Source organism: Herbaspirillum sp. Her4 (assembly GCF_057961335.1).
In genome coordinates this window covers 2,683,648-2,741,318 of the sequence record NZ_CM176330.1, presented here as the reverse complement: position 1 = coordinate 2,741,318, position 57,671 = coordinate 2,683,648, and the positions used below count along the sequence as shown (strand labels likewise).

Below are 57,671 nucleotides of genomic sequence, written 5' to 3'. Positions count from 1 at the left end.
CTCCATCCCTGCCATGCAGCGGGCAGGGACCGGAAGATTACTTCTTGCGCTGCGGCGGCAAGTCCGTGCAATGCCCTTCGGCGACTTCAGCGGCCATGCCCAGCGATTCACCCAGGGTCGGGTGCGGGTGGATGGTCTTGCCGATATCGACGGCGTCCGCGCCCATCTCGATGGCCAGCGCCACTTCGCCGATCATGTCGCCTGCGTGCGTACCGACGATGCCGCCACCGATGATGCGATGGGTCTCGGCATCAAAGAGCAGCTTGGTGAAGCCTTCCGAACGGCCATTGGCCACGGCGCGACCGGAAGCGGCCCACGGGAAGTGGCCCTTCTCGATCTTGATGCCCTTGGCCTTGGCTTCGTCTTCGGTCACGCCGACCCATGCCACTTCCGGATCGGTATAAGCCACCGAGGGGATCACGCTGGCATCGAAGAAGCTCTTCTCGCCGGCAATCGCTTCAGCGGCCACGTGGCCTTCATGCACCGCCTTGTGCGCCAGCATGGGCTGGCCCACCAGGTCGCCGATGGCGAAGATGTGCGGCACGTTGGTGCGCATCTGCTTGTCCACGGCGATGAAGCCGCGATCGGAGACGATCACGCCCGCCTTGTCGGCCGACAGCTTCTTGCCGTTCGGGCTGCGGCCCACGGCCACCAGCACCAGGTCGTACAGTTGCGGCTCGGGTGCAGTCGCACCGGCTTCAGCGGCTTCGAACGTGACCTTGATGCCTTCCGGCAGGGCTTCCACGGCCACGGTCTTGGTCTTGACCATGACGTTGTCGAAGCGCTTCTCGTTGAACTTCTGCCAGACCTTGACCATGTCGCGGTCCGCGCCTTGCATCAGGCCGTCCATCATCTCGACCACGTCGATGCGCGCGCCCAGTGTGGAATAGACGGTGGCCATTTCCAGGCCGATGATGCCGCCGCCGATGACCAGCATGCGCTTGGGCACCTGGCGCAGTTCCAGCGCGCCGGTCGAGTCGACGATGCGCGGATCCTGCGGTACGAACGGCAGGTTCACCACGGACGAACCGGCGGCGATGATGGCGTGCTTGAACTGCACCACCTTCTTGCTGCCGTCTTCAGCGGTGACTTCGATGTGGTTGGGGCCGGCGAACTGGCCGTCACCACGGACCACCTGCACCTTGCGCGCCTTGGCCATGCCGGCCAGGCCACCGGTCATGGTGCCGATGACCTTGTCCTTGTAGGCGCGCAGCTTGTCGATGTCGATCTCGGGCTTGCCGAAGCTCACGCCGTGCGAGGCCATGGCGGCGGTCTCGTCGATCACGGCCGCCACGTGCAGCAGGGCCTTGGAGGGGATGCAGCCGACATTGAGGCAGACGCCACCCAAGGTGGCATCGCGCTCGACGATGACGGTATTGAGGCCCAGATCGGCCGCGCGGAAGGCAGCCGAGTAACCGCCAGGACCACCACCGAGCACCATCACGTCGCACTGCACGTCGGCGCTGCCGCCGAAGCTGGCAGCGGCCGGTGCAGCCGCCGGTGGGGCGGGCGCAGCAGCAGCAGGCGCGGCAGCCGGAGCGGGCGCAGCGGCCGGTGCCGGTGCGGCAGCCGCTTCACCAGCGGCTTCCACCAGCAACAGCAGCGAGCCTTCGGCGACCTTGTTACCGACCTTGACCTTCACTTCCTTGACCACGCCGGCCTGGCTGGACGGGATTTCCATGCTGGCCTTGTCGGATTCGACGGTGATCAGCGACTGATCCACCTTGATGGTGTCGCCGACCTTGACCATCACCTCGATGACTTCGACTTCCTTGAAATCCCCGATATCGGGGACCTTGACTTCAGAGAGACTCATTGTCCTGACTCCGTAATGTTCGGTGGTGGCTTAGAGGAGCGACTTGCGCAGATCGCCCAGCACGTCGGCCAGATAAGCCGAGAAGCGCGCGCCCATGGCGCCGTCGATGACGCGGTGGTCATAGGACAGCGAGGTCGGCAGCATCAGGCGCGGCACGAACTGCTTGCCATCCCACACCGGCTTGGTGATCGACTTGGACAGGCCCAGGATGGCCACTTCCGGCGCATTGATGATGGGCGTGAAGGCGGTACCGCCAATGCCACCCAGCGAGGAGATGGTGAAGGTCGCGCCTTGCATGTCGGCGGGCTTCAACTTGCCGTCGCGGGCTTGTGCGGACAGTTCGCCCATTTCGGTAGCGATCTGGCCGATGCTCTTCTGGTCGGCGTTCTTGATGACCGGCACCACCAGGCCATTCGGGGTATCGGCGGCGAAGCCGATGTTGTAGTACTTCTTCAGGATCAGGTTCTCGCCCTTCTCGTCCAGGGACGCATTGAAGGCCGGGAATTTCTTCAGGGCCGAGACGCTGGCCTTGATGACGAACGCCAGCATGGTCAGCTTGACCGGCGACTTGGCCTTGGCGAAGGCATCGTTGGAGGTCTTGCGGAATTCTTCCAGCTCGGTCACGTCGGCTTCGTCGAACTGCGTCACGTGGGGAATCATGACCCAGTTGCGATGCAGGTTGGGGCCGCTGATCTTCTTGATGCGCGACAGCGGTTGCAGTTCGGTTTCACCGAACTTGCTGAAGTCCAGCGACGGCCACGGCAACAGGTTCATGCCCGAGCCGCTGCCATTGGTCGCCGGTGCGGCAGCGGCCACCGAGGTGGAACCGGCCATGACGCCCTTGACGAAGTTCTGCACGTCCAATTGCAGGATGCGGCCCTTGGGACCGGTAGCCGGCACGCGCGACAGATCCACGCCCAGTTCGCGGGCGAACTTGCGCACGGAAGGCGAAGCGTGGGCCTTGCCGCCGGTGCTGGTGGCCGAAGCGGTAGCGATGGCGGGCACGGCGGCAGCGGCCGGCGCGGGTGCTGCAGCAGGAGCCGGTGCAGCGGCCGGCGCGGCTGCAGGTGCAGCGGCGGCGGCAGGAGCGGCGGCAGCAGCCGGCGCGCCACCTGCAGCTTCGATGGTGGCGATGATGCTGCCCTTGGCGACCTTGTCACCCAGCTTGATCTTCAGTTCCTTGATGACGCCGGCGTGGCTGGAGGGGATCTCCATGCTGGCCTTGTCGGATTCCACGGTCAGCAGGGATTGCTCGGCCTTGACGGTGTCGCCGACCTTGACCATGACTTCGATGACTTCCACTTCCTTGAAGTCACCGATATCAGGGACTTCGATCTCGATGGTGCCTCCACCGGCGGCGGCAGGCGCCGCAGCCGGAGCAGGTGCAGGTGCGGAAGCCTGCGCGGCTGCCGGTGCAGCGGCGGCCGCTTGCGGTGCGGCGGCAGGGGCAGCCGCAGCGCCCTCGCCTTCGACGATCACCAGCAGCGAACCTTCAGCGACCTTGTCACCGACCTTGACCTTGATTTCCTTGACCACGCCGGCCTGGCTGGACGGGATTTCCATGCTGGCCTTGTCGGATTCAACCGTGATCAGCGACTGGTCGACCTTGATCGTGTCGCCGACCTTGACCATCACCTCAATGACTTCGACTTCCTTGAAATCGCCGATGTCCGGGACTTTTACTTCGACTTGACTCATCTGATGCGCTCCGTTGTTCTGTTCCCAGGCACTGGGCCGGGAGAAGTATTCGCTTGGGGCAGGTGCTGCCTGAGCAGCGGACCTCCCCGTTGGGGTGGCAGTTCCAGACACGACACATCCCCGCGATCAGCAGGCTGAGGCGGGGATGGTCGGTCAGGCAGTCCTTACAGGGTCACCGGGTTCGGCTTGTTCGGATCAATGCCGTATTTGGCGATGGCTTGCGCCACCACTTCCGGCTTGATCTTGCCTTCATCGGCCAGCGACTTCAGGGCGGCCACGGTCACGAAGTAACGGTTCACTTCGAAGAACTCACGCAGCTTGGCGCGGGTGTCCGAACGGCCGTAGCCGTCGGTGCCCAGCACCTTGTAGGAGCGACCCTTCGGCACGAAGGCGCGAACCTGCTCGGCGTAGGTGCGCATGTAGTCGGTGGAGACCACGATCGGGCCTTCGCTGCCTTCCAGCGATTGCTCGAAGTAGCTCTTCTTCGGGGCCTCGGCCGGGTGCAGCATGTTCCAGCGCTCCACGTCCTGGCCATCGCGGGCCAGCAGGGTGAAGGACGGTGCGGACCAGACGTCGGCGTCGACCTTCCAGTCATCGCGCAGCAGGTCGGCCGCAGCGATGACTTCGCGCAGGATGGTGCCCGAACCCAGCAGTTGCACGCGCAGCTTGTTTTCCTTGCCGCCTTCGTTCAACAGGTACAGGCCCTTGATGATGCCCTCTTCCTGGCCCGGCTTGATGCCAGGGTGGCCGTAGTTCTCGTTCATCACGGTGATGTAGTAGAACACGTCTTCCTGGTTGGCCACCATGCGGCGCAGGCCGTCATGGATGATCACGGCGACTTCGTGGGCGAAGGTCGGGTCGTAGGGAATGCAGTTCGGGATCGCCGAGGCGAACACGTGGCTGTGGCCGTCTTCGTGCTGCAGGCCTTCACCGTTCAGGGTGGTACGGCCGGCGGTGCCGCCGATCAGGAAGCCGCGCGCACGCATGTCACCGGCTGCCCATGCCAGGTCGCCGATACGCTGCAGACCGAACATGGAGTAGTAGGTGTAGAACGGAATCATCACGCGATTGTTGGTCGAGTACGAGGTCGCCGCAGCGATCCACGAGCTCATGCCACCGGCTTCGTTGATGCCTTCCTGCAGGATCTGGCCGGCCTTGTCTTCGCGGTAGTACATCACCTGGTCCTTGTCGACCGGTTCGTACAGCTGGCCGACCTGGCTGAAGATGCCGATCTGGCGGAACAGGCCTTCCATACCGAAGGTACGGGACTCGTCGACCATGATGGGCACCACGCGCGGGCCCAGGTTGGGGTCGCGCAGCAGTGCGGTCAGCACGCGCGAATAGGCGGCGGTGGTGGAGATCTCACGGCCTTCGGCGGTGGGTTCCAGCATGGCCTGGAAGGCCGACAGTTCCGGCACCGGCAGCTTTTCGTCGGCGTGGACGCGGCGCTGCGGCAGATAGCCGCCCAGGGCCTTGCGGCGCTCGTGCAGGTACTGCATTTCCGGCGCGTCGTCAGCCGGTTTGAAGAACGGGATGTTGGGCAGTTCGGCGTCCGAGATCGGCAACTGGAAGCGGTCGCGCATGGCGCGGATGGCTTCGTCGTCCAGTTTCTTGGTGTTGTGCGCGGTGTTGCGCGCTTCGCCTGCCTTGCCGAAACCATAGCCCTTGATGGACTTGGCCAGGATCACGGTCGGCTGGTCCTTCGATTCCTGGGCGACCTTGAAGGCCGCGTAGATCTTGTGCGGGTCATGCCCGCCGCGGGTCAGGCGCCAGATGTCGTCATCCGACATCTTGGAGACCATTTCCAGCAGCTTGGGATGCTTGCCGAAGAAGTGCTTGCGCACGAAGGCGCCGTCCTTGGCCTTGTAGTTCTGGTACTCGCCGTCGACGGTTTCCATCATGACCTTCTGCAGGATGCCGTCCTTGTCCTTGGCCAGCAGCTCGTCCCAGCCGCTGCCCCAGATGACCTTGACCACGTTCCAGCCGGCGCCGCGGAAGTCGGACTCCAGTTCCTGGATGATCTTGCCATTGCCGCGCACCGGACCGTCCAGGCGCTGCAGGTTGCAGTTGACCACGATGACCAGATTGTTCAGCTTTTCACGGCCGGCCATGCCGATGGCGCCCATCGATTCCGGCTCGTCCATTTCGCCGTCGCCACAGAAGGCCCAGACCTTGCGGTTGTCGGTCTTGGCAATGCCACGGGCGTGCAGGTACTTCAGGAAGCGTGCCTGGTAGATCGCCATCAAGGGGCCCAGGCCCATCGAGACGGTCGGGAACTGCCAGAATTCCGGCATCAGCTTGGGGTGCGGGTAGGACGACAGGCCATGACCGTCGGCTTCGCGGCGGAAGTGGATCAGCTGGTCTTCGGTCAGGCGGCCTTCCAGGAAGGCGCGCGCGTAGATGCCGGGCGAGGAGTGGCCCTGGATGTACAGCAGGTCGCCGCCGTGCTCTTCGGTCGGGGCGTGCCAGAAGTGGTTGAAGCCGATGCCCAGCATGTTGGCCAGCGACGCGAAGGAAGACAGGTGGCCACCCAGGTCGCCATCCACGCGGTTGGCCTTGACCACCATGGCCATGGCGTTCCAGCGCATCCAGGAGCGCAGGCGCTCTTCATATTCCAGGTTGCCCGGGCAGTGCTCGCCCTGGTCGGCCGGAATGGTGTTGACGTAGGCCGTGTTGCTGGAGAAGGGGATGTGGGCACCACGGCGGCGCGCCAGATCGACCATGCGTTCCATCAGGTAGTGGGCGCGGTCCGGGCCTTCCTTTTCGATCACGGCTTCGAGGGCGTCAAGCCACTCCTGGGTTTCCATCACATCGGGATCGTTGGCGGCCTGCGCCAGAACTTGATCGATTTGGGCTGACATGTCATGTCTCCTGGTTGTTGAGAGATCCGTCCGGTCGGGTGGACCAGGCGGGTCGGTCGGTTCATTCGGTACGCAATGCCGCCGGCAGGTGTTGCAGGAAAAGCGCCATGTGTTGCCTGTGCTGCAATCCTTCCCGGCCCGTGGGGCAAGGCGTTGGAGGCGAAACAGGCTTAAATGTACGGTCTTCCAGCCGTGTGGACGACGAATTTTATCAGGGAATTTTTGATTTTCAAATTACGATAATCAATTTCATAATGCGAAAATATGCTGCAAAGCGGCATGAATAGGGGCTTCCAGGGCCTCGTATTTTTACTATATGCCGCTGTGAGCGAGGGTTTCTTGCCCTGTTTGCAATGCCGCAAAGGCTGCCGGCAGAGCCTCAAACAGCATTTTTCGCACCATAAAAGTGAACGGAAAGAATTGCCAAGGCAGCAATGACCTGCCTTTCCGGCCGACAAGCAAAAACGCCTCGTCGAGGGACGAGGCGTTGCCATTTTGCCTATCGTTCAGGCATTGCACACCATAAATGAAGCGGAAGGTCCGGTGTCAGATGGCGATATTGCCCAGGGTACTGGCCCGGTAGGCGGCCACGAAGGTATCGAAGTCGCCGACCTGGGTGCGCTCGATGTCGCGCTGGGCATCCAGCGAAGCCTGGGCGATGGCCACGAAGTCAGCCGTCCTGGAGGACGAGAGCGGACGGGCGATCAGTTCGGCGGCCTGGCGCTGGCTGTTGGCCAGGGTATAAGCCGGGAAGGAATTGCCGGCTTCGCGGATCTCGCGCAGGACGCGTGCCGAGGGCGTGCTGTCAGGATCGGCCAGCTTGGCGCGCTGCACGGCCAGGCTGTCGCGGTGCTGGGTGCCGCCGAGATGACGGTCCAGCAGCTCGGCGACCGGTTCCATGCGGTCCAGCAGTTGCTGGCCCCAGTCGGTGAGCAACAGGCTTTCACCCTTGAACTGCAGCTTCAAGCCGGGACGGCGGCCTTCCTTGACGGTAGCGAGGAAGTTGGCGCGGTTTTCCACGCCCTCCTCGTCCGAGGTCAGGCAGCTCGATTCCAGCGCCAGGAAGTGCAGGAACACATCCAGGAAACGCGCCGCTTCCAGGCCGATGCCCAGCGGATTGAAGGGATCGATGTCCATGCAGCGCACTTCCACATACTGCACGCCGCGCGCCGACAGCGCCTGCACCGGGCGCTCGCCGCTGTTGATGACGCGCTTGGGGCGGATCGCCGAGTAGAACTCGTTTTCGATCTGCAGGATGTTGGTATTGATCTGCACCCATTCACCGTCGCGCTTGGTGCCAATGGCTTCATACGGCGGATACGGCTCGCTGACGGCATGCGCCAGGCTGCGGATGTAAGCCGGCAGGTTGTTGTAGTGCGGGGTGATGTTGGCCTGGGCGTGGTTCTGGTAGCCCAGGTCGCTCATGCGCAGGCTGGTGCCGTAAGGCAGGAAGAGCGTGTCTTCGGACAAGGTCTCCAGCTGATGCGGCCGGCCGCGCAGGAAATTGGTCGCCACCGCCGGTGAAGCACCGAACAGGTACATCAGCAGCCAGCTGTAGCGGCGGAAGTTGCGGATCAGGGCAATGTAGCGCTCGGACTGGTAATCGCGGCGCGACAGGGAAGCATCGACGGTGTCGTCGCCGTCCCGCAGGACTTCCCACAAGTCTTCACTTAAAGAGAAGTTGTAGTGAATACCGGCGATGCACTGCATGGTGCGGCCATAGCGCAGCGCCAGGCCACGGCGGTAGACGTGCTTCAACATGCCGATGTGCGAGCTGCCGTACCAGGCCAGCGGAATCTCGTCTTCCGGCGGCAGCACGCAGGGCATCGAGGCATTCCAGAGGAATTCGCCGTCCAGCTTGGTGTAGGCAAAGCGGTGGATCTCGTCCAGGCGCTGCAGGGCATCGGCGATGTCGGGCATGGCCGGCGTGATGAACTCCAGCAGCGACTCCGAATAATCGGTGGTGATCAGGTCATTGGTCAGGGCCGATCCCAGCGCCGGCGGATGGGGCGTGCGGGCCAGATGACCCTGGCCGTCCACGCGCAGCGTCTCCCGTTCCACGCCGCGCAGGCCCTGGCCCAGCAGCGCAAGATGGTGCGGCTGGGAAAGCTGTTGCAGGCGGCGGGCGAGGAGATCGGTCATGCGGTAGTCCTTGGTTCTTGTCGCTATGTAGAACCCATTTCATCAATAGGCGTGAGTGCGAGCGAGTCCCGTTTGGGATGAAGTGCAAGGCGCGAATTTGGGTCAAGACTGGACGTCTTGACCCAAATTCGTAACGCAGCAATTCGCCCAAACGGGCCGCTCCCTGCGGGTTCTGTCCAGAAAGGGCGCTGGCCGCGTTGCGCTCCTTGCGTGTGGCAACCGCCACACGACGCGTCGCGCGCCTTGCCAGCTCCCTTTCTGGACAGAACGCATCTCACGCCTATTGATGAAATGGGTTCTAGTAGCAGCTGGGGCTTCAGGATGCGGGAGCATAACCGAAAATGCAAATCCCCGTCGTGCGCCACCCCAAATGCCAATATGAAGGAAATTGATGCAAAAAGTATTTGCAATCAAGCAATATGCCATCTCGCGCCGGCATTTCGTCCGGCCTGCCGCCTGGCTTTATAATCACGGGTTCCGGTACTTTGCGCCTTGAGTTCGAGTGGTCCCGGCCTGACCGGGCGCCTTCTTTCCAGCCCTGCCCTTCACTTTCTAAATCTAAAGCCTTATCTGCCATGTCTGCCCAACTGATCGACGGAAACCTGCTCTCCCAACAACTGCGCGCCGAAGTGGCCAAGCGCGCCGCCGCCCTCACCGCCCAAGGCAAGCAACCCGGCCTGGCCGTGATCCTGGTGGGCGACAGCCCGGCTTCCCAGGTCTACGTGCGCAACAAGGTCAAGGCCTGCCAGGACAACGGCCTGCACTCCGTGCTGGAAAAATATGAAGCCTCGATGACGGAAGCCGAGCTCCTGGCCCGCATCGACGCCCTCAACGCCGATCCCAAGATCAACGGCATCCTGGTGCAGCTGCCGCTGCCGGCCCATATCGATGCCCACAAGGTGATCGAAGCCATCGCCCCGGAAAAGGACGTGGACGGTTTCCACGTCAGCAACGCCGGCCTGCTCATGACCGGCCAGCCGCTGTTCCGCCCCTGCACTCCCTACGGCGTCATGAAGATGCTGGAATCGATCGACTACCCGGTGCGTGGCGCCAATGCGGTGGTGGTCGGTGCCTCGAACATCGTCGGCAAGCCGCAGGCGATGTTGCTCTTGCAAGCCGGTGCCACCGTCACTATCTGTAACTCCAAGACCCGTGACCTCGGCCACCACACCCGCCAGGCCGACATCCTGGTGGTCGCCACCGGCAAGCGCAACATCGTCACCGCCGACATGGTCAAGCCGGGCGCAGTCGTCATCGACGTCGGCATGAACCGCGATGACAACGGCAAGCTGTGCGGCGACGTCGATTTCGCCAATGCCAAGGAAGTCGCCGGCTGGATCACCCCGGTGCCGGGTGGCGTGGGTCCGATGACCATCACCATGCTGCTGGTCAACACCATCGAAGCCGCCGAACGCAGCTGATCGGCACGCCCTTAGCGCATTACCCTCCGGCAGCCTGGCTGCCGGAAGTTTTCAGAGAAACGAGAGCCCATGACCACCACTGACATCGCCGCCAATCCCCTGCTCGATTTCTCGGGCTATGCCCAGTTCGATGCCATCCAGCCGGAGCACGTCACACCGGCGCTGGACAAGCTGCTGGCCGACGCCAGCCGCCTGGTCACCGAACTGGAAGCACCGATGGCCGAAGTCACCTGGGACAATTTCGTCGAGCCGCTGGAGTCCGCCACCGAAAAGCTGGGCCGCGCCTGGAGCGTGGTCGGCCACTTGAATTCGGTGATGGACACCCCGGCCCTGCGCGCCACCTACAACGAGAACCAGCCGCGCCTGGTGGAATTCTGGACTGCGCTGGGCCAGAACCTGGCGCTGTTCGAGAAGTACAAGGCCCTGCAGGCCAGCCCGGCCTTCGCCTCGCTGTCGGCAGCGCGCCGCAAGGTGGTGGACAATGCCGTGCGCGACTTCCGCCTGTCGGGTGCCGAACTGGCCGACGACAAGAAGGAACGCTTCGCCGAGATCCAGGAAAAGCAGGCCATGCTGACCACCCGTTTCTCCGAAAACGTGCTGGATGCCACCAATGATTTCGCCCTCTTCGTCGAGGACGAGGCCGAATTGTCGGGGCTTCCGGCCGATGTGAAGCAAGCTGCACGGGCCGCCGCCGAGAAGGACGGCAAGCCCGGCTACAAGTTCACGCTGCACTTCCCCTCGTATTTCCCGGTGCTGCAATATGCAGATAATCGCGCGCTGCGCGAGAAGATCTACCGTGCCAACGCCACCAAGGCATCCGAACTGGGGGTCAAGCCGGAATGGGACAACAGCGGCAACATCGACCAGATCCTGCAACTGCGCAAGGAAGAAGCGCAATTGCTGGGCTACGCCAACTTTGCCGAAGTGTCGCTGGTGGCCAAGATGGCCAAGTCGCCCGGCGAAGTGATCGCCTTCCTGGAAGACCTGGGCCAGCGCGCCCGCCCCTTCGGCCAGAAGGATTATGAAGAACTGAAGACCTTCGCCCGTGAAAAGCTGGGCCTGGACGAACTGAAGGCCTGGGACAGCACCTATGCCTCCGAAAAACTGCGCGAGCAGCGCTACGCCTTCTCGGAACAGGAAGTGAAGCAATATTTCCCCGAGCCCAAGGTGGTCGGCGGCCTGTTCCAGGTGGCGCAGCAGCTCTTCGGCGTGCAGATCAAGCCCGATACCGCGCCGGTGTGGCACAAGGATGTGAAGTTTTACCGCATCGAGCGTGACGGCCAGCTGGTCGGCCAGTTCTACCTGGACCTGTATGCCCGCTCCGGCAAGCGTGGCGGTGCCTGGATGGATGACGCCCGCGCCCGCCGCCTGACCGCGCAGGGTGTGCAGACCCCGATCGCCTATCTGGTCTGCAATTTCACCGAACCTGCAGTGGTCGATGGCGTGGCCAAGCCGGCCCTGTTCACGCATGATGAAGTGATCACCCTCTTCCACGAATTCGGCCATGGCCTGCATCACATGCTGACGCAGGTCGATGAAGTGGGCGTGTCCGGCATTTCCGGCGTGGAATGGGATGCGGTGGAACTGCCCTCGCAGTTCATGGAAAACTTCTGCTGGGAATGGGATGTGCTGCAGCAGCTGACTGCGCATGCCGAGACCGGCGAGCCGCTGCCGCGCGCGCTGTATGACAAGATGATCGCCGCCAAGAACTTCCAGTCCGGCCTGCAGATGCTGCGCCAAGTGGAGTTCTCGCTGTTCGACATGCTGATCCACCATGAATATGAGGTCGGTGGCCAGCAGACCGTGCAGCAGTTGCTCGACAGCGTGCGCGACCGTATCGCCGTCATCCGCCCGCCGGAGTTCAACCGCTTCCAGCATTCCTTCTCGCACATCTTCGCAGGCGGGTATGCGGCGGGTTACTACAGCTACAAGTGGGCTGAAGTGCTGTCAGCGGATGCGTACAGTGCGTTTGAGGAAGCGGCCGCCAGCAGCGGCAATGTGATCTCGCTGGAAACCGGTCGCCGCTTCCAGCAGGAAATCCTGGCCGTGGGCGGTTCGCGTCCGGCCATTGAGTCCTTCAAGGCGTTCCGGGGACGGGAGCCGAGCATTGATGCCTTGCTGCGGCATAGTGGTATGGCAGCTTAATCCCGCTTGCGCCCCGCAAGACGGCCTTTGATGACGGCCCGCCACCACGGCGGGCCGTTTTTGTTTGCCCCGTCCCGATGGCATGCTGCACCGCGACCCACTATACTGGCGGGATGACCCGAATCGACTTTCACAGCAACGTCCCGCAAAAGATCGCCTACGTGTGCCGTCTGGTGCGCAAGGCGCGCGCTTCCGGTGCCACCCTGGTACTGCGCACCCCCGACCGCGCCGAATTGCAGCAGCTGGACCAGGCGCTCTGGAGCTTTTCCGAGCAGGATTTCCTGCCGCACGTGATGGCCGGCGACCCGCTGGCCGCGCAGACGCCCATCATCCTGACCGCCGACGACAGCGCCGACCTGCCGCACCACCAGATCCTCATCAACCTGGGCAGCGACACCCCCGCGCATTTCGCGCGCTTCGAACGCCTCCTGGAAATCATTTCCGCCGACGACGCCGACAAGGCCGCTGGCCGCGACCGCTACCGTTTCTACAAGGAACGCGGCTATCCCCTCTCGCACCACGTGGCCGCCTGAGCCCGCCCCGCCCGCTCACGCCATGAACCACGACGACAACAGCATCCCCCTGCTCACCGAGATCATCCCGCTCGCACCGGCCGCGTCCCCCGCTCCGGATTACGCCGCCCCCATGCAGCCGGGCGCCTTCCACACCCAGCCCGCGAATACCCATTACCAGGCGCCCGCAGCGGCGGCCCCGGTGATGGCACCCCTGCCCCCGGTGACCCCGGCCGCCGAACAATACCGCCAGTGGGAACAGGAAATCCGCGAAAACGTCCTGCAAAGCCTGCTGGAACGCGTCGATACCGTGCTGCACCAACACCTGCAGGACCAGATGGCGCTGGCGCTGGACCATCTTTCCGATATCGTGATGCAGCGCGTCAGGGAAGGCCTGCGCGATGCCCTCACCGAAACGGTCGAGCGTGCCGTGGCGGAAGAGATGGCACGCTTCACATCTTCAAAAATGTAAATCTTGCTGGATTTTTCTTTTTCTTCTGAATAAAAATATTGCAACAGCCTTTTTATTCATAAAAATTCCAGCCAGTATTGATCACATCGGCAATCACGCTTTTCTTACAATGCTTGCATTGTTCGCATTTGAATTCACAAATGCGAACGTCCGAACAACCACAGCAAGTTCATGCAAAACCGGGAGAGTGAGATGAAAGTGATCGTATTGGGCGCAGGCATTATCGGAACCGCTTCCGCCTGGTTCCTGAAAAAGCAGGGCTACGACGTCACTGTCATCGACCGCCAGCCCGGCGCGGCGCAGGAAACCAGCTTCGCCAACGGCTGCCAGATCTCGGTCTCGCACGCGGAACCCTGGGCCAATCCGGCCGCCCCGATGAAGGTCCTCAAATGGCTGGGCAAGGAAGACGCCCCGCTGCTCTATCGCTTCCGTCCCGAATGGCTGCAGTGGAAGTGGGCCGTGGCCTTCCTGCGTGAATGCACCGCCGCACGCACCGACGAGAACATCCGCAACATCGTCGCCCTGTGCGAATACAGCCGCCAGACCCTGCAAGCCGTGCGCGCCGAAACCGGCATCCAGTACGACCACCTGACCCGCGGCATCCTGCACTTCTACACCGAAGAAAAGGAATTCCAGGACTCGCTGCCCGCCGCCAAGCTCATGCGCGACCTGGGCTGCCCGCGCGAATCCATCGGTGCTGATGAAGTCGTGCGCATCGAACCGGCCCTGGCTTCGATCCGCAACAAGATCGTCGGCGGCGACTTCACCGCCACCGATGAATCGGGCGACGTCTTCAAGCTCACCACCGGCCTGGCCAAGAAGAGTGAAGAAGCCGGCGTCGAATTCCGCTACTCCACCAGCATCACCCGCCTCATCACCGAAGGCGCTGGTGCCGCCGCCCGCGTGACCGGGGTGGAAGTCATCAACCCGGACGGCCGCCATGAAGTCCTGAAGGCCGATACCTTCGTGGTTGCCATGGGCAGCTTCTCGCAGCAACTGGTCAAGCCGCTGGGCATCGACCTGCTGCTCTACCCAGGCAAGGGCTATTCGGCCACCTACCAGATCACCAATCCGGACGCCGCCCCCACCGTCTCCCTCACCGACGACGGCTACAAGCTGGTCGTCTCGCGCCTGGGTGACCGCCTGCGCGTGGCCGGCACCTGCGAACTGAACGGCTACACCCGTGAACTCAACACCACCCGCTGCGAAGCCATCACCCGCCGCACCCGTGAACTGTTCCCGGATGGCTGCGACTATGAGAACCCGACCTACTGGACCGGCCTGCGCCCGCTGACCCCATCCAACGTCCCCTACGTGGGCAAGACCAAGTTCGCCAACCTGTACCTCAATACCGGCCACGGCACCCTGGGCTGGACCATGGGCTGCGGCTCCGGCCGGGCGATCGCCGAGATCGTCTCCGGCCACGTGCCGGAAATCGATTTCGCCTTCACCGGCCTGCCGCGCTGGAACCGTGCGCGCCAGGTGGTGACCCAGGCCGCTTGAGCGTTTTCGTTCACCCCCTGGAAAGGACCGGATTGCCCGGTCCTTTTTTTTGCCCGCTTGATCTGGGTCAGCGCATGCGTTTGTTGCAGGAAACTTCACATAGGGCAATCAGCGCCCTTACAAACTCTGACGAGCCCTTGGTGTAGAATCCTCGCTTGCTCTGCGTTGCCGGCATTCTGCCGGGCGTGCGCAGCCACCGGGATTTCAGCTCATCATCGCGCATCTTGCAGCATCACGGCGTCTTCCAGCCTGGTTTGCTGTCAGCCGTTCCGCCATTGGCCGAGCGCTGTCGTTGATCTTCCCGGCCCTGACCCCATATGGACGGATATCCGTCTCAGCCTTTTCCTTCATTTGATTCGAAAAGGCCGGCAACATCAAAGGACCCTGCAATGAAGTGGGCAATTGTCTTCATCTATCTGTTTTCCATCCTGTTCATCCATTTCCGTGGACGCGTACGCCTGCCCTTCCTGCGGCAGTTCTTCGATCACTCCTCGATCATGTCGCCGATCAACCTGTTCATGTACGCCTTTTCGCGCGTACCGGCGGTGCCCTACCCGGCCGTGAAGCAGTTCGATGACCTCGCCCTCATCGACCAGAACTGGGAAGTGATCCGCGACGAAGCCGTGGCCCTGCGCGAGATGGCCAAGATCAAGGCGGCGGAAAAGAATGACGATGCCGGCTTCAACTCCTTCTTCAAGGCAGGCTGGAAGCGTTTCTATTTGAAGTGGTACAACGCCAGCCATCCCTCGGCCGAGAAGTTCTGCCCCAAAACCGTGGAAATCCTCAAGCGCATCCCGTCGGTGAAGGCCGCCATGTTTGCCGAACTGGCTCCGGGCGGCACGCTCAATCCGCACCGCGATCCCTTCGCCGGTTCGCTGCGCTACCATCTGGGCCTGGTCACGCCCAACGACGACCGCTGCTTCATCGAAGTCGACGGCCAGCGTTACAGCTGGCGCGATGGTCAGAGCGTGGTGTTCGATGAGACCTTCATCCATTGGGCACAGAACGGCTCCGAGACGAACCGTATCATCCTCTTCTGCGATGTCGAGCGTCCGCTGCGCTATCGTTGGGCAGAAGCCATCAATGGCTTCCTCGGCCGCACCATGATGACCGCGGCTGCCTCGCCCAATGAGACCGGCGACCAGACCGGGCGCGTCAACAAGCTGTTCCGCTTCGTCTGGCTGGCCGGGCAGTATCGCCGCCGCTTCAAGAACTGGAACAAGACCGTCTACAAGATCACCAAGTTCGGTCTGATCATCGCCGTGGCGCTGCTGATCATTTATGCCTGAAGAGCAAACCGGGCTTCTGCAATCGGAAATCCGGAACACTATTACGAATGATATAAACAAATATCGCCGGCTGTTGCCCGGCGATTTTTTGTAAGTAAACCCCAAAAACCGCTCATCGATTTTCGGCAGCTGAGAAGCTGGCGACGTGCCTGCCTGAAAATGACGCATCGCCGCAATTCCGCCATGCGCCTGGGCTTCAGCCTGATACTGCGGGATTGGCTGGGAAGAACGCACGCAATACTCACCAAGCCCCACGTAAGTGGAAGTCACGCGAGATCTAAAGTTTCCACACGGCAATCAAAGCGCAAATTTTCTGCAGTGACATGCAGAAACTGCTTCTTTCCCATGCTTGCCGCCTGTAAAATCCTTGTGCTTCCGTGCTAGCTTGATGGCGTGAATCTTGCACCGGGATCGTCTTCATTCCGCTGCGACATGCCTTGCTCCTGACTACGCTCCTGCCGATGGCCGGACTGGCTTCATGGCATGTCAGCCAGCCCGCTGTCGAAGACGCCGGGCAAGCACAGCCGAGTACCGACCATACATAGAACAATGGGCTCATGCAGGACATCGACGACGAGATGAAAAAACCGCTGCTCAAGCATCTGGTAGAAATCACGGCCCACCGGGAGCACTCCCGCCTGGCCATCTCCGTCATCTCCGCGCTGTATCAACTCACTGAGGTCGAGACCATCCGCATGCTCGACATCTTCACGCTGCGCGATGAATACTTCGTGCAGGAAAAGATGGTCATCCGCGATGGCACGGTCCACACCATCGCCGAACTGACCAGCGACGATCCCAAGGAACCGCTGTCGGCCTATCCGGCCATGCTGGCCTGTATCCGCAATCATCTCAACGAGTTCGACGAAACCACGCCCGAGGGCGAACACGTACTGTGGCTGCCGGTCTGGCTGCATGGGAAGATGAATTCCTGCCTGGAGATCCGCAGCCAGCAGCCCTTTGCAGCGACCATGCTGGATGTGATCCGCGGCATCTTCCACGTCTATTGCAATTACCAGAGCCTGCTGGATTACAGCGAACGCGACGCGCTCACCGGCCTGTTCAACCGCAAGACCTTCGACGAGCAATTCACCCGCTACGCCTTCGCCATCGCGCCGCACGAAGCCCATTCCGTGGACCGCGACGAACGCCGGCACGACAGCAATGACGAACCCAAGGGCCACTGGCTGGGGGTGGTCGACATCGATCACTTCAAGCAGGTCAATGACCGCTACGGCCACCTGTATGGCGATGAAGTGCTGATCCTGGTGGCCAACATCCTGCGCGCTTCGTTCCGGGCGCATGACCGCATCTTCCGTTTCGGCGGCGAGGAATTCGTGATCCTGCTGCGCTCGACCACCCTCACCGATGCGCGCAAGATCTTCGACCGCTTCCGCCAGAACGTGCAGGAATATGATTTCCCGCAGGTCGGCAAGGTCACGGTGAGCCTGGGCTTCGTCAACATCGCGCGCGAAACGCCGGTGGTAATCCTGGGCCATGCCGACCAGGCGCTGTATCACGCCAAGAAGAGCGGCCGCAACCGCATCTGCTACTACCAGGAACTGGTGAATTCGGGCGTGCTGCGTTCGGGCATCACGACCAACGATACGGTGGAATTCTTCTGACGGACCGCCGGGCGTTCCTGTACCAGGGGCCGCGCGAGCGGTCTTTTTTTTCGTTCGCATTTTCCATGTGCTGTCCTGCAAGCCGCATGGGTATTGGGCGGGCTCATGCATGCCGCGCATTCGTTCATGTTTTAAAAGCATGAGACAGCGGCGCGGCGCTTTCGTATGATCGCCAACGTTCGACGCCCCGTGCGCGAATTCATCCGCGCGATCCGCCGTATCGAGACTTAGAAAAATTGGGCGATCGCCCGCGGCCTCACCGTGTCAACCAGGAGACTTATAACAATGCAGCAGGCACACTTCAAGAAAATCGGTTCCGTCATGATCCTCTCGCTGGCCTGCGCCTTTGCGGCGCACGCTCAGGACAAGAAGCCCAACGTGGTCGTCATCGGCACCGGCGGCACCATCGCCGGCGCGGGCGCATCCAGCGTCAATACGGCCGCCTACCAATCGGCCGTGGTCCCGGTCGACAAGATCATCGCCGCCGTCCCCGAAATTTCCAAGATCGCCAACGTGCGCGGCGAACAGATCTTCCAGATCGGCAGCGAGAGTTTCAATGACGAGCGTCTGATCAAGCTGGGCAAGCGCGTCTCGGAACTGCTGAAGCAGAGCGACGTGGACGGCATCGTCATCACCCACGGCACCGATACCATTGAAGAGACGGCCTATTTCCTGAACCTGGTATTGAAGAGCGACAAGCCGGTGGTGGTGGTCGGCTCCATGCGCCCCGGTACCGCGCTGGGCGCGGATGGTGCGCTGAACCTGTATGACGCGGTGCTGGTGGCCGGCAGCAAGGAAGCGGCTGGCAAGGGCACGCTGGTGGTGATGAACGACGAGATCCATTCCGGCCGCGACGTCACCAAGAGCAATACCTTCAAGGTCGAGACCTTCCGCTCGCCCTATGGTCCGCTGGGCTATGTGGTGGAGAACAAGCTGAGCTTCTATCGCCTGCCTGCGCGTCCGCACACCACGCAGACCGAGTTCGACATCGACAAGATCAGCAGCCTGCCGCGCGTGGACATCGTCTACAACTACGGCAACGTCAGCCGCACGGCGTATGACGCCTTCGTGGCGGCAGGTGCCAAGGCCATCATCCATGATGGCACCGGCAACGGCAGTGTGGCCGAGCAGATCGTGCCGGTGCTGCAGGAAGTGCGCAGCAAGGGTGTGCAGGTGATCCGCGCCTCGCGCACCGGCAGCGGCGTGGTGATCCGCAACGGCGAGCAGCCTGATGACAAGTATGACTGGGTGGTCACCGATGACCAGAATGCCCAGAAGGCACGCATCCTGGCCGAGCTGGCCCTGACCCGTACCAATGATCCCAAGGAATTGCAGAAGATCATGTGGAAGTATTGACCGGAGAAATTTCCGGCGGCTGATTTACGATAATTTATAAACAATATAAATTTTTTATCAGCCAATAGCTGAACGGCAGTACGCAAGGTGTTTTTGTGTTGTAACCCTGAGGTTTCCTCAGTTCCCTCTTGGCCCCGCTTTGGCGGGGCCTTTTTTTGTCCGAGAAAAATACATCGCTCGAATCACGACAACACCGGCTCCCCAATCTCCGGAATCAAGCGAATCGGAATCGACTTCGCCGCCGGCACCTTGCTGCCGCGTGCATGATGGAACAGCGGGATGAGCCGGTTGAGTTCAGGGAAATAACCCATCACGCAGCCCACCGGAATATCGAAAGGCTCCACGCGCAGATGCTCGACGCGGCGCTGCACGCCGTCATCCGACACTGTCTCGGCCGTGACGAAATCCCCTGCGCCCAATCCCTGCTGCTGCAAATCGCGCAGATTCATCAGCAGCACGCGACGCGTGCCCCACACGCCACGGAAGCGGTCATCCAGCGAATAGACGGTCGTATTGAATTGACTGTCACCGCGCGTGGTCATGAGCCGCAACACGCCGGGGGCATCGCCAGGCATGTCGGGATCAGGATCAAAGCCGTCTGGGGTCTTGAAGTTGGCCTTGCCGTTGGGAGTCTTCCATTGCCGTTCGCGCGCCGCCAGCGGGCGCGCGAAACCGCCTGGTGTCCACATGCGTGCATTGAAGTCGCGGAAGATGTCAGGATAGGTGGCCTCGATAGCATCGCGAATCAGGGCGTAGTCGCCGACCCACGCATCCCAGTCCACCTGCGGATTGACCGGCAGCAGTCGCTTGGCCAGTTCGGCCAGGATGGCCGGTTCCGACAGCAGATGCGGCGAGGCCGGTTTGACCCGCCCGCGCGAGCCATGCATGCAGCCGGTGCTGTCTTCCACGGACACGGCCTGCTCGCCGCCGCGTTGCTGGTCGATCTCGATGCGGCCCAGGCAGGGCAACACGTAGGACGTCTTGCCATGGATGACGCAGGAACGGTTGAAGTGCGTCACCACCTGCACCGTCAGCGGCAGCTTGCGCCAGGCGGGTTCCATCACCCCATGATCGGGAATGGCCCGCACGAAATTCCCGCCCAGCATGAAGAAGGCGGACAGTTCGCCATCACGAATCTTTTCGCAGGCTTCCACCGTGTTGAGGCCCTTTTCCATCGGTGGCTCGAAATGATAGAGCGCGCGCAGCTTGTCATTGGGCACCATCTCCGGTTTTTCGGTGATGCCCACGGTGCGCTGACCCTGCACGTTGGAATGGCCGCGGATGGGGCAGATGCCCGCGCCCGGCTTGCCGATATTGCCGCGCATGAGCAGCAGATTGGTCAGCATGTGGATGGCACGCACCGCTTCACGATGCTGGGTAATGCCCATGCCATACATGAGCATGGCACTGTCCGCAGCGGCATAGGTATCGGCCGCCAGCTCCAGCTCTGCGCGCGAGACGCCGGCGTGGCGTTCAATCTCGGCCCACTCGGCGGCACGCGCAGCGGCGGCGAACTCCTCGAAGCCGCTGGTGTGCTCATCGATGAAGGCCTGGTCCAGCAGGCGCGGCAAGCCTTGCGTGCGGGCGCGTTCGTCACGTTCCAGGATGCGCTTGGCCATGCCGATGGCGACTGCCGTGTCGCCGCCAATCCTGATCTGCAGATATTGCGAACTGATATCGGTGTGCGCCGGGGTGATCATCTCCTTGGGCGATTGCGGGTTGACGAAGCGTTCCAGTCCGCGCTCGCGCAAGGGATTGAAGGTGATCACCGGTACGCCGCGCTTGCGCGCCTCTTCCAGCTGATGCAGCATGCGCGGCGCATTGGTGCCGGTGTTGTGGCCGAAGAAGAGGATGCACCCGGTGTGCTCGAAATCGTCCAGCCTGACCGTCCCCACAGGCACGCCGATGGTCTGCGGCAGTGCCACGGAAGTGGACTCGTGGCACATATTGGAACTGTCGGGCAGGTTATTGGTGCCGTACATGCGTGCGATCAGCTGATACATGTACGAGGTCTCCAGCGAGGCCCGGCCCGACGCGTAGAACACCACCTTCTTCGGATCCATGGCACGCAGTTGCGCCGCGATGTCATCGAAGGCTTCGTTCCACGAGACCGGCAGGTAGCGGTCGCTGGCGGCATCGTATTTCATGGGCTCGGTGATGCGGCCGGTGGATTCCAGTTCGAGATCGTTCCAGCTCTCCATCTCGGTGACAGTATGCTGGGCGAAGAATTCGGGGGTGGCGCGCTTGCCGGTAATCTCCCAAGCGGTGGCCTTGGCACCGTTCTCGCAGAATTCAAACAGATGCGGATCAGCCGGCTTGGCCCAGGAACAGCTGACGCAGGCAAAGCCGTCCGGCTTGTTCTGCTTCATGAGGATGCGCGTGCCGGTGGCGATGACGTGCTCCTGCTGCAGGATGGCACCCAGCGCCTTGACCGAGCCCCAGCCGCCGGCAGCATTGTTGTATTCGTCGAACGTCGCTTCTTCGGGGATATCCTTGGTTTTCATGTCGCTTCTCCGAGCGTGATGCATTCGTGGGGGGCGCACTGCATGGTCACGTGGTCGCCCTTTGGCGCGGCGCATGGAAGACTTCTGCGTCCGGATCGCCATGATGAAAGTGAGCGCGCAATTTGGCTGTAGGCGCGTGACGGTTTTACAGCGCATCGGATTCCTACAGAGGGCGTCAGCGCTTGCGCGCACGGGCTCGGCGGGATGCGAGCGCTTACCGGATTCCTACGTCAAACACGGTAGCGCACCGACAGCTTGCAGATGCGAAGGCACTCATACTCGTCACCATTGCACAGCCCGTGCGCCTCTGTGCCCCTCATCATGATGAGCAGCTCCACCCGCCGCTACGCCCCACCCTGTCCCTCGCTGCCTGCAGCGCTGGAGGAATTCATTGCGCCTGCCTTGCACCAAACCCCGCACGCCCAGCTACCCACCGTCACCGCGCGGCTGCTGCGCCAGCTGGTGACAGCGGGATTGGACCGTCTGCCCCTGCCGGGCCACGGCGAGACGCTTGCGCGCTGGCAGGCACTGGCGGCCGTGGCCGCGCAGGATCTGTCGCTGGCCAAGCTGTTCGAAGCGCATACCGATGCCCTTGCCATCCTGGCTGAAGCCCACGCCCCGGTACCACCGCATTCGATCTGGGGCGTGTGGTGCGCGCAAGGCCGGCCCGGCAGCCTGCACCTGCGTGAGCAAGGTGATCAGGTCATTCTGGACGGCGAAAAATCCTGGTGCTCGGGCGCAGCCGCCGTCACGCATGCGCTGCTCGGCCATCTCGACGAGCAAGACCGCTATTGGCTGCTGGCCATTGAACTGTGCCAGCCGGGCGTCAGCATCATCGAGGACGACTGGGCTGCCATCGGCATGGCTGCCACCCGCACTGCGCGCCTGCAATTGCGTACGGTCACCGCGCAGGTGATCGGCGGTCCGGGCTTCTATCTGGACCGTCCCGGTTTTTGGCAGGGTGGCATCGGCATTGCCGCCTGCTGGCACGGCGCTGCTACCGCGCTGGTATCGGTGCTGCGCCAAGGCCTGGCGCAGCGTGCGGACAGCCATGCGCTGGCCCGGCTGGGCAGCGCACTGTGCGCCGGGCATGCAGCAGCGGCCTGCCTGCGCGAGAGCGCTGCACGCATCGATGCCCATCCGCGTGCCAATGCCATGCAGGACGCCCTGCGCACGCGTCTGACCGTGGAGCGTGCCTGCCTGCAGATCATCGCGGACCTGGGGGCTGCCCTCGGTCCCCATCCCTATTGCGGCAGCCGGCACAGTGCGCGCCTGCTGGCCGATCTGCCGGTGTGGCTGCGCCAGAGCCACGCCGAACGCGACATGACCGCGCTGGCCAAGGCCAGTCTTGAAGAGGAGTCCTCCCCATGCTTACTGTAAAGCCGCCCCCATCGGCCAGGACGGCCGCTCCTGCGCGCCATATCGACATCGCCCACGGCACCGCCGAGGATGTGTGGCAATCCTGCCAGCGCCTGCATGCCCTGCCGGAACTGGAACTGAGCCAGCTGGTGCCCGCGCGATCACGTGCGGTGATCCTGGCACCGCATCCCGACGACGAAACGCTCGGATGCGGCGGGCTGATCGCCCAACTGGCCGGGATGATGCGCGAGATCGCCGTGGTCGCCGTGAGCGATGGCGAACGCAGTCACCCGCCCTCGTCGCCGCTGGCAGCACGCCTGCCGCTGCTGCGTCCCGCCGAGAGCATGGCCGCGCTGGAATGCCTGGGAGCGGGTCAGGCGCAGATCCTGCGCGCGCGCATTCCCGACGGCCAGATCCGCCAGCACAGGCTGGAACTGAAGGCCTGGCTGATCGCGCAATTGCGCCATACCGACATCGTCTTCGCGCCGTGGCGGCTGGACGGCCATCCCGACCACGAGACCGTGGGCGAAGTGGCCGCCGAGCTGAAACACGAACTGGGCTGCAAGCTGGTGGAAGTGCCGATCTGGGGCTGGCACTGGGCGCAGCCGCTGGGCGGAGAATTCCCTTGGGGCCGCGCCCGCAAGCTGGCCTTCGATACCGGCACCGGCATGATGAAGCGACGCGCCCTGCGCTGCTATCACAGCCAGATCGGCAGTGACGGCGAACGCGATCCGGTGCTGCCGGCCGGTGTGCTGGCGCATTTCGTGCGGCCTTACGAGGTGTTCTTCCTATGAGGGCAGCACAGCTTCCGGCCACGCGCCATTTCGATCAGCTCTATGCTGCCAGCGACGATCCGTGGAAGACGCGGGACAGCTGGTACGAACAACGCAAACGTGCCCTGGTCGAGGCCATCCTGCCGCGCCAGCAATGCAGTGCCATCTTCGAGCCCGGCTGTGGCAGCGGCGAACTGACGCTGCAACTGGCCGCACGTTGCCAGTGGCTGATGGCCTCCGATTTCAGCGCGGAAGCGGTACGCATCACGCGCGAGAAGACGGCGCACCTGTCGCATGTACAGGTGCGGCGGCAGTCGCTGCCCGAACAATGGCCCGCGGCCGAACATGACATGCCGGCGGTAGACCTGATCGTGTTTTCCGAACTTTGTTACTACTTCGATGCGCCCAACATGGCCGAGATGGCGGCACTGGCCGCAGCCAGCCTGTCGCCGGGCGGACACCTGCTGGCCTGCCACTGGAAGAAGGATTTCGATGACCGCCTGCTGGCCACGCGGCCCATGCACCAGCTCATCGATGCGCACGCGCGACTGAAGCGCCAGGCCTGCTACGAGGATGAAGACATCCTCATCGACCTCTGGCGCAGGATCTGACCCGCACTGCACCCACCACTTTCCGGAGAACCGAGCATGATCGGCATCGTCATCCCCGCGCACGACGAAGAAGCCAGCCTGCACGCCTGCCTGCAGGCGGTGCGCAAGGCGGCTGCACATCCTCAGCTGCAGGGTGAGGCGGTGAGTATCGTGGTGGTACTCGACAGTTGCAACGACGGCTCCGAGCAAATCGCACGCCGCCATCCGGTGACGGTGCTGCCGCTGCAGGTGCGCAATGTCGGCCTGGCGCGGCATCACGGTGCACGCGCACTGATCGCTGCGGGCGCACGCTGGCTAGCCTTTACCGATGCCGATACGCGGGTTGCCCCCGATTGGCTGGCGGCACAACTGGCGCTGAAGGCGGATGCGGTCTGCGGCACGGTCACGCCCGACCACTGGCGCGATCACCCGCCGGAGGTGCGGCAACGCTTCGCGCGCGACTATCACGATGAGGATGGCCATCGCCATATCCACGGTGCCAATCTGGGTGTCTGCGCCCAGGCCTATCTGCGTGCGGGCGGCTTTCCACCGCTGGCCTGTCATGAGGATGTGGGACTGGTGCAGGCCTTGCAGGCCACCGATGCGCAGATCGCCTGGAGTGCGCGGGTGCGGGTGGTCACCAGCACCCGCAAGCAGAGCAAGGCGCGCGGCGGCTTCGGCGATACGCTGCGGCTGTGGGCCGCCGAAGAGTGCGCGGCCATCCTGCCGGCTTAGCGGGGATTGTCTCCCGCACGCACCACCTGTTGCGCCTGCTCGATGCTCACGTGATGGTCTTCCACCGTATTGACCAGCCGCTGGCGTTTCGCGCGTGAGCCGAAGTTGTTGGCGTAGATCCATGTGAACTCGGCACCGAGCAGGAAGATCTGCGCGGAGTAATAGATCCACAGCAGCAGCAACGCAAACGAGCCGGCCGCCCCGAAGCCGGAGGTCATGCCGGTGCTGCCCAGATACAGACCGATCAGATACTTGCCGATGATGAAGAGCACGGTGGTGGCCACGGCACCGATCCACACGTCATGCCAGGACAGTGTCACGCGCGGCATGAACTTGTAGATCATCGAGAAGAGCGTGGAGAACACCACGAAGGACAGCACGAAGTTGAGCATCTGCAGCAGCAGTTGCCATCCTTCAAACCAGCCGCCCCACCAGCGTCCCAGCGCCGCCAGCGCCGCACTGACCACCAGCGAGATGATCAGCAGGAAGCCCAGACCGATGATCAGGCCGAAGGACAGCAGCCGCGTGCGCGCCAGTTGCCACAGGCCACTCTTGCGCTTGGCGACGGGGATGCGCCAGATGCGGTCGAGCGCACTCTGCAATTCCGAAAACACCGCTGTGGCGCCAATGACCAGCGTGACTACCGAAATGCCGGCGGCGATCATGCCCTCGCGCGGCTGGCTCACCGACTTCAGCAAACCCTGGATGGCAAACGCGCCTTCGGTACCGACGATGTCGCGGATCTGGTTGACGATCTCGCCCTGCGCGGCATCGTGACCGAACAGCATGCCGGCCACCGCGATGGCGATCACCAGCATGGGAGCAATCGAGAAGATGGTGTAGTAGGCGATGGCGGCTCCCATGCTGGGGGCGAAGTCATCGATCCACGCATTGACCGCGGCCACCGTCATCTGCCAGGCCTGCTGGGCGCGCGTGCCACCCTTGATCATCTTGACCTCGGCCGCCGGGTCCAGATAGTCCGAGGGGGCCGGTTCCAGCTTGGCCTTGACGATGTCGATCCGCGCCGGGGCATCCGGCGGCAGCGGTGTATCGGTCTTGGCCTTGGCGGCAGCCGCCTTGGCACGAGCCGATCCCTTGCGCCAGGCGGCAATCAGCGGCATGGCCAGCGTCACCAGCCGCAAGGCCCGTTCCAGTCCTTGCGGCAGTGCATCGTGATGAGCCGTCGTGGCATGGCCGGTGTGTGCCTTGCTGCTCTCCTCCTCTGCGCGGGAGGCCACCATCCGGGGCGCTGTCGGCGACGCAGTCACGCGCTTCTGGCGGCGCTTTCTTCCCAGCCACAGACCTGCGCCGGCGCTCAACAGGGCAGCGGCGACCAGGACGCCCGGGGAAGGACTGCCCGGCTCCTCCCCGGATTGAGGACGGGCAGCGGCTGGCGGGGTGCGGACGGGACGAAACGGGTCGGAAGAGCTGCTCATGAAGTCCTCGGCTGGGCATATTGTTGTGGCAGTGTGACCGGTGCGTATGAACGATTGTTCCTGCTTCCGAGCTGCCCGTCCAGCCTTGTAGGAAGCCGCTGTCGGCGCTCTGGTGGCCGACGTGAAAATGAAGCGCGTGGTATAAAGGTGGTCTTCGCAACAAGCTTCACTGGCTTCGCATTGCGTGTGAACCAGAGCGGCGCAAGCCGGTCTGTCTGCATTCTTCCCAGGCCATCGCGCCTGCCCTGCGTGTAGCCCATTGGGCCGAACCGGGCAGCGCCGGCCCTTCCCCAACCTGACGAACGAGGATTGCCCATGTATAAGGACGTACAGCTTTTCATCAACGGCGAATGGACCGCCAGCGCCTCCGGCCGCACCATCGATGTCGTCAATCCGGCTACCGAGGAAGTGATCGGCAAGATCGCCCACGCCGACCGCAGCGACCTGGATCGCGCCCTGGAAGCCGCCAAAAAGGGCTTCGAGACCTGGCGCAACATGTCCGCCTTCGAGCGTTCCAAGATCATGCGCCGTGCCGCTGACCTGCTGCGCGAGCGCGCCGACGATATCGCGCGCCTGATGACCCTAGAACAAGGCAAGCCGCTGGGTGAATCCAAGATGGAAACCCTGGGCGCGGCCGACACCATCGACTGGTTCGCCGAGGAAGCCCGCCGCACCTACGGCCGCCTGGTGCCGGCCCGCGTGCCGGGTGCCTACCAGATGGTGATCAAGGAGCCGGTCGGTCCGGTAGCCGCCTTCACCCCGTGGAACTTCCCGATCAACCAGGTGGTGCGCAAGCTCTCGGCGGCCCTGGCTGCGGGTTGCTCCATCATCGTCAAGGCCCCGGAAGAAACCCCGGCCTCCCCGGCCGAACTGATCCGTGCCTACGCAGACGCAGGCGTGCCGGCCGGTGTCATCAACCTGGTCTACGGCGTGCCGGCCGAGATCTCGGAATACCTGATCCCGCATCCGGTGATCAAGAAGATTTCCTTCACCGGCTCCACCCCGGTGGGCAAGCAGCTGGCAGCTCTGGCCGGCCAGCACATGAAGCGCGCCACCATGGAACTGGGCGGCCACGCACCGGCCATGGTGTTCGATGACGTGGACGTGGAACTGGCCGCCAAGACCCTGGCCACCTCCAAGTTCCGCAATGCCGGCCAGGTGTGCGTCTCGCCGACCCGCTTCCTGGTGCAGAAGGGTGTCTTCAACGCCTTCGTCGACAAGTTCGTCACCTATGCCGAACAGCTGAAGGTAGGCAATGGCCTGGAAGCCGGCGTGGGCATGGGCCCGGTCGCCAACAAGCGCCGCATCCCGGCGCTGGAAGCGCTGATCGATGATGCCGTCTCGCAAGGCGCGCAACTGCGCACCGGTGGCAAGCGCATCGGCGACAAGGGTTATTTCTTCCAGCCGACCGTGCTGACCAATGTCCCGCTGGAGGCCCGCGTGATGAACGAGGAGCCCTTCGGTCCGCTGGCCATCATCAATTCCTTCGAGACCCTGGATGAAGTGATCACCGAAGCCAACCGCCTGCCCTTCGGCCTGGCCGCCTATGCCTTCGCCAAGTCGGCCAAGACCAAGCACGCCCTGGCCGCGCGCGTGGAAAGCGGCATGCTGACCATCAACCACCTGGGCCTGGCGCTGCCGGAACTGCCCTTCGGCGGCATCAAGGACAGCGGCTACGGTTCCGAAGGCGGTACCGAGGCCATCGAGGCTTACATCAACACCAAGCTGGTGACGCAGCTGGATGTCTGATCCCGGGCAGGTCGCATGACCTGCCGCAATGATCGCCCTGCGTGATGAAAAAAAATCGGCGGACCTGCAAGGGTCCGCCGATTTTCTTTTGGGGCTGTACTTCTTATTCTTCGCCGCCGCCCCCCGAGGGCGGCACCAGGATATCTCGGCTGCCATTGCGCGACATGGCCGAGAGCACGCCCGCCGTTTCCATCTGCTCCACCAGCCGCGCGGCGCGGTTGTAACCGATGCGCAATTGCCGCTGCACCGAGGAGATGGAGGCGCGGCGCGTCTTGAGCACGAAGGCCACCGCCTCGTCGTAGAGCGGGTCGGCTTCGGCATCGCCGCCCTCGCCGCCGGCGAACATGTCGGCCTGGGCCGTGTCTTCCGAAATCGGCGGAGCCAGGATTTCCTCGATGTAGCGCGGTTCACCGAAGGACTTCAGGTATTCCACCACGCGGTGCACTTCTTCATCCGAGACGAAGGCGCCATGCACCCGCTGCGGATAGCCCGAGCCCGGCGGCAGGAACAGCATGTCGCCATGGCCCAGCAGCGATTCGGCCCCCATCTGGTCCAGCACGGTGCGCGAGTCGATCTTGGACGACACCTGGAAGGCCACGCGGGTCGGGATGTTGGCCTTGATGAGGCCGGTGATCACGTCCACCGACGGCCGCTGCGTGGCCAGGATCAGGTGGATGCCGGCCGCGCGCGCCTTCTGTGCCAGGCGCGCAATCAACTCTTCCACCTTCTTGCCGACCACCATCATGAGGTCGGCCAGTTCGTCGATGACGATCACGATGGTGGGCAGCTTTTCCAGCGGCTCGGGCGCGTCGGGCGTGAGGCTGAAGGGATTGGGAATCTTCTCGCCACGGGCGGCGGCATCATCGAGCTTCTGGTTGTAACCGGCCAGATTGCGTACGCCCAGCTTGGACATCTTCTTGTAGCGGCGCTCCATCTCTTCCACCGCCCAGTTCAGGGCGTGCGCGGCCTCGCGCATGTCGGTCACCACCGGAGCCAGCAGGTGCGGGATACCTTCGTAGATCGACAGCTCCAGCATCTTGGGGTCGATCATGATGAGGCGCACTTCCTCGGGCGTAGCCTTGTAGAGCAGCGAGAGGATCATCGCATTGATGGCCACCGACTTGCCCGACCCGGTGGTACCGGCCACCAGCATGTGCGGCGCGCGCGCCAGGTCGGTCACCACGGGCGTGCCGGTGATGTCCTTGCCCATGGCAATGGTCAGGTGCGAAGCGGATTTGCGATAAGCCTGCGAATGCACGATCTCGGAGAGCTTGATCATCTGCCGGCGCGCATTGGGCAGCTCCAGGCCCATGCAGGTCTTGCCGGGAATGGTCTCGACCACGCGAATCGAGGTCAGACCCAGGGCACGTGAAAGATCCTTCACCAGGTTCACCACCTGAGCGCCACGTACGCCTTGTGCCGGCTCCACTTCGAAACGGGTAATCACCGGACCGGCCTCGGCCCCCAACACCGTGACCGGCACCTTGAATTCGCGCAGGCGCTGTTCGATCAGGCGACCGGTTTCCTGGAGTTGCTCGGGGTCGACCTCGATGCGCGATTCGGGGACTTCATCGAGCAAGTCCAATGACGGCAAGGGGATGTCCACGCGCGGCTCATCGACGTAGCCCTCGGGCGCCATGGCCACCGGCTGCACGTAGGCTGGCGCCGCTTCGGGCATGCGCACGCTGAAGGCCGCAGCGGGCTGGGCCGGCGGCGCTTCGGGCGCGGGGTCGGGCAGCATGTCGAACCAGGGGGCATTGAAGGTGCCGAGGTCGATCGGTTCCGGTTGCGGCTCGGGCAGCGGCGGTGCAGGCTCGGGGGCCGCCATCGGTGCCATGAAGGGCGGCACGGGAGGGGCGACGACCGGTGGCGGCGTGGGGACGGGAGAGGGCACCAGCCCCAAGGATTCCGGCAAGGGCTGTCCCTGCGGACTCAGCGGCACGATAGGCGGTACCTGAGGTGCCAGCGGCGCAGCCGGCGGCGTTTCCTGCTCGCCGCTGGTCTGCTGCAAGGAGCGCATCAGGCGCGTCGGCACCACGTCGGCACGCTCGGCCGGTTTGCCGGGCACACTGCCCGGCTCAGGAGCACGGCCCACGCTGCTGATGCGGATGCTGCGGGTAGGCTGGGCCGGTGCCGGATTGCCGCGTGCAATCGATGGCGGAATCGGACGGATCGGCGGCGACGGCGTGGCCGCGCGAGACAGGCTGGCATCGGCCGCCGCGCTGGCCGCCGAGATGGCACGGCTGGCAGCGGCACGGGCCAGCATGGCTTCGGTCGGACGCAGGCTTTCGAAGGCGGCCCATTCGGATTCCGGACGCGGTTTGGCCGCCGGGTCCGTCTGGCGCGGATTGATGGAAGGCCACTTGCCGCCCTGCGCGCTGCCGGCAGGCGTTGCTTGGCTGTTGCGGCTGCCGCCGGTGAGGGCCGACAGTGGCACTTTCCAGTCGTCACGCGGTGCGTTCCCGGCCGGACGCTCCGGTGCCGGGGCCGGCGTCAGGCGCGCCGGACGGGGGCGCGGGGCGAAGGGCGAGGCCGGCGGCATGCGCTTGGCCGATGCGGAACCGGGAGCAGGCGCGCGCGGCATCGGGGCACGGCGTTCGGTACTGGCGGGGAAACTGCTGCGGGCGGATCCGGCGCTGCCGTGCAGGCTGCTCATGCGCAATCGTTCACTTTCGGCGCTGCCACGGCGCGGCGGGCCCAGGTCCAGCTCGGGGTGCTCATCGCGGCCAGCCGGTGCGCCTCGGCCAAACATGGCACCCAGCAGCCATTTCAGGCCCAGCGCCAGCAAACCCAGCATCAGGACGGCGGCAATGCCACGGCTGATCTTGCCGCCCAGCGCATCCATCAGGGCCGCGCCGAACAGCGCTCCGCCCGGGCCATCATCGCCCGCAACCAGTTGTGAACGCACCAGCGACTCGACCGCGCTGCTGGCGGCCAGCAGCAGCAGGCTGCCGCACCACAGGCGAATGGCACCGCGCCCGCCGAAGATGGACTTGCGGCCGAGCGCGCGCGCTACCGTGCGCAGCAGCAGCGGCAGCAGCCAGAGGACCGACCAGCCAAACCATTTGACGAAAATCATGCTACTCCCAAACTTCACCGGCCTGGCAGTGCGCCAGCCGGCCTCGTGAATCCATGCAGTGCAAGCTGATGCTGCATCGCAGGCTGCGAGTGTAAACCAAACCGGTGCCCTGCCGCCGCCCATCGGCTGGCCTTTTGGTGCAGAGCACGCCCGGCCTCAACGGCCGTGACAATGGCAATCCACCACGTGATCGTTGATCACGCCCACGCCTTGCAGATAGGCATAGATGATGGTGGAACCGACAAACTTGAAACCGCGCTTGGCCAGCTCCTTGGAAATCGCATCCGACAGCGGCGTCTTGGCCGGGCAATCGGCCAGCGACGCCCAGCGGTTGACGATGGGCTGGCCATCGACCTTGCCCCACAGATAGGCATCGAGCCCGCCGACTTCCTCGCGCAGTTGCAGGTAGGCACGCGCATTGCCGATGGTGGCGGCCACCTTCAGGCGATTGCGCACGATGCCCGGATTCTTCAGCAATTGCGCCACCTTGCGCTCGTCATAACGGGCGATCTTCTCGGCATCCCAGTCGTCGAAGGCCTCGCGGTAGCTGTCGCGCTTGTTGAGCACGGTTTCCCAGGACAGTCCGGCCTGGGCACCTTCGAGGTTCAGCATCTCGAACAGACGTGTTTCATCGTGGCAGGGCACGCCCCATTCATGGTCGTGATACTGCACATAGCGGGGATTGGCCAGGTTGACCCAGCCGCAGCGGACAAGTGTTTGCGTCATGATGGTGTTGTTTTCGTTCATTTCGCCGGATTCACACCGGCCACAGAGGCGGTTCATCCATCAGCGCGATCTGTTCGCGCAATTCCAGGATGCGGTCCTGCCAGTAACGTTGGGTATTGAACCAGGGGAAGGCCACCGGAAACGCCGGGTCATCCCAGCGCCGCGCCAGCCAGGCGGAATAATGGATCAGGCGCAGGGTGCGCAGGGCTTCGATGAGATACAGCTCGCGTGGCTCGAATTCGCAGAAACTTTCATATCCCGCCAACAGGTCGGCCAGTTGCCCCACCATCTCGCGCCGCTCGCCCGAGAGCAGCATCCACAGGTCCTGCACGGCCGGGCCGCTGCGGCTGTCGTCGAAATCGACGAAGTGCGGGCCGGCATCGGTCCACAGGACGTTGCCAACATGGCAATCACCATGCAGGCGCAGGGTGCGGATCTCCCCTGCCCGCTCGTAGCAGCGCCGCACGCCATCGAGCGCCTGCTCGACCGTGGTGCGCCAGGCCGTGGCCACATCCATGGGGATGAAATCGTGCGCCAGCAGCCAGTCACGCGGTTCCTCGCCGAAGCTGGCGATGTCCAGCGCCGGGCGGGACTGGAAGGGGCTGCGCAGGCCGACCGCATGGATGCGGCCGATGAAGCGGCCCAGACGCTCCAGGGTATCGGCATCGTCCAGCTCAGGTGCACGGCCACCGTGGCGGCGGAACACGGCAAAGCGGAAACCGGCGTGGCGATGCAGGGTGACACCATTGTCGAGACGCATGGCGGGCACCACCGGCACTTCTTCGTCGGCCAATTCCTGCGAAAAAGCGTGTTCTTCGAGGATCTGCTCATCACTCCAGCGCAAGGGACGATAAAACTTGGCCACCAGCGGCGGGCCGTCTTCCATGCCGACCTGGTAGACGCGGTTTTCATAGCTGTTCAGGGCCAGCAGGCGGCCATCGCCGTACAGGCCCAGCCCGTCGAGGGCATCGAGTACCGTATCGGGCGAGAGCGTGGCGAAGGAAGTGGCGTCGGGGAGGTCAGCAGATTGGGCGGGGGAATTCATCCGTCTATTGTACTGTCCACCAGCCTGCCCGCCCCAACCGATTGCAGCATTCCGGGCAGCAACCGACCGGCAACACTCGCGCCCCCGGGCCAATGCCTTTACACTCCTGCCTTTAGCATCAGTCATTGGAACCATCATGCATCTCGACCAGCCCCTTTCCGACGCCGAATTCGACGAACTCGACGATTTTCTCCTCTCCGATCGCTGCGCCGACGATGTGATGACCATGGACACCCTGCACGGCTACCTGACGGCCCTGGCCATCGGTCCGCAGGAAGTGCTGATGGCCGAATGGCTGCCGCGCGTCTGGGGCAGCCGTCCGGAAGACACGCCCAAGTTCAAGAACGGCAAGGAAGCCGAGCGCATCACCAGCCTGATCGCGCGCACCATGAACGAAATCGCCATCACCTTCGAAGTCGCCCCCAAGGAATATGAACCTCTGTTCTGCGAGCGCGAGCACGAAGGCAAACCGCTGCTGGATGCGGAAGCCTGGGCCTGGGGTTTCTGGGAAGGCATCCAGTTGCGCGCGGCGCAGTGGGACGAAATTTTCCACTCCAACCTGGCCCCGCTGATGCGTCCCATCTACCTGCTGGGCTCGGAAGAGCTGGAAGAGGAAGAAACCAGGCTCATCGACGACCCGCTCAAGACCCACAAGCTGGCCATCGAGATCGAATCGGCCATTCCGCACATCCACCGCTACTGGGCGCCCAAGCGCAAGTCGGCGGTCGAGCAGGTGCAGCGCGATGCGCCCAAGACCGGCCGCAACGATGCCTGTCCCTGCGGCAGTGGCAAGAAATACAAGAAGTGCTGCGGCGCAGATTCGGAAGAATGATTCACCCGGCACCATGAAAAAGGCGCGCCGGATGCCGGGCGCGCCTTTTTGCTTCATACAGGATGGCGTTGCTGCCAACCACCCTGCCTGGGCCGGATGCTACGGCCTCACTCCTTGATGAAGTGTTCGCGGTAGTACTTCAGTTCTTCGATCGACTCCAGGATGTCGGCCAGGGCCGTGTGCATCTGGCGCTTCTTGAAACCGGTGGCGATTTCAGGCTTCCAGCGCTTGCAGAGTTCCTTCAGGGTCGACACATCGAGGTTGCGATAGTGGAAGAATTCTTCCAGCTTGGGCATGCCGCGCACCATGAAGCGGCGGTCCTGGCAGATCGAATTGCCGCACATGGGCGACTTGCCGGCCGGGACGTATTGCTTCAGGAAGGCGATGATCTGCTGTTCGGCGTCGGCTTCGGTGACGGTGGACGCCTTGACGCGGTCGATCAGGCCGGAACGGCCGTGGGTGCCCTTGTTCCAGGCGTCCATGCCGTCCAGCAGCTCGTCGGACTGGTGGATGGCCAGCACCGGGCCTTCGCCCAGCACGTTCAGTTCTGCATCGGTAACCACCACGGCCACTTCGATGATGCGATCCTTGTCCGGATCCAGGCCGGTCATTTCCATATCGACCCAGACCAGGTTCATTTCATTGGGCCGGACAGGCGCGGCGGGGGCTTGTGACATAATTCTTCCTTATTGACGGGATGGGGCCTGGCCCCATCTACTGCAGGGTTCATTGCTGGGTTCGCTCGCCCGGATCGCACCGGACGGCATGGCCGACAGGCCTGCCACCGCTGCCGGCTGGGGCAGGACGCGGGCCTGGGCCTCGAACTTCCGCCATTTTCGCACAGGGAAAGCATGTCTTCACTTTCGTTTTCAGTTTTGTTCGTCGTATTCCTGGCCATCAGCCTGGGCGTGCGTTTCTGGCTGGCTTCGCGCCATATTCGCCATGTGATCGCCCACCGCGCGGCGGTGCCGCCCGAGTTCGCGGAGAAGATCCCGCTGTCGGCCCACCAGAAGGCGGCCGACTACACGGTGGCGCGTACCAAGTTCGGCCTGGTGACGCTGATCGTGAATGCTGCAGTGCTGATCGGCTTCACCCTGCTGGGCGGGCTGCAATGGCTCTCCAGCCTGCTGCTGGGCTGGACGGGCGAACCGGGCATGGTGTACCAGATCGCGCTGGTGGCGGGATTTGGCCTCATTTCCGGTGCGGTGGACCTGCCCTTCGATTACTACCGCCAGTTCAGGCTGGAAGCCGGTTTCGGCTTCAACAAGATGACGCGTGGCCTGTTCTTCAGCGACATGATCAAGCAAACCCTGCTGGGTGCCGTGATCGGCCTGCCGCTTCTGTGGGTGGTGCTGGTGCTGATGGAAAAGGCCGGCGCGCTCTGGTGGTTCTATACCTGGATCGTGCTGTGCGCCTTCCAGCTGCTCATGCTGGTGATCTATCCCAGCTTCATCGCGCCGCTCTTCAACAAATTCACCGCGCTGGAAGATGACAGCCTGCGCAGCCGCATCGAAGGCTTGATGCAGCGCGTCGGATTCGCCTCCAAGGGCCTGTTCGTGATGGACGGTTCCAAGCGCAGCGCGCATGGCAATGCCTACTTCTCGGGCTTCGGCTCGGGCAAGCGCATCGTCTTCTTCGACACCCTGCTGGCGCGCCTGGCCCCGCATGAGATCGAAGCCGTGCTGGCCCACGAACTGGGCCACTTCAAGCTCAAGCACATCGTCAAGCGTGTGGTCGTCATGTTCGGCCTGTCGCTGGCCTTCCTGGCGCTGCTGGGCTATCTGAAGGGCCAAGCATGGTTCTACACCGGCCTGGGCGTGGAGCCACTGCTGCTGGGCAGCAACGATGCCATGGCCCTGATCCTGTTCATGCTGGTGCTGCCGATCTTCACTTTCCTGTTCTCGCCGCTGTCTTCGCTCTCCTCGCGCAAGCACGAGTTCGAGGCCGATGCCTTCGCCGCACAGCACACCGATGCACAGGATCTGGTATCGGCACTGGTCAAGCTGTACGAGGACAATGCCTCCACCCTCACCCCCGATCCGCTGCACTCGGCTTTCTACGATTCGCACCCGCCGGCGTCGCTGCGCATCCAGCACCTGCACGCTGCCATCGCCGCCCATCGCGCAACGTCGGGACCAGCCGCCGCCGCGGGCAGCCACTGAATTTTTTGATCATCTAAAAGGCGTGCTGGATGAATGAAACAGCCCGCCGCAGGAGAACCCCATGAGCATCACCGCAAGCACCCTCGCCGCCGCCCGCAGCGTCCAGCCCATCGCTGCGCTGGACGACACCGCCATCGCCGCCCACCTGGCCGCCCTGCCCGACTGGAAGATCGACGGCGGCAAGCTGGCGCGAACTTTCGCCTTCGGCAACTATTACGAGACCCTGGCCTTCGTCAACGCGATCGCGTGGATCATCCACGCCGAAGACCATCACCCGGAACTGACCGTCACCTACAACCGCTGCAACGTGAAGTTCGATACCCACAGCGTCAATGAAGGCCGTGGCGGTTTGTCAGCCAATGACTTCATCTGCGCGGCCAAGGTCGACGCCATTTTCGCCCAGCGCGCCCCGGCCTGATGGGAGTCCGCAAGCAAGGCGCACGCAGCGCCAGGGCAGGATCAGCGACGAACAAGGCTGAGCTGGAACAGGGGCTGGTCATTGCCGCCCACGGCCGTCACTATCTGGTGCAGGCCGCTGAACAGAAACTGAATTGCGTCACCCGTGGCAAGAAGAGCGATGTGGCGGTCGGCGACCACATCCGCCTGGCCCGCACCTCGGCCGACCAGGGCGTGGTGGAAAGCATCGACGAACGCCGCACCCTGCTCTATCGCTCGGACCAGTACAAGTCCAAGCTGCTGGCGGCCAATGTGGATCAACTCTTCATCGTGGTGGCGACCGAACCGAGCTTTTCGGATGACCTGGTCTCGCGCTCGCTGGTGGCGGCCGAGTCGGCCGGTGTCTCCGCGCACCTGATCCTGAACAAGACCGACATCACCGAAGCCCTGCCCAAGACGCGTGAACGCCTGCAGGTGTATGCGCGCCTGGGTTATCCGGTGCACGAGGTCTCGGCCAAGGCCCAGCCGGAAGAGACGCGTGCGGCCTTCATGCCGCTGTTGGCCGGCAAGAGCACCATCCTGATCGGCCAGTCGGGCATGGGCAAGTCCTCCATCATCAATCTGATCGTCCCGGACGCCGATATCGCCACCCGCGAAATCTCGGCCGCCCTCGATACCGGCAAGCACACTACGACCTTCACCCGGTTGTACCAGATGGAGCAGGAGGCCAGCATCATCGATTCGCCGGGCTTCCAGGAGTTCGGCCTGTATCAGCTCTCCGAAGGCATGCTGGAACGCGCCTTCCGCGACTTCACCCCCTATCTGGGCAAGTGCCGCTTCTACAACTGCCACCATCTCAACGAGCCGGGCTGTGCGGTGCTGGAGGCAGTGCAGGCCGGCGAGATTGCGGGGATGCGCCACCAGCTGTATGCGCAGCTGGTGCATGAATCTTCACAGACCTTGTACTGACTTGTCCCTCTTCAGAACTTGTAGGCAGCCGTCAACACCACCGCGCGCGGTGCCCCCGGCACGATCTGGGTGGCCCCGGTGGCGCTGACGTAATAGCGCCGGTTGGCCAGGTTGGTGGCCGCCAGCGTGTATTCGGTGCGCTCCATCCGGTAGCCCAGCAGCGCATCCCAGCGCACGTAGCCGGGCAGCTCCAGCAGGTTCTCGCGATCGGCAAAGCGCGCGCCCTCCAGCACCACGCCTGCCTCGCCAAACCATCCCAAGGGCGGCGCGTAGGACACGAACAGGCTGCCATTGCGGGCCGAGACCCCGGAGGCGCGCTTGCCCGCATACTGCGCCTCAGCCCGCACCACCCTTGAATTCTGCTGGGTCCAGCCGCCGCGCACGAACCAGTGGCGCGCCACTTCCCCCGCCACGCTCAATTCGATGCCGCGATTGCGCTCCAGTCCGCTCTGGGTGAACACGCCCGGCTGCACCGGGTCGGCCACGGTGCGGTTGTAGAGTTCCAGTTCGAACCAGGCCAGCGTCGTGCTGATCCTGCGCCCGAACCAGTCGCTCTTGACCCCGGCTTCCAGCTGGCGGCTGAATTGGGGTCCCAGGTCATTGCCATTGCCCTTCGCCCCCGGTGACAGGCCGATCACGTCGCCGCCCACCGGCGCATAGCTCTTGCTCCACGATCCATAGAAGTGATGCGCCGGCAGGGCTTCCCATACCGCGCCCACGCGCGGGCTCACGGCGTTGCTGGAACGCTCGATGCGAATGTCGCGCAGGCGGCTGCGGGAATCGACCTCGAAGTGATCCCAGCGCACCCCGGCCAGGACTTTCCATTGCGCCCCGATGGCGATCTGGTCTTGCGCATACAAGCCCACGGAATCGACCCGGTGGTAGTTCATCTGCCAGGGCTGCGGCTGGGGCGTGGCGTTGCGCACCTCGGGATCGGTCAGCGAGACGGGCAGCGCAGTGGCCATCCACAAGCGCGGCTCGCGCTTCTGCCAGCCGTATTCGGCACCGGCCAGCAGCTCGTGCCGGAGGATGCCGCTGCCGAGCGTGCCGAGCAATTCCAGGTTGGCCTGCACATTGCGCTGCTGCAGGTTCTGTTGAAAGCGACTGCGCTGCACGTTGCCCAGGTTGCGGCCGGCGCTGACGTAGCCTTGGGTAACGAAGGTATTGTCGAAGTCGCTGTTGAGATCAAACACGCTCACCATCTGCCGCACGCTCCAGTCCGGCGCAATGGACCTTGTGAGGGTGGAACGCAGGCTGAGACTGGTATCGCGGATGAAGTCGCGCCCGGCCGCACCGAAGAAGGCGCGGTCCGACGCCACCGGCAAGGCAAGGGCTGCAACCGTATCCTTGCCCGTCAACGCCGTGACCCGGCCCGGTACGCCGCGATCCGGAACCCGTTCGAATTCATCGTAGTCCGCCTGCAGCAGCCAGCTGTCGCGGCCGGACTCCCACTTCAGCGCCGGAGCGAAGTACTGGCGCGTTCCGCGCACACCGTGACGGAAGTGGGCTTCGTGTTCACGCCCGGCGTTGATGCGTAGCCCCCATTGCTCGCCCAGCGGACGATTCCAGTCCACCGCCCCGCCCTGCTGGCCACGGCTGCCCCAGATGGCGGTGGCCTGACCGAAGGCTTCACGTTCCGGCTGCTTGCTGATGCGATTGATCACGCCGCCGCCGCTGCCGCGTCCGTAGAGCACGGCGGCCGGGCCCTTGAGGATCTCGATGCGATCAATGTTGCCCAGGCTGCGCACGTATTGCGCGTCATCGCGCATGCCGTCGAGCAGGGTATCGCCGGCATTGGAAAAGCCGCGCAGCCGGAAGGCATCGAAGCGCGTATCGGAGACATTGGAAACACCCGGCACCCCGGCCAATGCCGCCGCCAGCCCGCGCCCGCCATAAGCCCTGACCTGCGCGGCATCGACCGCCTGCACCGTCAGCGGCACCTCGCGCACATCAGTGGCGGTGCGGGTGGCGCTGCCCAAGGGGCCGGGACGGGGATCATGCAGATTGCGCTGGCTGCGGACCTCGACGGCAGGCAAGCGCGCAGCATCGCTCTCCTCGCGCTCGGCCGTGGCCTCGGCGGCAGCAGCGGAAACAGGAAACGCGAACAAGGCCGCCACCAACGCCGCCGGCAAGGCGCGCAGCTTGGGCGGCGCGGAACGTGATGAAGAAAAAGACCGGCGCAAACCCTGTAACGGGTGCGGGCAAGAAGAATCGTGGGACATGGCAGCTGTTCCTTTCAGGCAAGGGAAAGCTGCGGATTCTAGCCATCTGAATAGCAATAATTCTCATTTGCGACGTGAGATCAGGCTCTTTGTCGCACTTAGTGCGCATTCCTCGAAAAAGCTGGATATGGATTTCGAAAAATTTCTTCACGTGCATCGAAGGAATTCGAAGCGCATCCCCGATGCCGTGCGCGGGACTTCATCTTTGACCCGAATTCGCGAAACCCCGGGGGGTTTCTTTGCAGCAAGTACTGCGGGTATCTTTTTAAGCCGAATCCCTTATAATCTAAGGAGTTAACGACTATCGGCGGCAGGCGCCACACTGGCCGCCGTTTTTATTTATGGCAATCAAACACTACCTTCAGTTTTCCGACTTTACGCTTGATGAATACGAGTACGTGATCGAACGTTCCCGTGTGATCAAACGTAAGTTCAAGAATTACGAGCCCCATCACACGCTGGCCGATCGTACCCTGGTGATGGTGTTCGAAAAGAACTCGACCCGCACCCGCCTCTCCTTCGAAGCCGGCATGCACCAGATGGGCGGTGCGGCGATCTACCTCAACACCCGCGACAGCCAGCTTGGCCGTGGCGAACCGGTGGAAGATGCGGCGCAGGTGATGTCACGCATGTGCGACGTCATCATGATCCGCACCTACGGCCAGGAAATCATTGAGCGCTTTGCCAAGCATTCGCGCGTGCCGGTCATCAACGGCCTGACCAACGAGCAGCATCCCTGCCAGGTGCTGGCCGATGTCTTCACCTACATCGAGCATCGCGGCAGCATCCAGGGCAAGATCGTGGCCTGGGTCGGCGACGCCAACAACATGCTCTATTCGTGGCTGCAGGCGGCCGAGGTGTTTGGCTTCCACGTCAACGTCTCCACCCCCAAGGGCTACGACATCGATCCGGCCCAGGTCTCGCCGGGCAACCAGAATTACACCTTCTTCGCCGATCCGGCCGATGCCTGCCAGGATGCCGACCTGGTCACCACCGACGTGTGGACCAGCATGGGCTTCGAAGCCGAGAACAATGCCCGCCTGAAGGCCTTCGATGGCTGGATCGTGGACCAGGCCAAGATGTCGCGCGCCAAGAAGGATGCGCTCTTCATGCACTGCCTGCCCGCGCACCGTGGCGAGGAAGTGGCCGCCGAAGTGATCGACGGCCCGCAATCGGTGGTCTGGGACGAGGCGGAAAACCGCCTGCACGTGCAGAAGGCCCTGCTCGAATACCTGGTGCACGGCCGCTTCGATTAAGCCGCCTGCTACCCATTCCCCCAGCACAAGAATCACGCTCAACACTTCACTTCATCGCAACGTCAAGATCATGTCCAACATCCTGCAATCCGTCCCGGTCAATCAAAAAGTCGGCATCGCCTTCTCCGGCGGCCTCGATACCAGCGCCGCGCTGACCTGGATGCGCCAGAAAGGCGCTGTCCCCTACGCCTACACCGCCAACCTGGGCCAGCCGGATGAGCCGGACTATGACGCCATCCCCAAGAAGGCCATGCAATACGGTGCCGAACTGGCGCGCCTGATCGACTGCCGCGAACAGCTGGCCAACGAAGGCATCGCTGCCCTGCAAAGCGGCGCGTTCCACATCTCCACCGCCGGCATCACCTATTTCAACACCACCCCGCTGGGCCGTGCCGTGACCGGCACCATGCTGGTGTCGGCCATGCGTGAAGACAACGTCGACATCTGGGGCGACGGCAGCACCTACAAGGGCAACGACATCGAGCGCTTTTATCGCTACGGCCTGCTGGTGAACCCCAACCTGAAGATCTACAAGCCCTGGCTGGACAGCACCTTCATCGACGAACTGGGCGGCCGCAAGGAAATGTCCGAGTTCATGATCAAGTCCGGCTTCGACTACAAGATGTCGGTGGAAAAGGCCTACTCGACCGACTCCAACATGCTGGGCGCGACCCACGAAGCCAAGGACCTGGAATTCCTCAACAGCGGCATCAAGATCGTGCAGCCCATCATGGGCGTGGCGTTCTGGCGCGATGACGTGGAAGTGAAGGCCGAGACCGTTACCGTGCGCTTCGAAGAAGGCCGTCCGGTGGCGCTCAACGGCAAGACCTTCGCCAGCATGACCGAGCTGATCCTGGAAGCCAACCGCATCGGTGGCCGCCATGGCCTGGGCATGAGCGACCAGATCGAGAACCGCATCATCGAAGCCAAGAGCCGCGGCATCTACGAAGCCCCGGGCCTGGCCCTGCTGTTCATCGCCTACGAGCGCCTGGTCACTGGCATCCACAACGAAGACACCATCGAACAGTACCGCGACAACGGCCGCAAGCTGGGCCGCCTGCTGTATCAGGGCCGCTGGTTCGATTCGCAGGCCATCATGCTGCGCGAAACCGCCCAGCGCTGGGTGGCACGCGCCATCACCGGCGAAGTGACGGTGGAACTGCGTCGCGGCAATGACTACTCGATCCTCAACACCGAGTCGCCCAACCTGACCTACCACCCGGAACGCCTGACCATGGAAAAGGGCGAAGGCAGCTTCTCCGCCATCGACCGTATCGGCCAGCTGACCATGCGCAACCTGGACATCGCCGACACCCGCCAGAAGCTGTCGATCTACCAGAACACCGGCCTGCTGGATTCCAGCACTGCCGTGTCGCTGCCGCTGCTGGGCAAGGACGAAAAGTAATTCCTGCTGGATTCACCTTTACCGTTTAATGGAAGCGATTCGATGAGCACTCAATTCGACAACGTCACCGTCCTGAAAAAGGGCAATGTCTACTTCGACGGCAAGTGTGTCTCGCACACCGTGCTGCTGGCCGATGGCAGCAAGAAGACCCTGGGCGTGATCCTGCCCTCGACGCTGAACTTCAGCACCGGTGCACCGGAAATCATGGAAATCAACGGCGGCAGCTGCCGCGTGCGTCTGAAGGGCGAAGAAGCCTGGAACACCTACGCTGCAGGCACCACCTTCAGCGTGCCGGGCAACTCCAGCTTCGACATCGAAGTGACCGAGACCCTGGATTACGTCTGCCACTTCGGCTGATCTTCTCGGCGTCTGAATAAAAAGCCGTCCGGTAGCGATACCGGACGGCTTTTTTACGTCTTAACACAGGAGTGCGCTCAGATGAAGACCGGTTCCGGCTCCAGCTGGACGCCGAACTTTTCCTTCACATCATCCTGGATCGCCTTGGCCAGCCTGGCGACTTCCGCCCCGGTGGCACCGCCCCGGTTGACCAGCACCAGGGCCTGCTGTTCATACACGCCAGCACGCCCCATGCTCTTGCCCTTCCAGCCGCAGCGGTCGATCAGCCAGCCGGCGGCCAGCTTGTAGTGATCGTCATCGACGCGATAGCTGACCAGGTTGCTGTATTGCGCCAGCAGGGTATCGCGCAGGCGAGCCGGCACGATGGGGTTCTTGAAGAAGCTGCCGGCGTTGCCGATCCGGGCGGGGTCTGGCAGCTTGCGGGTGCGGATGGCGATGACGGCCTCGGCGATGTCACGCGGACCGGGTTCGGTGATGCCGCGCTCCAGCAGGGCCTGGGCGACGTCGGCGTAATTGGCGTTGGCTTCCCAGCGCTTCGGGAGAGCGAATGTCACCTCCAGGACCACGGCGCGGTCGCGCAGCGCATGCTTGAAGACGCTGTCGCGATAGCCGAAGCGGCAGGCCTCGCGATCCAGCGTCAGCAGTTCGCCGCTGATCAGGTCGAAAGCTTGCAGGCTGTGGAAGCGATCCTTGATCTCGATGCCGTAGGCACCGATGTTCTGGATGGGCGCGGCACCGACGCTGCCGGGGATGAGTGAAAGATTCTCCAGCCCGCCCAGGTCCTGTTGCAGCGTCCACTGGACGAAAGCGTGCCAGTTCTCCCCGGCGGCGGCGCGCACGTAGATGAAGTTGTCGTCCTCGTCGGCGATGTCTATGCCCCGGTTCTGCATATGCAGCACCAATCCGCTGAAGTCTTGCGTCAGGAGCAGGTTGCTGCCGCCGCCCAGGACCAGCCGGGGCAAGGCCATGAGGCCGGCGTCCTGGCGCAGGGTGCGCAGTTGCTCGATGCCCTCTACAGGCAGGTAGGCATGGGCACTGGCCTCGATGCCGAAGGTATTGAGGGCGCGCAGGGAAACGTCGTGGCGGACGGGAAATGAAGAAGTGCTCATAGGGGTGGGATTATATCGCCCGCGCGGGAGCAAATCCGCTGTCAGTGGCCGGGCGATGGCGGCGGGCGCCTCACTCCGTTAAAATCACGGCTCAGACGCCGGCCTTCGCCGGCTGCAAGAACATAAGGAACAAGCCATGCCCTCATTCGATACCGTCTGCGAAGCCAACCTGGTGGAAGTCAAGAACGCCGTGGACCAAGCCAACAAGGAAATTTCCACCCGTTTCGACTTCAAGGGCACTGATGCCCGCGTCGAACAGAAGGAACGTGAACTGACCGCCTTTGCCGACTCGGACTTCCAGCTCAGCCAGGTGCGCGACGTGCTGACCAACAAGATGACCAAACGCAACGTCGATGTGCGGTTCCTGGACGAAGGCAAGATCGAGAAGATCGGCGGCGACAAGGTCAAGCAGGTCATCAAGGTGAAGAACGGCATCGAAAGCGACGATGCCAAGAAGATCGTGCGCGTCATCAAGGACAGCAAGATGAAGGTCCAAGCCAGCATCCAGGGCGACGCCGTGCGCATCACCGGCGCCAAGCGCGACGATTTGCAGGCGGCCATGGCGCTGCTGCGCAAGGAGATCAAGGAGATTCCGCTGGAGTTCAACAACTTCCGTGACTGATCTGGGCCATTGCCTTTGCAGTACCGACAACGCCGGCTTTTGCCGGCGTTTGTTTTTGGCGCCAGCTCGATGGTATTCGAGTAAACGCAGCTGATTGCTTGAGGGCAAGCGGGTTTCCGCACTGCCAAATCTACACTCCTTCCACCCAAAAATATCGGCATCTCTTGAAGTGAGCGCTGATGGGCTGTTTGGGCCAGTTGCCAACTGACGGAAGGAGCAAAGATGGAACACAAGGAATTTGACGGACAACGCCTGGCAAACGATTTTCTTGCCGGCATCGATAAACGACCCATCAAAGGCAGCCATGCGCTGGCGACGCTGGGTTCGGCCACGCGGCTTGGCGGGGAAGTCGCTACGGCAAGCAGTAGCATGCACATCAAGGGACACCGCATCGCCTGCGTCGGTGACATCGTGCGATATCAGGACGGGACGGAGAGCAGGATCATCTCAGGTGCCGGCGCAGCTTTAACCTGCAAAGGCCATCCGATGGCCATGGTCGGCAGCACGACCGACAATGGGGACACGGTCACAGGCAGTCTGCAAAGCGTGGCACAAATTCGGGAATACGCCGACGATGCCGGCATACCGGGGCTGCTGCAAGCTGGCTACCTGGCGCCGACAGGGGATGGCGCATGAAGATCATCGGTTGGATTCGCTATGGCGATAAAGCCGCCTGCGGCGGGACGGTAATTGAGGGTGACCAGACTTGCCGCAGCCATGGCCGGGCTTATGCCTTTCAGGGGGCTCGGGTGGCTTGCCGAAAGGACTGCATCATTGCTGATGGTTTTCCGCGCTCTACGCTCACCAATGGACGGGCTCAGGTTATTCATGGGATGAAGACCAGTGCTGGGTGTCCGTTGCTTTCTACGCTCAATGAGGTTGATGGCGTGGGCAATGCGAGCGGTGAAGCAGTCACGACCAATTTTTATCAAACAACTCAAGGCGACTGGCTACCAAAGTTTGGACCTGAGCATCTCACAGAAGAAAGCCCGGATGAACAAGTGCGCGCCATCGATGGCAAGACCGGCGAGCCGATACCTGATCTGGCGTATTACATCAAAGCACCGGACGGAACTACTTACAGCGGCTACACCGATACCAACGGCTTATGCGAACGAGTCGCGACCTATCATCCTGAGGAACTGAGCGTCTGGTTCGGCGAGGATGCAGAAACAAAAATGCGGGAGGGATGATGGGAGCAAAGGTCAAGACTAACCATGAAAAGGGCTCAACGGTGCCGGTGATGCACGACCGCAAAGTACGTTTGTTACTATGGGGAGGCGCAGCAACTCCATCAGACAATTACACCTTCGAGCACGCAAAAAACAACGTGCTGCGCGACTATAAAGCTCGGGACAAAAGCAAATTTATCTTAGTGGTAAAGCGGATATATGTCGCAAAAGACATTGTCAGCATCATCAATTCGCAAACGACTGGAAGCATTCAGTCTCTCGACATATGGACGCACGGGGGCCCTCAAGCACTATACCTAACTACCGCAGATCCCCCACCGCCGAAGGACTCCTCGTGGATTAGGAAAAAAGCTTATGAAGCAAATAGATGGGTACTACACAACTCCAGTCTATACCGCACAAGAACCCGAATGATATTCAACGCAGCGGGATGGGTGGAAGGTTCCGCACTGGTGGACGACATAGAGTTTTCGAAGTTTTCCGAAAATGCGAGAGTCTAACTACATGGATGTGCAACAGCGGCAAATCCATCCGATGCCGACAACATCGCCGCCGATATTTCAGAAAAACTAGCCTTAGCAGGAAAAGAAATGTCATTCGTAATCGGCCATATTGAGAATGCTGTTCCGGTTATCAAAGGTGAAGGAAAAACACGCGCGCCAGAGCAAGACTATAGGTTCGGTGAAAGGGCGATATTCAAGCACGGAAAACTGGTCTCTATTACGGAAAAACAAGGCGACCTTAGCGACAAAGAGCTTGAAAAATGATGCGAAAAAAATATCTGGCACGTACTTTCATCAGCGCGTCGCTACTTCTATTGGGTGCCATAGGTATCGGCGTCTATCCATTCACGCTGTCAAATCCAGACGTAACGATACAAGTCTTCGATAGACGTTATGCCTGCGGTGAATGCTATGTAGCATTCGGAATATCAAAGATCGAGGGGCGCGATGAAAGCAACCGACAAAACTCACCTTACCGCTTCGAGGACTGGGATGTTCTCGTTCTGTTCAGGGGGAATGACTCCTACCTATCCAGATATCAAGATGAGTTGTTTGAAAAGAACCCGGCATGTACATGGCCGACGTTTCGTCTCACGGGCCAGTTCAAACGTCGTTTGATTTATGCCCTGATCTTCAATGGCGACCACTACGATGGCATCTACTTCGATGCGAACTCAGGCGTGGCGATCAATACGGAGCCGAGCTGCAAGACCGTAGCGCGAGAGACCGCGTTGCCCTAGGGCCAGAACTTCATTTTTAGAAATCAGATGAAAAGACGGTGCCTTTCGTCTTCTTAGTTCTTTCCTGGGCTGCGCTGTGGGCAGGTAGCCATCTGCCCGACCAATATAAATTCAGCCGGGCCTAAAACAACAAAGCCCTAGCTCCCACCAAGGCTTTGTTCCCTACTTCGCGCCAGCAATCACCGGCGCATCAATCTCTCTTCAACAACACCCCTCAAGCCGCGTCCCGCTCATCCCCCACCAAACGGCGCTGCTTGACCGAATCCGCCAGGCCCTGCAGCACTTGCAGGCTTTCTTCCCAGTTGATGCAGCCATCGGTGATGGACTGGCCATAGGTCAGTTCCTTGCCCGGCACCAGATCCTGGCGGCCGGCCACCAGGTGAGATTCCACCATCACGCCGACGATGCGGGTGTCGCCCGCGGCCACCTGGCGACCGATGTCGGCGCAGACCGGAATCTGGTTTTCCGGTTTCTTGGAGCTGTTGGCGTGCGAAGCGTCGATCATCAGGCGCGCTGCCAGGCCGCTCTTGGCGATGTCCTGGCAGGCCGCTTCCACGCTGGGCGCATCATAGTTGGGCTGCTTGCCGCCGCGCAGGATGATGTGGCAATCCTCGTTGCCGGCAGTGGAGACGATGGCCGAGTGGCCGCCCTTGGTCACCGACAGGAAGTGGTGCGGCTGCGACGCGGCCTTGATGGCATCCACGGCGATCTTGACGTTGCCGTCGGTACCGTTCTTGAAGCCCACCGGGCAGGAGAGGCCGGAAGCCAGCTCGCGGTGCACCTGCGACTCGGTGGTACGGGCACCGATGGCGCCCCAGCTGATCAGGTCAGCGATATATTGCGGGCTGATCACGTCCAGGAATTCGGTACCTGCCGGCAGGCCCAGGTCGTTGATGTTCAACAGCAGTTCACGGGCCGCACGCAGGCCGTCGTTGATGCGGAAGCTGTTGTCCATGTACGGGTCATTGATCAAACCCTTCCAGCCCACCGTGGTGCGCGGCTTCTCGAAGTAGACGCGCATGACGATTTCCAGCTCGTTCTTGTGACGCTCGCGCTCCACCACCAGGCGGCGCGCATATTCCATGGCGGCCTTGGTGTCGTGGATGGAGCAGGGGCCGATGACGACCATCAGGCGGTCGTCCTGGCCGTGCAGGATGCGATGCAGCGCAGTGCGGGCTTCAGCGGTAGTGCGCTCGACCTTTTCGGTGCAGGCGAATTCGCGGATGAGATGCGAGGGGGGGACCAGTTCTTTCATTTCTCGGATGCGAAGATCGTCAGTGCGCGGCATTTTTTTCTCCTGGTGTACTGCAATGATTCAGCTGGAATGTTGACCAAAAAAAAACCGCCATCACTGGCGGTTTTTTGGAAATCGGTTTTGTCTTTTTACGAACGCTTACCGCTTTTCACCGCCGTGGGGCTGGAATAGCTAAAGTAAAAATAAAAGTAAGCGCGGGCGAAAGACATGTCTGGCGTCATGGGTCAAGTGAAGCAGGCGTTCATAGTGCTACAAATCAGGGGCTTTGGCAAGCAACAAGACGAAATCGACATGCTGCGCTGCAAATGCATATTTCATTCAATAAATATATATTTATTGAATATTTATTGCTTAAATAGCCAATAAGTATCACCAAAACACAATAAAAAATCTGGCCTCGCGCAAGCCTTGCCCGCCCCCCATCGTCTTGCCAACTGTGGCTTTCCTGCAAAAAAAGTGAATATTTGATCTGGCCACGTCGTTTTCCCCTGCCACCGGAAGTCATATTCCTGGCGCATAAATGAAAAAACCGCCGGTGAATGACACCGGCGGTTTTCACAAGAAACGATGCAGCGATGAACGATCAGGCAGTTCCGCCCACGGTCACGCCATCCAGACGCAAGGTCGGCTGCCCCACCCCGACCGGCACGCTCTGGCCTTCCTTGCCGCACACGCCGACACCCGAATCCAGGCGCATGTCATTGCCGATCATCGAGACGCGGTTGAGCACATCCGGGCCATTGCCGATCAAGGTCGCGCCCTTGACCGGATAGGTGATCTTGCCATCCTCGATCATGTAGGCCTCGCTGGCCGAGAAGACGAACTTGCCGTTGGTGATATCCACCTGGCCACCGCCGAAGTTGACGGCATACAGGCCATTCTTGACCGAAGCCAGGATCTCGCCCGGATCCTTGTCACCGCCCAGCATGTAGGTATTGGTCATGCGCGGCATGGGCAGGTGGGCGAAGGATTCGCGGCGGGCATTGCCGGTGACGTCCATCTTCATCAGGCGGGCATTCATGGTGTCCTGGATGTAGCCCTTCAGGATGCCGTCTTCGATCAGCGTGGTGCACTGGGTCGGATTGCCTTCATCGTCGATGTTGAGCGACCCGCGGCGATCGGCAATGGTGCCGTCATCGACCACAGTCACGCCCTTGGCGGCGACGCGCTCGCCGATGCGGCCGGAGAAGGTGGAGGAACCCTTGCGGTTGAAGTCCCCTTCCAGGCCGTGACCGATGGCTTCGTGCAGCAGGATGCCGGGCCAGCCGGGGCCGAGGACCACGGTCATGGGACCGGCCGGGGCCGGGCGCGCATCCAGATTCACCAGCGCGGTGGCCACCGCTTCGGAAGCATACTTCTCCAGCAGGGTGTCGGAGAAATAACCGTAGTCATATCGTCCGCCGCCACCGCTGCTGCCCATCTCGCGACGGCCATTCTGTTCGGCGATCACCGTCACCGACACCCGCACCAGCGGACGGATATCGGCGGCCAGCACGCCATCGGCGCGCGCCACCAGCACCACGTCGTATTCGCCGGAGAGGCTGGCCATGACCTGCTTGACGCGCGGATCCTTGGCGCGGGCGATGCGTTCGATGCGTTCCAGCAGCTGCACCTTGGCCGTGGCGTCCAGCGAGGTCAGCGGATCATGCGGCAGGTACAGCGCGCGGCCGCCGGCCGGCGTCATGGCACCGGCCACCTTGATCTTGCCACTGCCCTGGCGGGCGATGGTGCGGGTAGCGGCTGCTGCATCGAGCAGGGCCGATTCGGAAATCTCGTCCGAATAGGAGAACGCGGTCTTGTCGCCCGACACGGCGCGCACGCCCACCCCCTGGTCGATGGAAAAGCTGCCGGTCTTGACGATGCCCTCTTCCAGGCTCCAGCCCTCGCTCTTGGTGAACTGGAAGTAAAGGTCGGCGTAGTCCACCTTGTGCGTGAACATGCTGCCCAAGGCCTTGAGCAGCTTGGATTCGTCCAAGCCGAAGGGAGTCAGCAGCACGTCGCGCGCCACTTGCAGGGCGCCCATGTTGGGTTCAAATAATTTCATAGCGTCTTGTCGGAAGGCAAAAAGGTCAAAGCTTGCGATGGCGTAGCGCCGGCAAGCTTTCTCGAACGTATTGTAGACGATGGGGATCAATGTCGCCGATCACAAGCCCCTCTCCCTCAGGAAGCACCGAGACGATCTCGCCCCAGGGATCCACCAGCATGCTGTGGCCCCAGGTACGGCGGCCATTGACGTGCTGCCCGCCCTGCGCCGAGGCCAGTACGTAGCACTGGTTTTCGACGGCACGCGCGCGCAGCAGCAGCTCCCAGTGCGCGCTGCCGGTGGTATGGGTGAAGGCGGCAGGCATCACGATCAGGGCGCACTCGCCCATGGCGCGATACAGCTCCGGGAAGCGCAGGTCATAGCACACCGACAAGCCGACCCGCCCGAAGGGTGCCTCGAAGCTGCGCACTTCGCTGCCGTATTCGATGGTGCGGGCTTCGTCGTAGTTTTCTTCACCCCGCACGAAATTGAACAAGTGGATCTTGTCGTAACGCGCCACCCGCTGGCCATCCGGTCCATAGACCAGTGAAGTATTGAGCACCTTGCCGGAAACCGCCGACTGCAGCGGCAGTGTGCCGCCCACCAGCCACAGCCGGTGCTCGCGCGCCAGGGCGCTCATGCATTCCTGCATGGGACCGCTGCCATCGGCTTCGGCATGGGCCAGCTTGTCGCGCTCGTGCAGGCCCATGATGGGCCAGTATTCCGGCAGCAGCGCCAGTTGCGCGCCCTGCTGCGCTGCCTGCGCCACCAGGCGGCTGGCCGCATCGAAGTTCTGCAATGGCTCGGAGGTGGAGACCATCTGGATCGCCGCCACCTTGAAGGAATCGCTCATGTCTGCCTCTTGCCAGCGTGGCGAGTGAAGAAAGAATGCCGCCAGTATCGCCCATCCGCGCCAGCCGCGCAGGCCAGGCCGGGGACGGAACCAGGATCAGGCACCGGAATTGATGGCCGGTCCCGGCGCGGGTGCGCCACGCCGCTGCGCCGGAGCAGGCAAAGGGGGCGGCATCAGGTCATTGTCAGGCTTGCCATCCTCCTTGCCGCCCTTGCCCTTCTGCAGCACCTCGCGGGCACGTTCTGCATCCACCGGCGAGACCTGCCCCTGCTTGACCACGATGGGGTCGCTCCAGGGACCTGTCACCTTGTATTCGAAGCTGAGCGACTTCATCACCGGATTGCGCAGGAACAGCTGCGCCAACAAGGTGCTCACCCCCACCACCGGATTGACCGCCATCGCCACCACCGAGGCAGTACCCAGGTTGATCTCGGGGATCACCACCACATGCAGGTCCTGGGTCTCGCGGGCGATGTCGGCCGAGCCGCTCATCAGCACCGAGGCCGTCACGCCCGCCATCTTGAGATTGTCCGTGCTGGCGATGCCCTTGGCGATGCTGGCGGTTCCTGCCACGGTGTCGAAGGCAAAACCTTCCGAGAACACGTCGCGGAAGTCCAGCGTCAGCCGGCGCGGCAAGGCCTGCAGGTTGAGCACGCCCAGCAGCTTGGCAGCCCCCGGATCCACCTTCAGGAACTGTCCCGAATGCACGTCCATGTGCACCTGCCCGGCCAGCGTTGCCATGTCCATCGCATAGGGAGGTGCCTTCCAGCTGAGATCGCCGTCGAGCTTGCCGCGCCCGCCGCGGATGGTGCCGGGATAACCGAAGCGTTCCAGCAGCTTGCCTGCATCCTCGATATCCAGCGCATAGGTGAAGTTGGAGGTGTGATTGCTGCCGAAGGTGAGCCAGTTGCCGGCTGCCCGGAACTGCGCGTCGGGATTGGCCAGCAGCAGGCGGCTGATGCGCCATTCGCGGCCGACCGAGGTCAGGATGTTGCTGGCATCGAGTTCCAGCCGGCCCAGCTTCTTGCCGCCCAGTTCGAACTGCTCGGCGCGGATGTCCAGCGCGGGCATCTGCAGGTTGTCGTCGGTCTTGTCGGCACTGGCGGGCTGGGCCGCGTCGGCCGTCGGGCTGGACTTGGGAATGACCAGCGAGGACAGCCGTGCCGTGACCTTGCCGGCCCCGCTTGCGCTGCCGGGTTCGTCCCAGGTCAAGGTACCGGCGGCTTGCTGGGACTCCAGGTTGATCTGCCAGGCATTGCGGCGATGCGCCGCTTCCAGGATCAGCTTGTTGAGCTTCTTGCCCATCAGGTTCAGTTCGCCGACGCGGGCCGAGACGCTGTCCGGCTCCAGGTATTGCGTGACATCGCTGTTGCCCAGGCGATTGCCTGCGGCTGCACCGTTGCCGGCGACCGCCGCGTCCTTGCCCGCCAGGTCCTTCTTCAGAGCCAGCCAGGCGTCGGCATCCAGGCTGTCGGTGGCCAGGGCCAGCTTCAGACCAGAGGCCGGAGTCGGTGCCGGCTGGTTCCAGCCGATGCCGCCGCTGGTGACGCGCCACTCATTGCCCTTGGCGGCGACGCGCTCGCGCACGTAGCGCGACGCCACGTTCGAGCCCAGCGACACACGCATTTCCTCGCGTTCGATCAGCGGATCGGACGAGGCCAGCGGCAGCAGGTCGAAGCGCATCGGCAGGGAGTCCTGCACGCCCTTGCGCAGGGGCACCGGCAGGTCCACGCCGAGACCGGCCAGGCTGGACTCGACCGTGACTTCCGGCTGATGCTGCCGCACCAGCACCGTGGCGCTGTAGCGGGTACCGCCCGAGAAGCGCGCCAGCAGGCGCTGCAGCGAAGGCTCGGGGTATTGCTTGCGCAGGTTCTCGATGTTGATGGCACCATCCAGACGTACCTGGCTGCTGCCATCCTTCTGGGTGCCGCCGCTGATGGCCAGGTTATCGCCCAGGAACTGGCCGCGCACGCCATTGAGCGTGAAGCCGCGCTCGTTGAACTCGACCTTGCCGCTGGTGCGATAGATGGGCGGCAGTTCCGGCAGCAGGTCGACGTCATTGTTGGCGAAGTTGAAGGCCCCCTGTGCGCGGGTATCGATGGCATGGTGCAGCGGCATCTGGAACTTCAGGTCCAGACGCGCCTCGCCAGTGGCGGTGCTGTGTTCCATGACGTTGCCGGTCCAGCGCGCTACCGGACTCTGGTTGACGTATTGCAGGAAGACCGGCATGGGGCCATTGGCAACGCCATCGATTTCCAGCACGGCATCATGCGAATCGACATCCGCCACCCGCGCCGTCACCGGTCCCAGCCGCGCGCCCAGGGTACGGGCGCTGTCAGCCTTGATCTCCAGCCGCGTGCGATCGACGCTGATGCGCCCCCGGCCCTCCTCCAGCAGCGGCCACTCCGGTTCCTTGCCATCCCGGCCAACGTGGCCGGGGGTGTAGTTCAGCTTCAGCCCCTCGAACTCGCCTGCCAGCTGGAATACGCCCTTGGGCTGCTCGCCCGGCTTGGTGGTGTGGAAAGGGAAATCGGCCAGCGCGCCCTTGAGCTTGAACTGCACCTCCTTCAGATTGCCGGCCAACAAGCCCTCGGTGAGCCAGCGATGCAGCGGTTCGCTCATGTGTTGCGGCAGGTAGCGGCGAATCGCCTTCACATCGAAGCTGGTCAGCTCGCCATGCAGGTCGACGCTGCCGGCCGAGCGGCCCTGCAGCGGCAGCAGGTGCTGCCCGCTCAGGCTGCCGGCCACGCCGGGCTGGGCGAACTGCATCTGGTCAAGATCCACCTGCAGGGTCTGGTCCTTCAGGTATTGCCAGCGCGCCTGCAGCTTGAGGCTGTCAAAGGGCAGACTGGATTCGCGGAACAGATCGGTCGGCAGCTCGAATGCCAGTTGCTGCGCATCGACCTTGACCGAACCACCCTTCTCGCTGGCATCGATCTCGCCGGACAGGTTGCTGAAACCGGGGAAGGCCGCCCACTGTGCGCGGGCTTGCTGGGCAGCGTTCTTGCGCGGCTCGACATGGGCCGGCAAGCCCTTCAGCCCCAGGCCCTTGAAGCGGCCATTGACGCGGTAGGAACTCAGCTCGGGATAAGTGCCCTGCCACTGCACGGTGAAATCATGCAGCTCTCCGCGCGGGGCCAGGTCGTCCAGCAGCTTGCGCTGGGACGGCGCCAGCGGCAGGCGGGTGGCCAGCTGCGACAGCGTCTGCAGGTTCAGATAGGTGGCCTTGACGCTGGTGCGCTCGGCCTTCAGGGGCGTGGCCGGTTCATAGCTCTCGGCAATCGAGGTCGGCGGCAGCACGAAGCCGTCCGGGGTCTCGATGGAAAAATCGGTCAGGGTCACCTGATGGCCGTTGGCACCGAAGGTCGGTACGCCGTCCTCAGCATTGGGGCCCAGGGTTTCGCTGGCGGAGATGCGTCCATTGACGCGTTTCAAGGACAGCGGCTCCAGCTGGCGCGACAGGCGGGCATTGAAATCGGTGAGACCGAGGTCGGCGGTGAAGTTGGCGACCTTGGCGTGATCCAGCGTCAGCCAGGCGCGCACCGAGCCGCGGCCGCTGTTGATGGCGATCGGATAATCGAACCAGGCGCGCCAGACCGACAGCTCGGTATTGCGCAGATCGGCATAGAGCAAGCCCTTCCAGCGCGCGATGTCGGAACTGCGCGCAAAGGCCGGATGGCTGAAATCGGCCCGTACATCCAGAGGAGCCGCCATATCCTGCGGCGGAATGGCGCGCAGCGAGAGCCGATGGCGTAGCCAGCGGTTGTGCAGCACCAAGTTGACATCTTCCAGCACCAGCTCGGGTGCCCGACGCAATTCGTCATCCCAGCGCAGCTTGCTGTGACGGATCACGATTTCGCGCTGCGACAGCAGCCAGTCCAGGTTGCTGCCATCGCCCCCGGCCGGCACCGGGATCCCCGCCACATACAGCTTGCCGGCCGCATCGCGGCGGATGGCCAGGTCGGCCCCTTCGATACTGAGGTTTTCCAGACGCAGTGACGCCACCAGGACGCTGCTCCAGGACAGCGTGGTCGATACGCGCGGCAGGCTCAGGGCGGCTTCGCCCTGCTGGTCGTGGACGGTGAGATTGGTCAGCGAGAGCTGGGGCCGCAATCCGCTCCAGGAAGCATCAATGGTCTCGATGCTGACCGCACGGCCGAGCTGGTGCGAGATCAGGGCTTCAATGCGGGGCTTGTAGTGGCCCACCTCGGGCAGCACCGCATAGCGCAGCACCAGAAACAGCGCGCAAAAGACGAAGTAGGCGGCCAGCAGCAGCTTGAGGGTGAAACCCAGGACATGGTGGGTAGCCCGGTTCAGGCGCCGATAGCTGCCCCGTGCAAATCGCCAGCACAGCGCCCAACGGCCAGGCTTCGGTGCGGCGTTATGTTGTTCTTGGGACATCAGGTTGCAAGGCGGCTCGGCAGAAAAATGGAATCGGGCAGGCAGCATGATCGCATGGAAAACCAGCCCATGCCATCTTGGCAAAGGGGCTATGAGGGGCAAAAACGGCGATAAGTTTAAAAAGGGAGGCTAGAATCGCCGGATTCGCTCCTTTTTACGTCCATCGTCAGTCCGCAGTCAGCTGGCATGCCGGGGAACCTGCCCCGGCCTCCGCCTTGCCTGCATTGTCGGCATCGGCGGGACGGGCCTGAAGCCGGGGGAGCAGCGGTTTTCTTCCTTTTACACCTTGTCGCGGAGCTTTGCGGTCTCTTATGCCTGTTCATCATCCTTCCCTGGTCGACGCCTCCACTTCCCGCTACTACACCCGCTGGACCCAGGCTGATCCGGCCCGCCCGGCCCTGGTGGCCGAGGCCGCCCGCCAGCCCATGGACCGCGAGGCCATGCAGCAGCGCCTGGCGCGCGACCTGGAAGCCGGCCTGAGCCTGCCGGCCGCCATGCGGCGTCTGCGCAACCTGATCATCTGCAGCCTCATCACGCGTGACCTGGATGGCCGCGCCGACTTGGCCGAAGTGGTGGCCACCATGACCGGTTTTGCCGATTTCGCCGTGCAGACCCACCTGGCGGCCCTGATGCAGGAACAGACCGCCCTCCATGGCACCCCGTTGGGTGAAGAATCAGGACGCCCGCAGGAAATGATCGTGCTGGGCATGGGCAAGCTGGGCGGGGGTGAACTGAACGTTTCTTCCGATATCGACCTCATCTTCGTCTACCCGGAAGATGGCGATACGCAAGCCGGGCCCGGTCAGAAATCGCTCTCCAACCATGAATTCTTCGTCCGCCTGGGCAAGAAGCTGATCGGTGCGCTGGCCGAAATCACTGAAGATGGCTTCACCTTCCGCGTCGACATGGCGCTGCGTCCCAACGGCAACTCCGGGCCGCTGGTGGCCAGCTTCAACATGGTCGAGGAATACCTGGTACGCCAGGGCCGCGAATGGGAGCGCTACGCCTGGACCAAAGCCCGGGCGCTGACCGGCACCGAGGAAGACATCGCCACTCTGGAAGCAATCAGCCGGCCTTTCATTTTCCGCCGCTACCTGGACTTCGGTTCCATCGATGCGCTGCGCTCCATGCACGGCCAGATCCGCGCCGAGGTCAAGCGCCAGGAAGCCCTCCACCCCGACCGCAGCAACAACGTCAAGCTGGGCCGGGGCGGCATCCGCGAAATCGAATTTACCAGCCAGGTGTTCCAGCTGATCCGTGGCGGACGCGATGCCGAGCTGCGCGACCGCTCCACCCGCGCCACCCTGCGCACGCTGGCGGCCAAGGAACTGCTGGCTCCTGACGTGGTGGAGCAGTTGCTGGACGCCTACACCTTCCTGCGCGACCTGGAGCATCGTCTGCAATACCTGGAAGATGCGCAGACCCACACCCTCCCCGTCAATCCCGACGACCTGCTGCTGGTGGCCAACATGATGGGCTACGCCGACAGCGCCGCACTGCTGCAGGCGCTGGAACACCAGCGTGCCATCGTGGCCGCGCAGTTCGATGCCATCTTCGCCGACAAGCAATCCGAAGGCGAAAGCGATGGGCCCACGGTGGCGGTGAGCGAGAACGACAATCTCGAAGGCCTCGCCGACGCCCTGCGCCTGGTCGGCTTCCCCGAGGAGGACATCGAGAACGGTGCGCGCCGCCTGCACCTGACCTGGCAGTCGCCGCGCATGCAAAGCCTGCCCGAGGCCAGCCGCAACCGGCTCAATACCGTCATCAACAATGGACTGCCGCTGCTGGCCGCGCTGCATTACGACCAGTTGCCGGCTCTGGGCCGCCTGCTCGACTTCCTCGAAGCGATCGCCCGCCGTGCCGCCTATCTGGCCCTGCTCACCGAATATCCCTACGCCCTGCAGCGCCTGGTGCGCATGATCGGTGCCAGCGGCTGGGCCGCCACCTACCTGACTCGCCACCCGCTGCTGCTGGACGAATTGCTGGACGACCGCAACCTCAAGGCCGCCTCCGACTGGAATGCCTTCGCCGACAACTGCCGTCGCCAGCTGGCCACGGCCGAAGGCGACACTGAACGCCAGCTCGACATCCTGCGCGAGCTGCATCACGCCGAACTGTTCCGCCTGCTGGCACAGGATCTGGAAGGTGATCTGTCGGTGGAAAAGCTGGCCGATGAACTTTCGGCCCTGGCCGACGTATTGGTGCAGGTCACTCTCGAAGCGATCTGGCAGACCATCGCCCAGCGCCATGTCGAGGTACCGCGCTTTGCCGTGATCGCCTACGGCAAGCTGGGCGGCAAGGAGCTGGGCTATGCCTCGGACCTGGACGTGGTCTTCCTCTACGACGACGAGGACCAGGAGGCCCCGGGCCTGTACGCCAAGCTGGCGCAGCGCTTCATCACCTGGATGACCAGCCACACCCCGGCCGGCACCCTGTTCGACATCGACATCGCCCTGCGTCCAGATGGCGCCAGCGGATTGCTGGTGTCGCCGGTCTCCTCCTTCGAAAAATACCAGCTCAATGCGGCGTGGATCTGG

Annotated in this window: 43 protein-coding genes (1 of these 43 running past the window's edge); 27 read left to right on the top strand and 16 right to left on the bottom strand. The window is 62.9% G+C overall.

Annotation, left to right across the window (positions count from 1 at the left end; all coding sequences use genetic code 11):
• Positions 1-37: 37 nt before the first annotated feature.
• The 4 genes from lpdA to gshA form a co-directional block, all read right to left on the bottom strand.
• Entirely contained in the window at positions 38-1,816 is a 1,779-nt protein-coding gene (gene lpdA, locus ACWFUC_RS12355; protein WP_489625021.1) for a dihydrolipoyl dehydrogenase, read from the bottom strand.
• Positions 1,817-1,846: 30 nt separating this feature from the next.
• Positions 1,847-3,514, bottom strand: coding sequence for a dihydrolipoyllysine-residue acetyltransferase (gene aceF / locus ACWFUC_RS12350; protein ID WP_489625020.1), 1,668 nt, complete (start codon positions 3,512-3,514; stop codon positions 1,847-1,849).
• Positions 3,515-3,678: 164 nt separating this feature from the next.
• Positions 3,679-6,375, bottom strand: a complete 2,697-nt coding sequence (aceE, locus tag ACWFUC_RS12345) for a pyruvate dehydrogenase (acetyl-transferring), homodimeric type (RefSeq protein WP_121038407.1) — start codon at positions 6,373-6,375, stop codon at positions 3,679-3,681.
• A 546-nt stretch (positions 6,376-6,921) separates the two neighbouring features.
• Positions 6,922-8,517: a glutamate--cysteine ligase gene (gshA, locus tag ACWFUC_RS12340; RefSeq protein ID WP_489625018.1), complete on the bottom strand. Its 1,596-nt coding sequence runs from the start codon at positions 8,515-8,517 to the stop codon at positions 6,922-6,924.
• Between the two features lie 575 nt (positions 8,518-9,092).
• On the opposite strand from gshA, the gene folD reads away from it, so the two are divergent.
• From folD to ACWFUC_RS12300, 8 genes are all read left to right on the top strand, one after another.
• Complete coding sequence (folD, locus tag ACWFUC_RS12335; RefSeq protein WP_134221815.1) at positions 9,093-9,938, top strand: bifunctional methylenetetrahydrofolate dehydrogenase/methenyltetrahydrofolate cyclohydrolase FolD; 846 nt, start codon at positions 9,093-9,095, stop codon at positions 9,936-9,938.
• A 69-nt stretch (positions 9,939-10,007) separates the two neighbouring features.
• A complete protein-coding gene (locus ACWFUC_RS12330; protein WP_489625017.1) occupies positions 10,008-12,083 on the top strand; it encodes a M3 family metallopeptidase in 2,076 nt (691 codons plus the stop codon).
• A 113-nt stretch (positions 12,084-12,196) separates the two neighbouring features.
• Positions 12,197-12,616 carry a DNA polymerase III subunit chi gene (locus ACWFUC_RS12325; protein WP_034337396.1) on the top strand — a complete coding sequence of 140 codons (420 nt, stop codon included), beginning with the start codon at positions 12,197-12,199 and terminating at the stop codon, positions 12,614-12,616.
• Positions 12,617-12,638: 22 nt separating this feature from the next.
• Positions 12,639-13,067 (top strand): hypothetical protein, encoded by a 429-nt coding sequence (locus ACWFUC_RS12320; protein WP_121038371.1) that lies wholly within the window; start codon positions 12,639-12,641, stop codon positions 13,065-13,067.
• Positions 13,068-13,259: 192 nt separating this feature from the next.
• Entirely contained in the window at positions 13,260-14,570 is a 1,311-nt protein-coding gene (locus ACWFUC_RS12315) for a D-amino acid dehydrogenase (RefSeq protein WP_121038368.1), read from the top strand.
• Between the two features lie 389 nt (positions 14,571-14,959).
• Positions 14,960-15,859, top strand: a complete 900-nt coding sequence (gene lpxO, locus ACWFUC_RS12310) for a lipid A hydroxylase LpxO (RefSeq protein ID WP_039785901.1) — start codon at positions 14,960-14,962, stop codon at positions 15,857-15,859.
• A 557-nt stretch (positions 15,860-16,416) separates the two neighbouring features.
• Positions 16,417-17,484, top strand: coding sequence for a GGDEF domain-containing protein (locus tag ACWFUC_RS12305; protein WP_199725005.1), 1,068 nt, complete (start codon positions 16,417-16,419; stop codon positions 17,482-17,484).
• Between the two features lie 285 nt (positions 17,485-17,769).
• Positions 17,770-18,840, top strand: coding sequence for an asparaginase (locus ACWFUC_RS12300; protein WP_489625016.1), 1,071 nt, complete (start codon positions 17,770-17,772; stop codon positions 18,838-18,840).
• A gap of 182 nt (positions 18,841-19,022) precedes the next feature.
• Here the strand turns inward: ACWFUC_RS12300 and ACWFUC_RS12295 are convergent, their stop codons facing one another.
• Positions 19,023-21,344 carry an FdhF/YdeP family oxidoreductase gene (locus ACWFUC_RS12295; protein ID WP_489625015.1) on the bottom strand — a complete coding sequence of 774 codons (2,322 nt, stop codon included), beginning with the start codon at positions 21,342-21,344 and terminating at the stop codon, positions 19,023-19,025.
• 321 nt (positions 21,345-21,665) lie between these two features.
• Here ACWFUC_RS12295 and ACWFUC_RS12290 point away from each other — a divergent pair, with 321 nt between their 5' ends.
• From ACWFUC_RS12290 to ACWFUC_RS12275, 4 genes are read left to right on the top strand one after another with little or no spacing between them, the layout of a single operon-like run.
• Positions 21,666-22,724, top strand: coding sequence for an acyl-CoA dehydrogenase family protein (locus tag ACWFUC_RS12290; RefSeq protein ID WP_489625014.1), 1,059 nt, complete (start codon positions 21,666-21,668; stop codon positions 22,722-22,724).
• The gene (locus tag ACWFUC_RS12285) at positions 22,712-23,497 is read left to right on the top strand and encodes a PIG-L deacetylase family protein (RefSeq protein ID WP_489625013.1); all 786 of its coding nucleotides are present in this window, start codon (positions 22,712-22,714) and stop codon (positions 23,495-23,497) included. Before ACWFUC_RS12290 ends, ACWFUC_RS12285 begins: the two co-directional genes overlap by 13 nt.
• The gene (locus ACWFUC_RS12280; protein ID WP_121038354.1) at positions 23,494-24,087 is read left to right on the top strand and encodes an SAM-dependent methyltransferase; all 594 of its coding nucleotides are present in this window, start codon (positions 23,494-23,496) and stop codon (positions 24,085-24,087) included. The genes ACWFUC_RS12285 and ACWFUC_RS12280 overlap by 4 nt, the downstream gene beginning before the upstream one ends.
• A 36-nt stretch (positions 24,088-24,123) precedes the next feature.
• On the top strand, positions 24,124-24,801 hold the full coding sequence (locus tag ACWFUC_RS12275; protein WP_489625012.1) for a glycosyltransferase family 2 protein: 678 nt from the start codon (positions 24,124-24,126) through the stop codon (positions 24,799-24,801).
• Here the strand turns inward: ACWFUC_RS12275 and ACWFUC_RS12270 are convergent.
• Complete coding sequence (locus ACWFUC_RS12270) at positions 24,798-26,237, bottom strand: YihY/virulence factor BrkB family protein (RefSeq protein ID WP_489625011.1); 1,440 nt, start codon at positions 26,235-26,237, stop codon at positions 24,798-24,800. The two genes, ACWFUC_RS12275 and ACWFUC_RS12270, sit on opposite strands and share 4 nt — an antisense overlap.
• 315 nt (positions 26,238-26,552) lie before the next feature.
• Here ACWFUC_RS12270 and ACWFUC_RS12265 point away from each other — a divergent pair, with 315 nt between their 5' ends.
• Positions 26,553-27,986: an NAD-dependent succinate-semialdehyde dehydrogenase gene (locus ACWFUC_RS12265; protein WP_489625010.1), complete on the top strand. Its 1,434-nt coding sequence runs from the start codon at positions 26,553-26,555 to the stop codon at positions 27,984-27,986.
• A gap of 103 nt (positions 27,987-28,089) precedes the next feature.
• Here ACWFUC_RS12265 and ACWFUC_RS12260 read toward each other — a convergent pair whose 3' ends face one another.
• The 3 genes from ACWFUC_RS12260 to ACWFUC_RS12250 all read right to left on the bottom strand — a co-directional run bounded on the left by ACWFUC_RS12260 (position 28,090) and on the right by ACWFUC_RS12250 (position 32,836).
• The gene (locus ACWFUC_RS12260) at positions 28,090-31,065 is read right to left on the bottom strand and encodes a DNA translocase FtsK (RefSeq protein ID WP_489625009.1); all 2,976 of its coding nucleotides are present in this window, start codon (positions 31,063-31,065) and stop codon (positions 28,090-28,092) included.
• A gap of 156 nt (positions 31,066-31,221) precedes the next feature.
• Complete coding sequence (locus ACWFUC_RS12255; RefSeq protein ID WP_034330504.1) at positions 31,222-31,791, bottom strand: DNA-3-methyladenine glycosylase I; 570 nt, start codon at positions 31,789-31,791, stop codon at positions 31,222-31,224.
• 31 nt (positions 31,792-31,822) lie between these two features.
• Positions 31,823-32,836 carry a serine/threonine protein kinase gene (locus ACWFUC_RS12250; RefSeq protein ID WP_489637611.1) on the bottom strand — a complete coding sequence of 338 codons (1,014 nt, stop codon included), beginning with the start codon at positions 32,834-32,836 and terminating at the stop codon, positions 31,823-31,825.
• Between the two features lie 136 nt (positions 32,837-32,972).
• Here ACWFUC_RS12250 and ACWFUC_RS12245 point away from each other — a divergent pair, with 136 nt between their 5' ends.
• On the top strand, positions 32,973-33,668 hold the full coding sequence (locus ACWFUC_RS12245) for a UPF0149 family protein (RefSeq protein WP_134221801.1): 696 nt from the start codon (positions 32,973-32,975) through the stop codon (positions 33,666-33,668).
• A gap of 107 nt (positions 33,669-33,775) precedes the next feature.
• On the opposite strand, the gene orn is transcribed toward ACWFUC_RS12245, so the two are convergent.
• Positions 33,776-34,345 (bottom strand): oligoribonuclease, encoded by a 570-nt coding sequence (gene orn, locus ACWFUC_RS12240; protein WP_008326970.1) that lies wholly within the window; start codon positions 34,343-34,345, stop codon positions 33,776-33,778.
• A gap of 174 nt (positions 34,346-34,519) precedes the next feature.
• Here orn and ACWFUC_RS12235 point away from each other — a divergent pair, with 174 nt between their 5' ends.
• The 3 genes from ACWFUC_RS12235 to rsgA all read left to right on the top strand — a co-directional run bounded on the left by ACWFUC_RS12235 (position 34,520) and on the right by rsgA (position 37,195).
• Positions 34,520-35,830, top strand: a complete 1,311-nt coding sequence (locus tag ACWFUC_RS12235; RefSeq protein ID WP_489637610.1) for a M48 family metallopeptidase — start codon at positions 34,520-34,522, stop codon at positions 35,828-35,830.
• Between the two features lie 61 nt (positions 35,831-35,891).
• The gene (locus ACWFUC_RS12230) at positions 35,892-36,248 is read left to right on the top strand and encodes a 4a-hydroxytetrahydrobiopterin dehydratase (protein ID WP_489625007.1); all 357 of its coding nucleotides are present in this window, start codon (positions 35,892-35,894) and stop codon (positions 36,246-36,248) included.
• On the top strand, positions 36,248-37,195 hold the full coding sequence (gene rsgA / locus ACWFUC_RS12225; protein ID WP_121038330.1) for a ribosome small subunit-dependent GTPase A: 948 nt from the start codon (positions 36,248-36,250) through the stop codon (positions 37,193-37,195). Before ACWFUC_RS12230 ends, rsgA begins: the two co-directional genes overlap by 1 nt.
• An 11-nt stretch (positions 37,196-37,206) precedes the next feature.
• Here the strand turns inward: rsgA and ACWFUC_RS12220 are convergent, their stop codons facing one another.
• On the bottom strand, positions 37,207-39,417 hold the full coding sequence (locus ACWFUC_RS12220; RefSeq protein WP_489625006.1) for a TonB-dependent receptor: 2,211 nt from the start codon (positions 39,415-39,417) through the stop codon (positions 37,207-37,209).
• Between the two features lie 341 nt (positions 39,418-39,758).
• Here ACWFUC_RS12220 and argF point away from each other — a divergent pair, with 341 nt between their 5' ends.
• The 3 genes from argF to ppnP all read left to right on the top strand — a co-directional run bounded on the left by argF (position 39,759) and on the right by ppnP (position 42,435).
• Entirely contained in the window at positions 39,759-40,673 is a 915-nt protein-coding gene (gene argF, locus ACWFUC_RS12215; RefSeq protein WP_209583037.1) for an ornithine carbamoyltransferase, read from the top strand.
• Between the two features lie 70 nt (positions 40,674-40,743).
• A complete protein-coding gene (gene argG, locus ACWFUC_RS12210; protein ID WP_121038321.1) occupies positions 40,744-42,078 on the top strand; it encodes an argininosuccinate synthase in 1,335 nt (444 codons plus the stop codon).
• A gap of 42 nt (positions 42,079-42,120) precedes the next feature.
• On the top strand, positions 42,121-42,435 hold the full coding sequence (ppnP, locus tag ACWFUC_RS12205) for a pyrimidine/purine nucleoside phosphorylase (protein WP_145606412.1): 315 nt from the start codon (positions 42,121-42,123) through the stop codon (positions 42,433-42,435).
• A gap of 77 nt (positions 42,436-42,512) precedes the next feature.
• Here the strand turns inward: ppnP and murB are convergent, their stop codons facing one another.
• On the bottom strand, positions 42,513-43,544 hold the full coding sequence (gene murB, locus ACWFUC_RS12200) for a UDP-N-acetylmuramate dehydrogenase (protein WP_489625005.1): 1,032 nt from the start codon (positions 43,542-43,544) through the stop codon (positions 42,513-42,515).
• A 136-nt stretch (positions 43,545-43,680) separates the two neighbouring features.
• Here murB and ACWFUC_RS12195 point away from each other — a divergent pair, with 136 nt between their 5' ends.
• The 5 genes from ACWFUC_RS12195 (at position 43,681) to ACWFUC_RS12175 (ending at position 46,602) form a co-directional block, all read left to right on the top strand.
• Positions 43,681-44,166 carry a YajQ family cyclic di-GMP-binding protein gene (locus ACWFUC_RS12195; protein WP_034333613.1) on the top strand — a complete coding sequence of 162 codons (486 nt, stop codon included), beginning with the start codon at positions 43,681-43,683 and terminating at the stop codon, positions 44,164-44,166.
• A 222-nt stretch (positions 44,167-44,388) separates the two neighbouring features.
• Complete coding sequence (locus ACWFUC_RS12190) at positions 44,389-44,802, top strand: PAAR domain-containing protein (RefSeq protein ID WP_489625004.1); 414 nt, start codon at positions 44,389-44,391, stop codon at positions 44,800-44,802.
• Positions 44,799-45,359, top strand: coding sequence for a PAAR domain-containing protein (locus ACWFUC_RS12185; protein ID WP_209583043.1), 561 nt, complete (start codon positions 44,799-44,801; stop codon positions 45,357-45,359). The genes ACWFUC_RS12190 and ACWFUC_RS12185 overlap by 4 nt, the downstream gene beginning before the upstream one ends.
• A gap of 590 nt (positions 45,360-45,949) precedes the next feature.
• A complete protein-coding gene (locus ACWFUC_RS12180) occupies positions 45,950-46,126 on the top strand; it encodes a hypothetical protein (RefSeq protein WP_489625003.1) in 177 nt (58 codons plus the stop codon).
• Entirely contained in the window at positions 46,123-46,602 is a 480-nt protein-coding gene (locus ACWFUC_RS12175; RefSeq protein ID WP_489625002.1) for a hypothetical protein, read from the top strand. The genes ACWFUC_RS12180 and ACWFUC_RS12175 overlap by 4 nt, the downstream gene beginning before the upstream one ends.
• A gap of 214 nt (positions 46,603-46,816) precedes the next feature.
• Here the strand turns inward: ACWFUC_RS12175 and aroG are convergent, their stop codons facing one another.
• The gene (gene aroG, locus ACWFUC_RS12170; protein WP_008326955.1) at positions 46,817-47,890 is read right to left on the bottom strand and encodes a 3-deoxy-7-phosphoheptulonate synthase AroG; all 1,074 of its coding nucleotides are present in this window, start codon (positions 47,888-47,890) and stop codon (positions 46,817-46,819) included.
• Between the two features lie 74 nt (positions 47,891-47,964).
• Here aroG and ACWFUC_RS12165 point away from each other — a divergent pair, with 74 nt between their 5' ends.
• Positions 47,965-48,216, top strand: a complete 252-nt coding sequence (locus ACWFUC_RS12165; RefSeq protein ID WP_489625001.1) for a hypothetical protein — start codon at positions 47,965-47,967, stop codon at positions 48,214-48,216.
• Between the two features lie 224 nt (positions 48,217-48,440).
• Here ACWFUC_RS12165 and tldD read toward each other — a convergent pair whose 3' ends face one another.
• From tldD to ACWFUC_RS12150, 3 genes are all read right to left on the bottom strand, one after another.
• Positions 48,441-49,901 carry a metalloprotease TldD gene (gene tldD / locus ACWFUC_RS12160; RefSeq protein ID WP_134134763.1) on the bottom strand — a complete coding sequence of 487 codons (1,461 nt, stop codon included), beginning with the start codon at positions 49,899-49,901 and terminating at the stop codon, positions 48,441-48,443.
• Positions 49,902-49,926: 25 nt separating this feature from the next.
• The gene (locus tag ACWFUC_RS12155) at positions 49,927-50,733 is read right to left on the bottom strand and encodes a carbon-nitrogen hydrolase family protein (protein WP_489637609.1); all 807 of its coding nucleotides are present in this window, start codon (positions 50,731-50,733) and stop codon (positions 49,927-49,929) included.
• A gap of 96 nt (positions 50,734-50,829) precedes the next feature.
• Complete coding sequence (locus ACWFUC_RS12150; protein ID WP_489624999.1) at positions 50,830-55,134, bottom strand: YhdP family protein; 4,305 nt, start codon at positions 55,132-55,134, stop codon at positions 50,830-50,832.
• A gap of 311 nt (positions 55,135-55,445) precedes the next feature.
• Between ACWFUC_RS12150 and glnE the strand changes: the two genes are divergently transcribed.
• Positions 55,446-57,671 carry the 5' portion of a bifunctional [glutamate--ammonia ligase]-adenylyl-L-tyrosine phosphorylase/[glutamate--ammonia-ligase] adenylyltransferase gene (gene glnE, locus ACWFUC_RS12145; RefSeq protein ID WP_489624998.1) on the top strand. 489 nt of this gene lie beyond the right edge of the window, so 2,226 of the gene's 2,715 nt are visible here — the first part of the coding sequence; the start codon lies at positions 55,446-55,448; its stop codon lies beyond the right edge, outside the window.

Bases quoted from the DNA above. Each gene is read 5' to 3' on its own strand.
- lpdA (WP_489625021.1), bottom strand. From the start codon at position 1,816: ATGAGTCTCTCTGAAGTCAAGGTCCCCGATATCGGGGATTTCAAGGAA.
- aceF (WP_489625020.1), bottom strand. From the start codon at position 3,514: ATGAGTCAAGTCGAAGTAAAAGTCCCGGACATCGGCGATTTCAAGGAA.
- aceE (WP_121038407.1), bottom strand. From the start codon at position 6,375: ATGTCAGCCCAAATCGATCAAGTTCTGGCGCAGGCCGCCAACGATCCC.
- gshA (WP_489625018.1), bottom strand. From the start codon at position 8,517: ATGACCGATCTCCTCGCCCGCCGCCTGCAACAGCTTTCCCAGCCGCAC.
- folD (WP_134221815.1), top strand. From the start codon at position 9,093: ATGTCTGCCCAACTGATCGACGGAAACCTGCTCTCCCAACAACTGCGC.
- ACWFUC_RS12330 (WP_489625017.1), top strand. From the start codon at position 10,008: ATGACCACCACTGACATCGCCGCCAATCCCCTGCTCGATTTCTCGGGC.
- ACWFUC_RS12325 (WP_034337396.1), top strand. From the start codon at position 12,197: ATGACCCGAATCGACTTTCACAGCAACGTCCCGCAAAAGATCGCCTAC.
- ACWFUC_RS12320 (WP_121038371.1), top strand. From the start codon at position 12,639: ATGAACCACGACGACAACAGCATCCCCCTGCTCACCGAGATCATCCCG.
- ACWFUC_RS12315 (WP_121038368.1), top strand. From the start codon at position 13,260: ATGAAAGTGATCGTATTGGGCGCAGGCATTATCGGAACCGCTTCCGCC.
- lpxO (WP_039785901.1), top strand. From the start codon at position 14,960: ATGAAGTGGGCAATTGTCTTCATCTATCTGTTTTCCATCCTGTTCATC.
- ACWFUC_RS12305 (WP_199725005.1), top strand. From the start codon at position 16,417: ATGCAGGACATCGACGACGAGATGAAAAAACCGCTGCTCAAGCATCTG.
- ACWFUC_RS12300 (WP_489625016.1), top strand. From the start codon at position 17,770: ATGCAGCAGGCACACTTCAAGAAAATCGGTTCCGTCATGATCCTCTCG.
- ACWFUC_RS12295 (WP_489625015.1), bottom strand. From the start codon at position 21,344: ATGAAAACCAAGGATATCCCCGAAGAAGCGACGTTCGACGAATACAAC.
- ACWFUC_RS12290 (WP_489625014.1), top strand. From the start codon at position 21,666: ATGATGAGCAGCTCCACCCGCCGCTACGCCCCACCCTGTCCCTCGCTG.
- ACWFUC_RS12285 (WP_489625013.1), top strand. From the start codon at position 22,712: ATGCTTACTGTAAAGCCGCCCCCATCGGCCAGGACGGCCGCTCCTGCG.
- ACWFUC_RS12280 (WP_121038354.1), top strand. From the start codon at position 23,494: ATGAGGGCAGCACAGCTTCCGGCCACGCGCCATTTCGATCAGCTCTAT.
- ACWFUC_RS12275 (WP_489625012.1), top strand. From the start codon at position 24,124: ATGATCGGCATCGTCATCCCCGCGCACGACGAAGAAGCCAGCCTGCAC.
- ACWFUC_RS12270 (WP_489625011.1), bottom strand. From the start codon at position 26,237: ATGAGCAGCTCTTCCGACCCGTTTCGTCCCGTCCGCACCCCGCCAGCC.
- ACWFUC_RS12265 (WP_489625010.1), top strand. From the start codon at position 26,553: ATGTATAAGGACGTACAGCTTTTCATCAACGGCGAATGGACCGCCAGC.
- ACWFUC_RS12260 (WP_489625009.1), bottom strand. From the start codon at position 31,065: ATGATTTTCGTCAAATGGTTTGGCTGGTCGGTCCTCTGGCTGCTGCCG.
- ACWFUC_RS12255 (WP_034330504.1), bottom strand. From the start codon at position 31,791: ATGACGCAAACACTTGTCCGCTGCGGCTGGGTCAACCTGGCCAATCCC.
- ACWFUC_RS12250 (WP_489637611.1), bottom strand. From the start codon at position 32,836: ATGAATTCCCCCGCCCAATCTGCTGACCTCCCCGACGCCACTTCCTTC.
- ACWFUC_RS12245 (WP_134221801.1), top strand. From the start codon at position 32,973: ATGCATCTCGACCAGCCCCTTTCCGACGCCGAATTCGACGAACTCGAC.
- orn (WP_008326970.1), bottom strand. From the start codon at position 34,345: ATGTCACAAGCCCCCGCCGCGCCTGTCCGGCCCAATGAAATGAACCTG.
- ACWFUC_RS12235 (WP_489637610.1), top strand. From the start codon at position 34,520: ATGTCTTCACTTTCGTTTTCAGTTTTGTTCGTCGTATTCCTGGCCATC.
- ACWFUC_RS12230 (WP_489625007.1), top strand. From the start codon at position 35,892: ATGAGCATCACCGCAAGCACCCTCGCCGCCGCCCGCAGCGTCCAGCCC.
- rsgA (WP_121038330.1), top strand. From the start codon at position 36,248: ATGGGAGTCCGCAAGCAAGGCGCACGCAGCGCCAGGGCAGGATCAGCG.
- ACWFUC_RS12220 (WP_489625006.1), bottom strand. From the start codon at position 39,417: ATGTCCCACGATTCTTCTTGCCCGCACCCGTTACAGGGTTTGCGCCGG.
- argF (WP_209583037.1), top strand. From the start codon at position 39,759: ATGGCAATCAAACACTACCTTCAGTTTTCCGACTTTACGCTTGATGAA.
- argG (WP_121038321.1), top strand. From the start codon at position 40,744: ATGTCCAACATCCTGCAATCCGTCCCGGTCAATCAAAAAGTCGGCATC.
- ppnP (WP_145606412.1), top strand. From the start codon at position 42,121: ATGAGCACTCAATTCGACAACGTCACCGTCCTGAAAAAGGGCAATGTC.
- murB (WP_489625005.1), bottom strand. From the start codon at position 43,544: ATGAGCACTTCTTCATTTCCCGTCCGCCACGACGTTTCCCTGCGCGCC.
- ACWFUC_RS12195 (WP_034333613.1), top strand. From the start codon at position 43,681: ATGCCCTCATTCGATACCGTCTGCGAAGCCAACCTGGTGGAAGTCAAG.
- ACWFUC_RS12190 (WP_489625004.1), top strand. From the start codon at position 44,389: ATGGAACACAAGGAATTTGACGGACAACGCCTGGCAAACGATTTTCTT.
- ACWFUC_RS12185 (WP_209583043.1), top strand. From the start codon at position 44,799: ATGAAGATCATCGGTTGGATTCGCTATGGCGATAAAGCCGCCTGCGGC.
- ACWFUC_RS12180 (WP_489625003.1), top strand. From the start codon at position 45,950: ATGTCATTCGTAATCGGCCATATTGAGAATGCTGTTCCGGTTATCAAA.
- ACWFUC_RS12175 (WP_489625002.1), top strand. From the start codon at position 46,123: ATGATGCGAAAAAAATATCTGGCACGTACTTTCATCAGCGCGTCGCTA.
- aroG (WP_008326955.1), bottom strand. From the start codon at position 47,890: ATGCCGCGCACTGACGATCTTCGCATCCGAGAAATGAAAGAACTGGTC.
- tldD (WP_134134763.1), bottom strand. From the start codon at position 49,901: ATGAAATTATTTGAACCCAACATGGGCGCCCTGCAAGTGGCGCGCGAC.
- ACWFUC_RS12155 (WP_489637609.1), bottom strand. From the start codon at position 50,733: ATGAGCGATTCCTTCAAGGTGGCGGCGATCCAGATGGTCTCCACCTCC.
- ACWFUC_RS12150 (WP_489624999.1), bottom strand. From the start codon at position 55,134: ATGTCCCAAGAACAACATAACGCCGCACCGAAGCCTGGCCGTTGGGCG.